Genomic DNA, 56,234 nt, shown 5'->3' on the forward strand with positions numbered 1-56,234 from the left:
CCGTGCTCGCGGGACGCGGTCGCCACGGGGACGGGGGAATGCTTGGCCTGCAAGGCTTTTCGCAAGCCCTGTTCGCGGCGGGCGCTGGTGGTCCAGATCAGCACCATGCCCGCCAATCGCCGCGCCACATCGAAACGGTCGGTGTAGGGCTTGCCGGAGCCGGTGTAGCGGTCGATCTTGTCCGCGACACGGCGCAGGGGGTCGGTGCCGGTGTCGTGTTCCAGGAAGAACCCCAGCCAGCGGCCGTTTTCGTGCCAGCAGCCGTAGCCGTCCGGGGTGATCTTGTTGCAGTAGAACTCGGTAATCGACTCCTCGGAGCGCCACGTGTGCAGACCCTCGCGGCCGAAATCCCGCTCATCGGCGGCGAACCCGCCGAGCCCGGCACGGCGGGAGTAGTCGGCCAGCTCAGCGAAGAACTGAGTCACCCCCAACAAGTGGCCCAGCCTGGGCGATTCGAGGATGCGGCGCAGCCGATCCGCGTGCGTGGACGGACGCGGCGGACTCGTGCCGTCCTGGGCGGCGCGCAGCTCCGCGCCGCGATAGCCCAGCAGGTAGTGAAACGGCTTCGAGCCACCGTCAGCGCGATACGGCTGCGTGCGCCACAACACGCCCAAATCAGCCAAGTGCAGCAAGCGATGCTGTGCCCGCGACATCGACGGAAACACCAACGCGCGAAGCTGCTCCGTGGTCAAAACATGATGTTCAGCAACCAGTTCCAGCACCAGACGATCCCGAGGCGTCAGCTTCGCCCACAGCGCCCCGTCCGGCTCTCCGCCCGCCGCCCTGCGGCGGCGCCCCCGCGCGGCAGACGTGAACTGAGACTGATTGCGACCAATCAGTCGGACACCCGCGCCGCGCGCCTTGTCCCCGCCCCGACCTGCGGAGTTAGGAACAACACCCCCTGCGGATGCCCCTGCGGCCCTGGGACGCACCGCACCCGTCGTCCCATCCGCAGCCCCACCCGCCGCGCCAGCCGCGCGGGCGTGAGCCTCCTTGTGTCTGCGGTCAGCCATCGACACCACCCCTCGGTCAAAGGAACCCTGGACGCCCCTGAAGTCCGGAAAAACGGCCCTCATGGGACGCGATCAAGAAAAATGTGACCAACGACACACTTCAGGGTTGGTGGTGTGGTGGCTGCCGGTCGCCCGTCGCCAACGCGCGAGCATGATCACCGGCCTCCTCCAGTGTGCCAAGAACCCAAGCACTACAGGAGAGGCAATTGACGGCCCGATTTTGGACACCAACACCCGCACGTTCACGCGCACGGAGCAGCGCAGCTCGTTAGGCACGCCGGTGCCGGTCGATCTGCGGCTACGGGTGGAAGTGAGCCCGGTGCACCCGCGTCGGGTGGGGCTCCGGGCCTCGCGTTACTCGCGACTCTCCCACCTCGCCCGGCCCGAGGGATAGTTATTCCCAAGGAAGTTGGGCGACGAGCATTCCGCCCTTGCAGGGGCGTGACCAGCGATGTTGTTCCGCTGTGGGCGGCAGGTCGCGTGGTTCAGCCGTTCCAGCCGTGCCAGAAGGGCGTGCGGTCCTCCCCAGCGGCGACGAGGGCGTTCTTCAGCGCGCCGGGCCGGACGTCGGTGTCGGCGAGTTGGTCAAGAGGCAACCAGTGAAACTCCAGGTGGTCTTCCTGGCTGACCGGCTCTGCGGCGTCGATGGACACCTCGAAGACGAGGTTGATTTCGTGGTGGGTCACGCCGTCCTCGATGTAGCCGTGTTCGACAGCCCCGACGAAGCCCGCGATCTTGGCGTCGGTGCCGAGTTCTTCGGCGAGTTCGCGCACGAGGGCGACTTCCACCCGCTCACCCGGTTCGACGTGGCCGCCGGGCAGAAACGACCAGGACTTGGTGCGCTGACGCACCAGGAGAAGTTGACCACCGCGGCGGATGACGGCCCTGGCGATGATCTCGGTGGTCGCGGCGCTCATGCGTGCCTTTCCTGTCGGTCGCTGCCTCTAGGGTTGCGTATCGTGGCGATCTCGGAGCTTACCGTTGAGGATGTCGCAGCGGGTGTGGCGGAGGTGTTGCCGGAAGCCGCTCCGGTTCGCCCCGTTCGTGCCCTTCGCCGTGGCCGAAGCCATGTGTCGTGGGTGCTGGAGTCGCCGCGCGGCCGGCTGGTCGGCAAGGTGCTGCTTGGCTGTCCGCGCGACGGGTTCATGGAACGGCTCGCCGAGCATCGGCGGGTCTGGGAGCACGGCGTTCTCGTCCCTCCTGTGCTGGCCTTCACTGACTCCTGCCCTGCCGTGGGTGGGCAACCGCTGACGGTGTTCGAGTACCTGCCGGGCGTGGATGCCGAAGAAGCGTTGCCCTCGGTGGATGCCGATAGGGCGCTTGCGTTGATGCGCGATACCGGAGCGGCGCTGGCTCGGCTGCATCAGGTTCCGGTCGGTGGCTTCGGTGATGCTGTCGGCGGGCTTGGTGTGGGTCCTGCCTCGTGGGGTGCGGTGGTCGCGGGGCGAGCCGCGTGGCTGCGTGACGCCTATCGGAGTCTGGACGAGGCACCGTTGGCGTTGGTTGAGGCCGGAATTGGCTTGCTGTGCCGGTTGGCCGACGACGTGTCGCCAAACGTGCGCCCAGCCGTGGCGCACTTGGACGTGTACTTGCCGAACATCCTGGTGGATGACAAGGGCCGGTTCCGAATTTTGCTCGATCTTGAGCATGTCCGGTGGGTCGATCCGGTCATGGATTTCGTCAAGCCAGCTATGTGGATGTTCGCCGAACGACCAGCATGGGCCGATGCCTTCGCCGATGGTTACCGGTCGGCCGGTACGTGGCCGGAACGCTGGTCAGAGCGGCTGTCCGTCGCGACGGGATTGGAACTGTTGACCGGCGTGCAGTACTGGATACGGGTTGCTGATCATGAAATGCGAGAGGACTACCTGCGTCGGCTACGGGCATGGGTCCGCTCGGACGGTGCCGCTCACGTCTGGGCGTCGATCAGGCCATGAGCAGGTCGGCGACTCGGCAGGCGTAGGCGTCCCAGTCCTGTTTGGCCGTGTCGATGACGCACAGTGGCAAGGGCGAGGTCCTTGCCCAGGCCATCAAGTCGTCTTGCGCACACCTGATGTGCTCGGCTCGCGCGGCATCGGTGGTGCCGAAGCCTTCCAAGTAGCGTGCCCATTTCGCTCCACGTTGCAAGCGCGTGGATTCCACGCATTGAGCGCGGATGCGGTGATCAGGGACGCGCAGGAGCACCAGGTGCAGGCCGAGAGCGCTAAGGCGCTGTTCAAGGTCCCGGAGAACCGCGCGGTCCAGCGGTAGCCCGTACATCGGGGCGTCAAAGCCGAGCCCTTCCAGCACGCAGGTCGGTGTCCACGCGGCCGCGAAACGATGACGGGGCAGGGTACTGGCGTGAAATCGTCGGTCGATCTCTTCGAGGAAGGCTGTCAAGGCTTCCAGCCACGACAGGATGTTGGCCGCGTGCTCGTGTTGCTGGCCGGGTGTGTAGGTGCGGGTGGTGATGGTCGCCGCTTGCGGCATCGTGATCAGTGTTTGGCATCCGTCCTTGACGAGCCGCGCGACGGTGCGCTGATAGACCGAGGTTTTTCCCGCGCCCCAGACTCCGGCCAGCACGCATCCCCTCACCGCTGCGTCCCGTGATAAGCCGCTGCGGCCACGTCCGGTAACTCGCTCGGATCGGTCCAGGCCAGCGCGAGAACCGGCATCGTCTCGGCAAGGCGGAGCCAGAACTCACTATCCCTAGCGGAAACTTCGGCGTTTCGGGCGAGGAGGGGACGCAGGTTAAGCCAGTCTTCCGCGAAGAAGTCTTCCACGCTGAAGTCGAGATGCTGCTGGACGAATCCGCTATCCGGGTTCATTACGGGTGTCGAGGGCGAGCGCGTGAGGATCACGATCCGCTGTATCTCGGTAATTGGCAGCGTCGGGCGGCCTACCAGCCGGGAGACTTCCCACGGTGTGAGTTCGATTTTGCCGTCGACGAGGTGTCGTCCCCGGACGGGCTCGAAGTCGGTGAGGGCGTTGGCCAGGGTGGGAGAGCCGCCGATGCCCTCTGGGGTGAAGCGCCACGCCAGCGGAACGCCGATGGCATGCCATTGGCGACCACGCCTCGGGATGAGCACGGCGCGGTCGTTGGCGACTGGGTGCGCGCCGTGGTCTTCGATGAGGTGTGTCAGCACGGTGGTTTTGCCTGAACCGGGATGCCCACCGATGAGCACGCCGTGGCCGTCGATGTCGACCGCTGCGGCGTGCACGCAGCGACCTGCCTGGATTTCGCCTCCACGCATGAGGAGTTGCCGCACCACGCGAGTGCCGATGCTGGCCGCCACCCTGGGCTGTTCGGCGGCGATGACCAACAGATCAGGAGTCGCGGTGATCACGTGGTCCGGCGCGTATTCGGGAAGCAGGACTTCGTGCCCCTCGGTGATCCAGGCTCGATAGCGCTGATCAGGGTGGCTGGTGCGCAGGGCGGTGGCGGGCTGGTCGGCCAGTGATCTCCGGGCGTCGGCGACAGCAGCCGAGTCGCAGCTGATCGACACCGTGATGTCCGGCTCGCCGTCCAGGGTGGGCACGAGGAACGGGCTCACGTAGTGACGCATCGCCTCGTGGACCGGTTCGGGCGCGACGACGGAGCAGGTGCAGGGGCCGAGGTTGAGGAGTCGAGTGCTCATCGGCGTCCTTCCGCTGCGGTTCCGGTTGTCTGTCGCCGGAGCCAACGGGGTTGTCCGGGCCGAGTGGTTTGCGGGTCCCCGAGGGCGTCTTGATCGGCGTGTTCGATCAGCCAACGGGGCACGCCCGCGCAGTGGTTGTCGATGGCAGGGCTCGGCCCCGGTGGCAGCGTGGTGAGCCAGGCTCGACCCTGCCGCACCAGATCAGCGCCGATACGTTGCCAGGACAACTCCCCCTCGACGCAGCGGCGGCCGGCTCGGCCGATCTCGCTGAGAGCGGTGGGATCGCGCATCAGCGCGGCGATCCGGGCAGGCCACTGGCTGAGAGCGTCCTCCACGACCACACCGGGATGGTTGGGCGGTAGTCCGGTCACGGCTTCGCTAGTGCCCAGGACAGGCAGTCCGGCGGCGAGATAGTCCAGGACCTTCATCTTCGCGCCCGACCCGGCTGTGAGCGGGGCGAGAGCCAGCGTCGTCCCTCGAAGACCGTCGTTGATCGTATCCACGCGGCCAGTGAACTCGATTCCGCTGCCATCGTGGGTCAGTTCGGCAGGCCCGCGGCCGATGACCCGGACCCGAACATCGAGATCGTCAGCATGGAGCGCGGGAAGGATCGTACTGCGGATCGCGTCGACCGCTCGGGCGTTGGGCTGATAGTAGAGGTTGCCGAGAAACACCAGCGTCGCGGCGTTGGCATCCGGCCCCCAACAGTGGCGCTGCTGCGGGTCCGCGCCATTGGGCAGCAAGGCTGTTCGGACGCTCGGCACGCCTGTGGTGGCCGCCATCGTGGTCTCGTTGCGGGTCGAGACGATCACATTGTCGGCTGTGCGCAGCGCGACACGCTGTATCGTCGCGTGGCCCTCGACGGTCTCCGCAGGTTCGCCCAGGCTGGCCGCGACGGCGGCATCATCATCGTGCACGTCGTAAACGAGCCGCGCATCAAGCAGTCGGGCCAGGTCACGCCCGATTGACACCAGCGATTCGGCCTCGCACAGAACAACAAAGTCCACCGTGGCGAGGTCGAGCAGTCCGGCAAGCGCGTTGGGGGTGTAAAAGTCGTTCGGGTGCACCAACGCGAGATCGAACGGCCAGTCGGCTGCGGTTCCGTAGTCCGCGCCTCTATCACACAGCACCATCGTGACGGCGGCACCCGCTCGATGGCTGTGTTCGGCGAGCGCCAAGGTTCGGGCGGGTGTGCCCGCCAAGGCTTGACCGCGCCACACATTCGGCGTGTCCAGCAAAAAGACAAGGCTTGGAACCGTAATGCTCACGATGCCTTTCCCTCCGGCTCGTCGATACCCGTGCGCAGATCAGCCGTGATCGCGTGTTGGATGCCCTCATGCAACGACGTGCGCGGCCACCACGGCACGATCTCGCGCAAGCGGTTCGCATTGGCGCACGACACCGGCCGTGAGCGGCGACGGAGCCGGGTCGAGTCCACCCGTGTTTCCAGGTGTCGGCCGGTCAGGCTGGCAACCAGGTCCACCAGTTCACGACCAGACACCGGAGTCCCCGCGCCGACGTTGACGACAGCCGGCTCAGCCCTGCGCAGCAAGACGACCAATGCCTCAGCAACGTCATCGACGTAAACGAAGTCACGTGCCTCGTCGAGGTCCCCGAGATGCAGAACCCGTCCGCGTCGCGCCTGCCGCAGAATCTCGGGCAGCAGGTGGGGATGTGGATCGCCAGGACCGTACACATTGAACAGCCGCGCTACCACGGATTCGCAGTGGCCAAGCCGGTGGGCCTGATCGCACACCAACCGTTCGCCCAGCAGTTTGGACCAGCCGTACGCGCCCTGCGGTCCCACGCGATCGTCCTCGCCATGCGGGCTCTCGCTCGGCGCGTACACGTCAGCAGTCGACGCGAACAGCAGCCGTTGCGGCGGACGGACGGCGCAGGCATCCAACACGTTCTGTGTGCCCATGACGTTGATGTCCAAGGTTTCGGCGGGCGATGTCTCGCAGTCAGGGATGAAGTGCCGTGCGGCCAGATGCATCACACCCCACGGACGTGCGGTCATCATCAGTCGAATGAACTCAGCACGATGGCGAATATCGAGGACCCGAACGCGTACCTCGGCGCTGTCGGCGAATTCGTCCAGCCGGTGCAGGGTTCCGGCGCTGCCGTCGTCTACTGCCACGACACGAAAGCCCTGGGCGCGAAGGCATCTCACCACGGGCACGCCGATGAGACCGGCGGCCCCGGTGACGAGCACGGTGCGAGGCGTCTTGTCACTGGTCGTCGAGAGCATGGCGTCCTTTCGGCGGGTGGGCGCGTACGTCGTCACGCCCCGGTCCCTGTGGTCGTCGATCTTGTCGTAACTGGGGAGATTGCTGCGAATACTTATCGTGTTCTGGGTCGTCGGAGCTGCCGATTTCCAGCGCCTCCAGACCTGCCCGCGTGACCGCGCTCGGGAGGGTGGGGGTGTCATCGGCGAGGACCAGCCGTGGCATCACCGAGGTGGACAGAAGGTCTTGGACATACGGCCGTACGGGGGTGACTTCCTCCACCGGCTCGTCCGGGTGGACGGTGGGCCAGCCCGGCGTGTCGTCCGGTTCGGAAAGGTGGTGCTTACCCATCGCTGTCCGCACGGGCTCAGCGGTTTCCGAGGGTAGGTAGAACCGGGCGAAGCGTGCAGCGGCCTTGGCCGCGCGGACCTCTTTGCGCCAGGCCGACCAGGACCACCACGCGATCCACAGCAGCAACGCCGCGAGGGGTGTCAGCGCAAGGCATGCCCAGCCGTTCACGGCACATCACGTCGAGACCGCGAGCACGCACGTCAGATGTCGCGCACGCGGTTCGATTCCGCCCGTTGCCCGGTGTCGGAGCCACCGGAGGATTCCGCGCTTGCGTCACACTCGGGAGGCGGCTTCGGGCGAACGACCAGCAACCGTGCGCCGGTTGCCCGGAGACGATGCGTGAGCGCGTCAGCAATCGTCGCGTCCGACGCCAGGTGCGCGGCGCTGATGGTGACCGCCGCAAACGAATCTGGCAGCCGCACAATCCGGAAAGCCCTGGGCGGGTCACCACGTCGCCCGCGATGCCGTAGTCGACGAACACCCCACACAGCCGCAGCCGCTCTTGCCAGCAGAACCGCTCCAGCACTCTTCGGCAGGCACGGACATACCGGGCACGACGATGGCTTGAACGGATGTAGCCATACACCACGGGACGTCCGGTGGGCACCGATCGGAAGATCGGCGGCGTCGACAACAGGCGCTCCAACTCCCCGATACGTTGATCCAACGGCCCATAGCTGAACTCGTTCATGGCTTCAGAACCCCTCCCGAAGCCGACAGGCCAGCCGCACTTGCGAACACGGCCACGGCTTGCCGCATTGGTCGCAATGGGTGTCCGGTCTCGCACCACCGGGCCGATGCAGCAGTAGCGCCAAGCAGATCAGCTCGTAGAGCAATACCGGTTCCGGCACGGCGCGGCGCTCACCGGTGCTCGGCTCCGGCGTGACCGCCAGAAGAGTTGCCATGTCCAGCCACCCACTCCCGTCTCTTGCGTTCGCGGTCTTGGGCGGCACCTGGCGTTGGGGCGGGGAGCCACCGAGCGCTACTTGATCGGGGTTGCGCTCGATGTGCCCGGTCGGGGGTCGGGCGTTTCCCAACACCAGGTGCCTTGACGATCAGGGAACCGGGTGGGTCCGGATGTGCGTCACGATGTGCGTGCAACAGCCACACCGGCAGCCACCAGCCGTTATGCTGATCTAGTCAGCACCCCCATGGACACTCGGAAGAGTGATCGACATGGCCCGCGAACCCGAGACCATCGCCCAGCAGCGTCGCGCCCTGGGCGAACAGCTCGCCGCGTTCCGGCAGGCCGCCGACCTGACCCAAAGGCAACTGGCCAAGGCCGCGTTCTGCGACCGCACGACGGTGACCCACATCGAGAAGGGACGCGCCCGCGCCGACGAACGGTTCTGGCAAGCGTGCGACGACGCGGTAGGGGCAGACGGCGTGCTACTGGCGGCCTTCCACGACCTGGTAGCTGCCAAACAAGCCCACGATCAGCAGGAACAGCAAACACGACTCGCGCAGGCCCGAGCGCGCGCCAAATCGCTGAGCACGAACGGGCACGCCGCTCCCGCGCCTGCGTCACCAATGATCGACACTGTGGGACTGGTCGATCCCCCCACGCCTTCCGTCCGGCTCGACAGCGGTTACGTCGAAACGCTGCGTAGCCGCATCGGCGAGCTTGTTGACCTCGATATCCAGTTCGGCGGCGACCAGTCCTCCGGGGTCGCCCTCCAGCTCTTCCGCTCGGTTCACCGCAAACTCGGGGCCAGCCAGTGCGACCCCAGCATCGAACGCGACCTGTACGCCGCAGCCGGCGAACTCGGCGAAGTCACGGGGTGGCTGCTCTACGACGCGGGCAAACACGATCTCGTGCGCCGCATCAACCACGAAGCCCTGCACCTGTCCCGCTTGGCCGGGGACCACAGCATGGAGCTGCTGATCTTGCAGAACATGGCCATGCACGCCGGTCACCTCGGCCGTCCCGTGGAAGCCCTGCGCATCGCGCGCATGGTGCTGGAAACCAACACGCTCTCGCCCCGGCTGGAAGCCCTCTTTCGGACCCGCGAAGCCCGCGCACTGGCGCTGGCAGGTGACGAGACCACGGCCGAACGCACGTTCCGCCAAGCCCACTCCCTGTACCTGGACGGTGTACGCGACGACGACCCGGCATGGGCCTGGTGGATCAACGACCAAGAGTTGGCCTGGCACGAAGCCATGATCCAGGCGGACTCGGCCGACTGGAACCAGGCGGCCGACACCTTCCAAGCCTCCATCGAGGTCACCCCAGGCCGTGAAGTGCGACGCCGCTACAACCACCTCGCCTCCCTGCTCAACGCGCAGATTCGTGCGCAAGCGTGGCGGGACGCAGACCAAACGATCGAGCGCGTCATGCCTTACGTCGACGAGGTCGGCTCAACCCGAACCGCAACCACCCTCTTGGGCGCGCTCGATCAGCTCGACGTCACCCACGCCAAGCCCTCAGTCCGCGACGCAGCCTGCCAGCTCCGGAGCATCCTGGTCGACGCCGGATACGGGCACTAACCCGCGCCGACCACAGCCCGAGCGATGTTGCCGATATCAGCCGGGCGCACTCGGCAACACCCGCCCACGATCCGTGCACCGTCAGCCACCCACTGCCGGGCTTGCACTGCGGAATACCGCGACGGTCCCAGCCACGTCCGGCGCTGCGCATCCCAGCCCTCGCCGCTGTTCGGATAGACGATCACCGGCTTCCCGGTCACTTCACGTGCCGTGGCGATCGCGGCTGGCACGTCGGACGGGGCACAACAGTTGACGCCCACTGCCACAACCTCCGGCACATCTCTGGCGAGCGCGAACGCCTCCGCCATCGGTTGCCCGGCGCGCGTGCGATTCCCGTCGATGTTGTATGTCAGCCACGCAGGAATGCCGATCCCGGAAACCACGATCATCAACGCTTCCGCCTCGTCGATGTCCGGCACCGTCTCCAGCGCCAGCACATCCGGCCCCGCGTCCGCCAGCACCTCCAGGTGGGGACGGTGCCATGCCGCCAACTCAGCCACGCTCAACCCGTAGCGGCCCCGATACTCCGACCCATCGGCCAAGGCTGCACCATACGGGCCGAGCGAGGCCGCCACCCACCGCTCACGCCCGTCATCGGCCATCTCAGCGCGGGCAGCCTGCGCCAGCTCGACGCTGCGCCGCAACAACCGACCAGCGTCATCCCGCCCGATGCCCCGCTCCGCGAAGCCATCGAAGGATGCCTGGTAGCTCGCCGTCGTCGCGATCACGGCGCCCGCGCGGAAGAACGCCAGGTGAGCGGCCTTGATCTCCTCGGGAGCGTCCACCAACAACCGCGCCGACCACAAAGGGTCCGAGAGATCATGCCCGCGCGCCTCAAGCTCGGTCGCCAAACCACCATCCGTGATCAGAGGAGCGCCGTTCGTTTCGAGGAAGCCCACAAGGTCACTCTAAGCCCCGATCGCCTTCCTCTCGTCCCGCGTCAGCGCAGCCCCACCGGATATCGTCCCTCGCCCTTCCAACGCCGCAGGATTCGGCGGCCATAGTTGTTCGTTCCGGCGATCCGGTCCAGCTCCGCGCCGGTCGGCGTGCGGCCCTTGGTCCACTCGGTCTGGTAGTAGGCCCACATCCGTTGTTCCGCTGTCGGCTGGGTCTGCTGGCGGGACTGGCCCGAGACCAGCGAGAGCCTTACCGGCCGTTCGGTCCCGTCGCCGGTCTCGGTGGTCTCGTTTCGGGTCTCGTTGGTGGTCTCGGCGTGGCGGCGCTTGAGCGCGCGGTTCAGCAGCTCGACCGACAGCAGCAATGCCAGCGGCGGGCAGGCGGCAACCGCGACCGCCAGCACACTCAGCTCCGGCGCGGCGGCCACGTTGGCGCAGAGCGAGAGGGAGACCCCGAACAGGAACAACAGCCACGCCGACCACTGACCGCCGCCGCGCCTGCGTGCGTGGTGTCCGGTCTTCCACAGCTCCACCGTGGCTGTCATCAACATGCCGTCCACGATCAGCGGCCAGATCGCCGCTGTGATCTCGTCCGCGCCGAACCGCACGCGAACTCCCGGCCGTGCCGGTACGAGGCATAGGCAGCGCCCAGCGCAACCAACGCGGTGCAGGCGCACCGCAACCACAGCGCCCGATCCCCGCGAGGAGTCTGGGCGTTCGACTCGGTGGCGGCGGTCATCGGCGACCACCGCCCGCACGGCGACCCATCGTCGTCGGGTCGACTCCGGCCAGCTCGGCGCAGCGGTCGATGCGGACGAACACCTGTGAGCCGGTCATCGACCGGCCGACAGGAACGGACACGGAGCCACGAGTGAGTAGGTAGTCCAGTCCACAGATGACGCAGGCCAGCCCATCGGCCTGGGCGTCGGTCAGTCCGGTGATGATCTCTTCGCGGTTCACTGGGCACCACCGCCCGAGAACACGCGACGAGTACCCACCGGCTTGATCCTGATCTCAGGGCCTTCCGCCGTTAGGGTGTTCGTGTTCTGAAGCGTTAGGCCCACGTCGATCGAAGCGCCCCGCTCAGGCGGGGCGCTTCGCCTTGGCTCGTTCCGGATCACTCTGGCGCCGGCCGATCCCCCATGCCCCCACGGCACGGTGGTTGCTCGTCGGGGGAATGCTCCTCGCCCGGAAGCCGTTCCCAGCCTGGGTGGAGCTGACGCGAAGGACTCCCAGGTTCAGGCATCCGTGGTTACCCGCGCCAGAGAACCTTGGCCCTACGTTCGCTGCCGAAGCCCAAACCGTGTCGATAGATTTCCGCTACCCAGTAGCGACCGTCCTTTCCGCGAGCGAAAACGCCGGATTTAACAAGAAAATCAGCTTCGTCTGCGGAAAGATTGACATCTTCCAGTCTGAAGGGAACGTTTACCGTAACGTGCTGAAGCCTGGCCAGGAGGCTGCCAACTTGTGGATTCTCCTGCCGGATCGAATCGATCTTGTTCTTACTGCATTCGAGCAGTGCTTTACGCATAGCAGTCGGTGCGAGTACGCGGTCGTCCCAGGAGGGATACTCGACGGAAAGGCGGGAGGATTCTTTCAGGAACACGACGACATCTCGAGCCTGAACCTGGTCATTGAAATCGCCGAGTGCTGCCGGAACCCAAAGGTGTGATCGGGCCTCCTTGGATCGCTCTGTGCCCATTTTCCAGCCCCACACCGGAATAAGTTTGTCAACAAGTTCACTATAAGGCATCTCAACAATCTGCGACAAAGGCGGGGGTGCTGGGTGTGCGTGCGCGTAGACCGTTACCCATAGCGCCAAGCGTAGTGCTTCTTCCTGGTTCCACCGCAAGGCGTAGGGCTCATAGCGGGCGAGGAGCTGGCCACTGTTCTGCGATACCGCCTCGGTCACCAGATCCCATCGGACGAAAACCACCAAACCAAATGGGCGTCCCCGAAGGGAACGAAGCCAGGTGAGCACGTCTGTCAGTAGTACGCGCAGGGCCGTCCGCTTGGGGGAGGTGTCCATGGACTGCAGAAGGTCCTCGAGTCCGTCTATGACGAACACGGCCTGTGCGCGCTTGCCAAGTTCGGTCAGTGCGGCCTCCGCCCGACCATCGCCCGAAGTAGGTACCCCCGCCGCAGCGGCCAGGCACTCAAGCCAGAGGCGTCGCCAACCGAGTTCGTCACTCCCGTCGAGGGACACGAAGCCGTGCTTCAACTTGTCCCTGATCGCCTGGCTGGTATCTGCCTTGGCGCCTTCCCCGCTGTGCTTCGCTGCGAACGCGTCTCGCAGGTCTTGCGGGGTCAGTTCGTGGTATTTGAGGTTGTCCGACTCCAGGACGGGGACAATGGGCAGATCTTGCTTGACACCGTCGATGCCGGACAGCGACGCGAACTGCCGCCAGGTGCGGGCGGCGCACGCCTTCGAATACAAGAAAGTCTTACCGGCACCCTTCGCGCCAACGACCAGAGACAGCGGAGGCTCCGTGCGATGGTCGCCCAATAGTCTGCGTAGCGGGTCGGTCACCAGGAAACCGCTGGCAGATGTCAGTCCCATCTCCTCGGCGTAAATAAACTCGCCAGCAGTCTTGGCCAGTTGTCGGCGAAGTGGCTCGTAGTCGATCGTCTCCGCGTGTTTTTCAATGGTTGCAGAACCCGTCGGGATTGGCGTCGGTACGATTGACTCTATTGCTGCGGACAGTTGACAAGTGTCCAGAACGCGCAGAACTCCGTCCCATGTCGACGGAAGCGCCAGCATTTCCTCCCGAAAAGGACTGAGCACGGGGCGGGAAAGGATGTCTGAGTCCACGCCACTGCCGGACTCCGTATTCCGTCCTCCTGCTGGTGGCTGCAGCGCGGCAAGGAGTGCGGCGCTGAGGGAATCGGATGCTGATTGCGCCTGAGCCGCGTGCACATCCTGCCGGTACTGCGTAATGATCACGGAACTGGCTGGGTCCGTACCCTGCACGGCGGGCGCTTGGCGACCTAGTTGACGTATCAACGTCTCGGTACCGGCGAGCGACTGATGACTCAGGGTCGTGACGAACACCCGCTGTACCCGGGGATCGAGGAGAACGGGGGCGGACAGCTCCGATGCTCCGGCGCGGAGATCAATCACAACGGTGTCTGCGTCCATGCGCGTCGCCAGAGCCGCGAGCGCCTCGGTGAGAAAATAGGGCGAGCGGCCGGGCGTAAGAAGATCTGCTGGTTCGATTCTTGGCGGAGTGAGAAAGGGCCTCCTTGTTGCGGGAACCACGGTCAGGCGCCCGCCGCCGGGGTGATGACCAACCTGCTGGTTCGGCAGATAAGCAGCGGCGATATCCACGGCCGCTGCCCAATCGCCGTCTTCGCCGCCCTGCAGGAGAGCAAGAAAGTCTTCGTAGCTAAAGTCGAGTTGGCCACCTTGGGCCTTGTGCATCCATGTGATACCAGGTGCTTCCAGGTCAGCATCGATAAGCAACACGTTGCCGCCGCGCCGGGCAATAACGTCGGCCATCGCGACTGCATGAACTGTGCGCCCGACGCCGCCCTTGAAGGAGTGAAACGCTATTATCTCGACGTTCCCGGGGAGGCGGTCGCTGACGGGACGATCAAACGGGTCCGCCAGTTCTCGCGTTATGTGCTTTTCGCGAAGCAGCGGTATGCGGCGTGCTGTCGGCTCATTCTCCGGATCGGGAACCAGCACAACCGGAATTCCGGTGAAATCTCTCGTGCGCGGGTCATCAAGGCCGAGCATGAGCTGATCGCCATCGAATTCCGTCGAGCCGGCTCCAAAAACCTCGTCGAGCCATTCCCGTACCTGTCTCGTGTCGGTGCCGGAAGCAACGACGAGTTCCAGGTTGTCCCACCAGCTGTCTGCGGCGATCAACCAACGCGGCCACGCACCGGTGGACGCAAGGAGTGCCAGATGCTCGTCAATGTCAACCCAGGTGAACAGGTGCTCCGGAGGTGGAGGCGTCTTCGTCTCGGTCGGCTCAGCCACGGTGTTGTACCCCTCAGTCCTGCTCGCACCATGAGATCAGGGCGCGGAGCGCTGCATCTGCCTCTTTCTCGTCTGCGGCGTCGAGCTTTGCACCATAGCGCCATGCTTGGTGCAACTCCGCCACGTCGACGGTGTTGCGTCGAGACCGGTGCAATCGGCACCGCTGAAGCCGTTCAAGGTGCTTCGAAACCATCCGTGGCAGTCGAAGATCCTTTGCCAGCTTCCGGAGATCGTGTGTGTTCTCCAAGGCCGAGGTATCGCTGTGGCCGCCACGATCCAGTAGTCGCTCCTTCAGACCGCACTCGGCAGCGTAAAACAAGAGCAAACAGACAGTGGCTGCGTCTCTGGTGCCGTGCACCCGGTCTGCGCTGGCCCGCAGTTGGTCTCGTCGTGATCGCAGCGGCTTCTTCCCCACATGAAGCACCATGGCGGTGATCATGTCAGCTCACCGTGACATCTGGTCACGTAATCACACTGGTCTCTGCAGACTCCACCCGTTCTTACCAGCGGCGGTAGCTGTACATGCCCCGGAGCAGCGCCGAATGTTCGCCGGCGAAGCCCTGCGCGCCTACGAGCAGGGCTTCGCCGGCGCCGAGTGGTGTCCGTTGCCGCTATGCCGGGCTGGGCTCGGTGACCCGTGGGGTGGTTCGGCGGCGGGAGATCAGGCGGGTGGTCAGGACGAGGAGTTGGCAGAGCGGGGAGGGGAAGCCCAGGGCGATGCCCATCGCAATGTCGACCACGGGCGCCGCGACCGCGGCGACGAACACCCCGGTCGGTGCGGTCGGCGGCTTCGCCGGCTTGGCCCACGGGGTGCGGCGCCACGGCTTGGCCACCGACAGCCATGCCTGGAAGGCGATGGCCGAGGCCATCAGGGCGGTGCCCACCAGTTGTGGCAGTGGTGGGGTCGGCAGTCCCGCCCGTGCCGCCTCGCCGGCGGCCTCCAGAGCGTCGGAGAGGATGAAGATGCCCGCGTAGAGCTGGACCACGGTGATCGCGAACTTCGCCACCACCCACCAGTTGCGCAGGATTCCCCAGGCAGTGGACGCGCCCAGCATGATTCCGGTGAACGCCGCGGCGTTCGCGAACGGCGCCAGCAGGTGCATGTCCACCACGTGCGCCATGGAGGTCGCGCTGATCCGCACGGTCTGGTCGTCGCTGCCATAACTCACCGTGAGAAGCGCGAACAGCACGAGCGCGAACGCCATCCAGCCCACCGAGGTGAGCACGTGTAACCACACGACTGCCTGTCGCCAGCGTTGCGATGTTCCTTTGGCCACCTGCACAGCCTGCGGCCGGCGGTCGCCGCCGCACATCCGGTGGATTCCGGAGATTCCCCCGACCCGACCCCCACCCGCTTTTCACCCCACGGCGAGATCGGGACGACCGGGCCGGCCCCGCTGTGGGTTCAATCGACCGTGCCGATCCAGAGGTGGTCGCGGGCGCGGGTCATCGCCACCAGGCGCTGGCGGTTCAGCGCTTCGCGCTCCTCCCGGTAGCCCCCGGACAGCAGCGGCTCGTCGGGCAGGAACACGCTACGGAACTCCGTGCCCTTCGCACGGTGCACGGTGCCCACGTGCACGTGATCCGGTTCGCGGCCATCCCACTTGTCCAGCGGACGCACCCGGAATCCGGCCGCGCGCAGCGCGCCCGCCCAGTGCTCGGCCGCGCTCCTGGTGTGCGTGAGCACCGCCGCGTCGGCGCCGTCGTCGAGGTCGCGCAGCGCGGCCACCAGCGCCTCCTCCTGGTTGGCACCCCGCCACTCGACGACCTCGCCGCCGCGCAGCACCGGCCACGCCGCGCGCAGCTCCACCGCGGGACCGTCGTCGAGGTCGTCGAACCGGTTGATCGCCGCCAGCTGCCCGGCCCGCGCCACGACGGCCGCCCGGTTCCGGTAGTTGCGTCGCAGCAGTTCACCGCGCCCCCGCAACGAGATCCCGGCTTCGGACAACCGCCACCCGCCCGCGGACACCTGCTGCTGGCCGTCACCCACCAGCAGCAGCTGGTTCGGGCCGTCGCCGCTGATCGCACGCACCAACCGCAGCCCGATGAGGGTGAGGTCCTGCACCTCGTCGACGACCACGGCGGTGTACGGGCGCGGCAGCGGTCGGCGCTCCAGCTCCTTCAGGGCCCGCATCAGCACGTCGTTGTGGTCGAACGCGTCCCGTTCGGACAGCTGCCGCTCGTACTCGCAGTAGAACTGCCAGACCCTGGCCCGCAGGTCCGCCGGGAGCTGCTGACCGCGCCCCTTGCGCGGCACCGAGCGGTAGGTCTCCAGTGAGCCGATGCCGCGGCCCTTGATCACCCGGTCGACCTCGTCCTTCCAGTAATCCCGGGCACTGCGGAAGCTCCGCAGTGGCGCGGCCAGCCCGTCGTCCTGCCACACCGCGTCGAAAGCGTCCTCGACCTGCTGCTCGTCGACCTCCGTGGCGCGGCCGCGCTCGGCCAGGAAGTCGCGTGCCCACGCGTGTCGGTGGGTGAACTCGACGCGCCGCGACAGCTGCGGCGCCAGCGACCAAAACTGCTTCTCGGCGATCCGCGGCAGCGTCCGCACGTGCGTGGTGAACAGCAGCTTCCCGGTGGTGCGCCGCGCCAGGTACGCCAACCGGTGCAGGGCCAGCACCGACTTGCCGGTCCCGGCCGCTCCGGTGATCCGGGCCGGACCGGAATAGTGCCGCCGCACCGCGCCCAGCTGCGCGTCGTCCAGGAAGATCCGCCAGTCCCGGAACGGCCGCTCCGGCGCCTGTTCCCGGTGTTCCCGGCGCAGGTCGCGCACGAACAAGGCCGCCGTCCGGCCGCCCAGCTGCCCGGCACCGCGGGGTTGCGGGATGCGCTGCGGATTCCACAGCACCGGGACCAAATCCAACGTTCGGCTGTCCAGGTGGTGGGCGATGGCCAGCGCGTCGGCCGGTTCCAGCAGCCGTTCACCGCGCCCCAGCACCCGGTCCAGCTCGGTCTCATCGATCGCCAGGTGCTCGCCCCGGTCGCCGCTGGTGGGGCTGCCCGCGGGCACCACGACCACGGTGCGGGCCACCGCCTCGGTCACCATGTCCGGCCCGACCGACGCGCCCGACAGCAGTTCGGCGGTCCACACGAACGCCGCCCGCGAGGTCTCCCAGTCCGGTTCGGTATCGCGCAGCAGGACCACCAGCACCCCGAGCGGTCCGACGAGCACCGCGTCCGGCCGGTTCTGCGGGGTGTGCGGGGCAAACTGGTTGAGCAGCGTGTACCAGCCGTCGTCGCGCTCCACGGCGAACCGCTGCAGCACCCGGCTCTGCCAGGGCGGCAGCAACCGGTCGCGCAGTTCCGCCTCGGCCTCGCGGCGCAGTCGTTCCTGCCAGTGGTGCGACGTTTCGGTCACGGCGCCTCCCGGTGTCCTGCGTGGCACGGTCGGCTCGCACGAGCGGGAGGGAACCGCTGCTCCGGCAGCCTCCCGCGTCCGGTGGCACCGGCGCGCGGGGAATCGACCGCGGGTCGAGCACGTTCGGAATGTCGAATCTAGTTGGTCCCGCGGCGGATTCGGCCCGCTTCGCGGCGGATCACCTGGATGTCGCAGGAGTCAGGACAGCTCCTCGGCCACCAGGACGTCCAATGCGGACAGCGGGAGGGCGCCGTGCCGCAGCAGCACGTCGTGGAACCGGCGGATGTCGAAACCCGCCCCGAGGCGCTGCTCGGCGGCGGCCCGGATGCGCTGGATCTCCAACCGCCCCACCAGATACGACAGCGCCTGTCCCGGGTAGATGATGTAGCGGTCGACCTCGGAGGCCGCCTCCAGCTCCGACAGTGTCGTGTTGGCCTGCATGTCCGCCAGGGCGCGCTGGCGGCTCCAGCCGAAGGCGTGCAGCCCGGTGTCCACCACCAGCCGCGCGGCGCGCAGCAGGTCCTGCACCACCATGCCCAGTCTCGCCAGGTCGTCGGAGTACAGGCCCATCTCGTCGGCCAGTCGCTCGGCGTAGAGGCCCCAGCCCTCGGTGTAGGCGTTGATGTTGACCAGCCGCCGCAGCATGGGCAGGTCGGTGCGCTCCTGCGCCAGGCTGATCTGCAGGTGGTGGCCGGGCGTCACCTCGTGGAAGGCGATCACCTCGGAGGCGTAGCGGGGACGCTGCTCGGCCCGCGACGTGTTGGCGAAATACACGCCGGGCCGCGAGCCGTCCAGCGCCGGTGGCAGGTAGAAACCGATCGGGGTGCTGTCCGACGGCGTGCCGGGCACCTCGCGCACCTCGCACGGCTGGCTCGGCAGCCGTCCGAACCACTGCGGCGCAGCGGTTTCCGCGCGGGCGATCGCCTTGCGCGCCGACGCCAGCAGTTCCTCGCCGTCCCGCCAGAACAGCGCCGGGTCGGTCTGCAACCGCCGCAGCACCGCGTCCGGGTTGCGCTCCCCCCACACGCGCCCGCCGAGTTCGGCGATCTCGCCGCGCAGTTCGGCGAGCCGCGCCCGACCGGTCTCGTGCAGCTCCTCGGGAGTGCGGTCGGTGGTGGTGTGCGCCCGCGTCAGCCGCTGGTAGATCTCCCGCCCACCGGGCAGCCAGCACAGGCCCGGCTGGTCGGCGCTGCGCGCGTGCGGCGCGATCTCGGTCGCGAGCACGTCCCGGTACTCCCGCAGCGCCGGGTGCACGACCTCGGCCACCACCCGCCTGCGCTCCTCGGCCAGTTCTGGGTCGTGCAGGTCGGGGGTCAGCAGCGGGTCGGAGTCCGGTTCGCCGAGGTAGCCGTCGAGGTGCTCGATCGCGTTGTCCACCAGCGGCCGCACCGGGACGCGACCCGCGGCGACGCCGTCGCGGTGCCGCTGCGCGGCCGCCCGGGTGAACTCGGGGATCGTCCGCAACCGGCGCAGGAAGTCCGCGCCCTGCCGGGGGTCGGCCACCGGCACCTGCCCGAGGCGGAACAGCAGGCCGGCCACCGGCGCGAACAGGTTGCCGACCACGGTGTACTCCGGTGCGTACGCGTCGAACTGGTCGACCACCGCCTGCGCCTGCTGGACCACCACCGCGATCGTCAGCCGGTCGTCCAGCGCGGCGTGCGTGGTGTCCACCGCCATCGCGCGCACCCGGATGTCCTCGGCGCGTTCCCGCAACGCCAGCTCGGCTTCGGCGCTGATGTCCGGCAACCGGTCGTCGCGGTCCCGGAAGCCGTAGAGGGTGGCGCTCACCGGGTCGGCGTCGAACAGGACGGCCAGCAGTTCGTCAGCGAGGTGCGTGGGCGTGCTCACAGCCCCATCCTGCCGCACAGGTCCGGCTCCGGCTCCGCACCGCGGGGGAGAATGGACGCGTGGACCCGCTGCACGACCCGGACGACGAGGCACTGCTCAGCCCCCGGCAGGCCCGCGACCTCGCGGAGCTGGTCGAGACGGCACGGCTGGCCTCGGCCGTCGTCCGCTACGGGCTGCGCACCCGGGTCGGAGCGGCCACCGTGGTGCTCAACCAGGACAACCCGCTGCCCACCGCGAACCACGCCTGCGCACTGTGGGGCACGCTCGCCGAGGTCGCCGGTACCCTGCTGGAGCTGGAGCAGGTCTTCGCCGAGGCGGGGCGGGCCGAGGCCGTCGTCTACGCCTCGCCGACCACCGTCGCGGAGATCGAGGGCATCGCCGACGACGCCGGGTGGCGTGCGGTGGAGGAGCAGATCGTGCTGCTGCACCGGCTGCGCCAGGAGATCAGGGGGCTGACGCGGCCCGCGGAGGACCGCGACCTGCCCGGGATCGTCGAGCTGATCGCTGACGACACCGGGCTGTCCGGGGCGGGGGAGCGGCGGCTCCTGCGCAACCTGGGCCACCGCGTCGACGACGTCCGCTGCGTGCTGCAGGTTGTCGACGACCCCGGCGCCGACCGCATCGCCGGTTTCGCGCAGGGCTTCGTCGACCGCGGGATCGGCCTGGTGGAGCACGTCGTCGTGCGCCCCGGGCGGCGGCGCCGCGGGATCGGGCGGGAGCTGATCTCGCAGGCGGTGGAGGAGCTCCGCGACCGCGGCGCACTGCTCGTCGCGACGCACACCGAGGAAGGCGGGAACGCGGAGCGGTTCGCCGAGGCGTGCGGCTTCGAGATGGCCTACCCGGTCACCGCGTACGCGCGGCGGATCGACGACCTGCTGTGACCGGGCTGCGCGCGGACAAGGAGCCTGCCCGCGGGAATAACCGCGCACGTCGACGGGTTTGCCGGGTGGGCCCGCGCCCGGAAGTCGATTGACCGCGTCGGCTCCGCGTGATGTGCTTAGTTCGCCTAACCAGTTTGGGGAGGACAACGGTGTCTGCCAGCTCGGCAACGTCGGACGAGACCACCGAGAACCCGGGCACCGGGTCCCTGCCCCGCGAGATCTGGATCCTGGTCGTCGGCAGCTTCATCGTCGCCGTCGGCATGGGCATCGTGGCCCCCGCCCTGCCCACCTTCGCCACCAGCTTCGACGTCGGCGTGACCGCGGCGTCGTTTTTGATCAGCGCATTCGCCCTGATGCGGCTGGCGTTCGCGCCGGCCAGCGGGCGGCTGGTGGCGTTCTTCGGGGAACGCCCGATCTACGTGTGGGGCATCAGCATCGTCGGCGTCAGCAGCGCCGCCTGCGCCTTCGCCGACTCGTACTGGCAGCTGCTGCTGTTCCGCACCCTCGGCGGCACCGGCTCCACGATGTTCACCGTCTCCGCGGTGGCGCTGCTGGTGCGCCTGTCCCCACCACACCTGCGCGGGCGGGCGTCCGGGGTGTGGGCCACGAGCTTCCTGCTGGGCAACGTCTCCGGGCCGATCATCGGTGGCGTCATGGTCGGCTACTCCCTGCGGCTGCCGTTCCTCACCTATGGTGTGGCGCTGTTCGTCGCCGCCTTCGTCGGCTGGCTGATGCTGCGTAAGTCCACGCTCGCCGCGCCGCAGCCCAAATCCGACGCGCCGACGATGACGGTCCGCCAGGCGCTGCGCCACCGCACCTACCGCGCGGCGCTGCTGTCCAACTTCAGCAACGGCTGGACGGTCTACGGCGTCCGCATCGCACTGGTCCCGCTGTTCGTGGTGGAAGTCCTGCGCGCCCCGCAGTCCATGGCGGGTGTCGCGCTGTCGGTGTTCGCCGCGGGCAACGCGGCGGTGCTGATGCTCTCCGGCCGCATCGCCGACCAGCGCGGCCGCAAACCCATGGTGCTCGCCGGGCTGGCGATCTCCGGCGTCGGCTCCGGCGTCCTCGGCTTCACCGACGCCGTCCCGTGGTTCCTCGCCGCCTCCCTGGTCGCCGGTGTCGGCGCGGGGATGCTCAACCCGGCGCAGAACGCGGCCGTGGCCGACGTGGTCGGCGCGAAGGGCCGCGGCGGGCCGGTGCTCGCCGCGTTCCAGATGGCGGCCGACTGCGGCGCGATTCTCGGCCCGCTGGCCGCCGGGGTGCTCGCCGACACCGTGTCGTACCAGGCCGCGTTCGCGATCACCGGCGGCACCGCGATCCTCGCGCTGCTGGTCTGGATCGGGGCGCCCGAAACCCGCCCGGCCGCAGCGGAGCGGCGCGACGAGCCAGCGGAGCTCGACGAAGCGGCCTGATCGCTCCCGCAGTCGGGAGGTGTCCGCTCGAAGGCTGCCGGGTATCCCGGCACTGACGCCGTAGCCCACGCGCCGCGGCTGGAGCCTGCTCGCCCACGCGGGAGGACGACATGAGCATTTTCACCGGTATCCCGGGCCACGAGCTGACCGAGGAACTCCTGCTGCGGGAACTGCGCCACCTGCACGAGACCCGGCACGAGACGTTCCTGCACGGTTCCGCCGACTCGCTGCGGGAGCACACGGCGCGCACCTTCGAACTGGAACAGGAATACCTGCGGCGGCACCCGGAACGCGAGGTGGACCCCCGCCGCACCCGCGCCGGTGCGAGAGGGGAGCCGCAACATGCCTGAACCACGCGTCATGATCATCGGTGGCGGCCACTGCGGCCTGACGCTGGCGCTGCGCCTGCGGCGCACGCTGCGGCCCGGCGAGGCCAGGGTCACCGTCATCGACACCCAGCCGCACATGACGTACCAGCCGTTCCTGCCCGAAGCCGCGGCCGGTTCGCTCGAACCGCGGCACGTGGTGGTTCCGCTGCGGGAGGCGCTGCGCGGGTGCGAGGTGCTGACCGCGCAGGTCACCGGCATCGACCACACGCGGCAGCAACTGACCGCGATGCTCGGCGACGGCAAGGTCGAGCACTTCGGCTACGACATCCTGGTGGTCGTGCCGGGCTCCATCTCACGGGCGCTGCCGATCCCGGGCCTGGCCGAGCAGGGCGTCGGCTTCAAGACCATCGGCGAGGCGATCTACCTGCGCAACCACGTGCTGTCCAGATTGGACATCGCCGCCAGCACGGGTGACGAGAAGCTCCGCCGCAGGCTGCTGACCTTCGTGTTCGTCGGCGGCGGCTACGCGGGCATCGAGGCGATGGCGGAGCTGGAGAGCATGGCCCGTTACGCCATCCGCCGGTACCCGCCGGTGTCGCCGCAGGACATGCGGTGGGTGCTGGTCGAGGCGATGGGCCGGATCATGCCCGAGGTGAGCCCGCCGATGAGCGAGTACACCAAGCGGCTGCTCGAGGAACGCGGCATCGAGGTCAGGCTCAACACCACGGCGAAGTCCTTCGTGGACGGACACGTGGTGCTCTCCGACGGCGACGAGTTCGACTCCGACACCGTGGTGTGGACGGCCGGGGTCAAACCGCACCCGATGCTGGAGGAAAGCGACCTGCCGCGGGACGCCAAGGGGCGCGTCGAGTGCACCGCCACGCTCCAGGTTCGCGGCTGCCGCAACGTGTTCGCCGCCGGCGACTGCGCGGCCATCCCCGACCTGACCAGCAGCGACCCGGACGCCCTGTGCAGCCCGTCGGCCCAGCACGCGGTGCGCCAGGCGAAGGTGTTGGCGGACAACATCGTCGCGCTGCTGCGCGGCAGGGAACTCACCGACTACAGGCACCGGTACGCCGGGTCGGTTGCCGGGCTCGGGCTGTTTCAGGGGGCGGCCGAGGTCCGCGGGATCAAGCTCAAGGGCGTCCCCGCGTGGCTGCTGCACCGCGGCTACCACCTGGCGAGGATGCCGACGCTGTCCCGCAAGGCCCGCATCCTCGGCGACTGGCTGATGGAACTGCCGTTCCCCCGTCAGGCGGTGGCGCTGGGCGAGCTGCACGACCCCCGCGCCGAGTTCATCAAGGCCGCCAACACCCGCGGACTGCCCAGCCCGCACGGCCAGGCGGGGTGAGCGGGTGGCCGGCGCGCAGGAGTACGTCCCGGCGGGCACGGGCCTGCCGGAGCTGCGCCGCGCCGTCCAGGACTGCCAGGGCTGCGGGCTGTACCGCAACGCCACCCAGGCGGTTTTCGGGGAGGGCCGCGAGTCCGCGCGCGTCATGGTGATCGGCGAGCAGCCGGGCGAGAAGGAGGACCGGCAGGGCCGGCCGTTCGTCGGGCCCGCCGGGCGGATGCTGGACCGGGCGCTGGTGGACGTCGGCATCGACCGAACGGAGGTCTATGTGACCAACGCCACCAAGCACTTCAAGTTCTCTCGGGAGCGCGGCAAGCGCCGGATCCACCAGAAGCCGTCCCGGACCGAGGTCCGCGCCTGCCGCCCGTGGCTGGAGGCGGAACTGCGGGTCGTCCGGCCCGACCTGGTGATCTGTCTGGGCGCGACGGCCGCCCAGGGGCTGCTAAGGCCGTCGTTCCGGATCACCCAGGAACGTGGCGCGGTGCTCGAACTGCCCGAACACGACGCGCGGGTGGTGGCCACGATCCACCCGTCGGCGATCCTGCGGGCCGAGGACCGGGAGACGATGTACCAGGGCTTCGTCGCCGACCTGCGGGTGGCGGCGGGCGTCCTGCGCTCACTCCAGGCCGGGTAGCGGCACCACGCCGTGCTCCCACCGCACCAACCGCTGCGCCTTGCCGGTCACGGCGCGGGGGACGTGGTCCGGCGGCAGCACCCGCACCAGGCAGCTGATGCCCAGCCGCGCGAGCAGCGCGGCGGTCAGGTCCCGCTCCAGCGACCCGGTGTCGCCGAGCGGGTCGCGCGGCTCCACGGCGATCCGCAGCTCCGGCCGCGAGCGGTCCCGCCGGTCCTCCACGACCAGGTAGTGCGGCGCGACCCGCGGATCGGCCAGCAGCACCGCCTCGATCTCGGACGGGAACACGTTGACCCCCCGGATGATCAGCATGTCGTCGGTGCGCCCGAGCACGCGTGTCATCCGCCGCAGCGTGCGCGCCGAACCCGGCACCGGGCCGCTCAGCGCGGCGACGTCCCCGGTGCGGTACCGCAGCAGCGGCGTCCCGGTCTTGGTCAGCGTGGTGAACACCAGCTCCCCGGGCTCGCCGTCCGGCACCGGCCGCCCGTCCGGCCCCACCACCTCGGGGAAGAAGTGGTCCTCCGCGACGTTCAGCAACCCCTCGGAATCCAGCGACTCGCACGCCACGCCCGGCCCGATGACCTCGGTCAGGCCGTAGATGTTGAGCGCCCGCAGCCCCAGCAGCCCCTCGATCCCCACCCGCATCTCCTCGGTCCACGGTTCGGCGCCGAACAACCCGACCCGCAGCGACAGCTGCTCGGCGGTGATCCCGGTGGACGCGAACGCCTCTCCGAGGTAGACGGCGTACGACGGCGTGCAGCACAACACGTCGGGCCGCAGGTCGAGCAGCAGCCGCAGCTGCCGGTCGGTGGCCCCGCTGGACACCGGCAGCACCGTCGCGCCGAGCCGGGTGGCCCCGTGGTGCACGCCCAGCCCCCCGGTGAACAGCCCGTATCCGTAGGCGCAGTGCACGAAGCTCCGCCGCGACACCCCGGCCCCGCCCAGCGCCCGCGCCATGACCTGGGCCCACACGTCCACGTCGCGCGCGGTGTAGGCGACCAGCGTCGGCCGCCCCTTGGTCCCGGATGAGCCGTGCACGCACACGACATCCTCGGCTGGCGCCGACCGCATCCCGAACGGGTAGTGGTCCCAGAAGTCCTGCTTCGTGACGAACGGCAGCCGGGGCAGGTCGTCCAGGCTCACGTCGGCACCGCGGTCGACCCCGCAGGTCCGCAGCCGCCCGGCCTGCACCCCGCCGGCGGCCAACAACCGGTCGACGAGCCGCCGCAACCGCTGTTCCTGCAGCTCACGGCGTCTTTCAGGATCAGCCCCCTCGGCCTCGGGAGCCACCAGCGAAGGCTTCGCGCGCTGTGCTCTGGCCACGCCCCACGGTGTAGCAGCTCCCACCACCACCCGGCTAGATCCAACCAGGGGGACCCCCTGAAAACCCCTCCGGCGGCCTGTTGTACTGTGTTCACACACGAGCTGAACGGCCGAGGGAAAGGCCGGAAGGCCGGACAATCAAACAAGGGGCTGTAGCGCAGTTGGTAGCGCACTTGACTGGCAGTCAAGGGGTCACGGGTTCGAATCCCGTCAGCTCCACGCAGTCTAGAGGGCCGGTTACCAGGGAGAAATACCAGGTAACCGGCCCTCTGGCTATCCGACGGTCGGTTCGATGGCCGGTCTACACGGCTCGGAGCTGTGGACCATCTGTGGACCGACGCAGGTGTTTCGAGAGCAAAGCACCGGCATTGGTGACCGACTGGTGGCTGGTGTGCAGGTACCGCTGCGTCGTGGTGAGTGATGCGTGACCGGCGATCTTGCGCAGGTCGTGCACCTTCACCCCGGCATCGGCCAGCCACGTGAGCCCGGTGTGGCGGAGGTCATGCCGACGCAGGTGTTCGTACCCGAGCTTGGTCATGACCTCGTCCCAGTGCGTGGCGTCGCGAAGCACTGCGGTGGTGATCCGGCCGCCGCGTGGTCCAGTGAAGAGCCGGGCGTCGGGGCTCCCGTTCGTTGCAGCGATGCGCCTGCTGACAAGTTCGCGGATCTCCTCGATGAGCGGCACCGTGCGGGCGCGTTGCCCTTGGTTCCCTTGTCGACCAACCCGCCCGGCGCTGTGGTGGTCTGTCGCCGGAGGGTCCATTTCCATTCCGTGGTGTCGATGTCCTTGACCCGACAGCCGGACACCTCGCCGATACGGGCCGCCGTGCACGCAGCGAAGATCACGACGTCACCCCAGCCCGTGTACTCGTTGAACGACCGAGCGACGAGAGCATCGGCCAGGCGCTTCAGCGAATCCCAGTCGGGAAGCGCCAGGGAACGCGGATCGTCCAGCTCGTCTTCGGCCTGGCGGAACTCGCGCTGCCATCCTGTGACGCGCGCCGGGTTCTGGTCGATCAGGCCATCGCGCACGGCCTGTTCCATAACGCGCACCAGCACAGCAAGGCTGTTTTTGATCGTGGACATGCTGTGCTCGTCCGCGATCCAGCCGTGAACGGCTCGATCAACCGCGCCGTTCGTGATCATGCGAACCGGGATGTGGCCGAGCGTCGGAACGACGCGCTTTCGCCACGCGCTTGGGCGTCCCAGGCCAGCAACAGCGGCGCGACGATCAACGCCGCCCACAACCCCGACAGGGCCGTCTGCGGGGCCGCCGTACGCCACCGCGCCCACCGCTGCTGACGCTCCCGCCGCCGCTCCCGCCGCTCCTGGCGGGCCTGCTCGGCCCGGCGTTCCTCGCGGTCCCGGCGAGTCTGCTCCCGCACTGCGTCAGCCTCGGCCTGCGCCTTCGCGGCCTCGGCCCTCGCGATCGTCCGCGCCGCACGCGGGTCGTAAATCGTGGTCATCGCCCGCTCACCCCCAACCGCGGAGCCGGGGCGAGCTCGGCGAGCCGGTCAACCCCGACCATCACCAACCGCAGCACCGCACCCACACCAACCAGCAGCAGCACCGGCAACACCGTGACCACCGCGAAGCGACCCACCACGAGCAGCACCAGCAGCAGCATCGGCAGCACAACCAACACCAGCAGCTCAACCAGCCGGGACCCGGCCCAGCCCAGCGCCGTCTTCATCACGCACCCCCCACCACTGCGGTCAGCAGGGCGGCGACGAACAGCCACAGCCAGTGCCAGGACTGGTCCAGCACGTACGCGCCGGTCCCGAGGTTCGGGTTGTCGTCGTGACCGTCACGGGGAGCGCCGAGCCGGTAGAACCCGGCGTTCCCGCTGATCGCGGCCAGCCGTGCGAGGGTGAAGCGGCGGTCGGCCCAGTAGTGGGTCACCGCGGACACCACCTGGCCGAGCACGAACCCGACCGGGGTGATCGCCAGGCCCAGCACCGCCCACACGAGCGCGACGACCAGCGCCGTCACGGCGGTGTAGGTGGCGACGTGCTTGAAGCAGTTCCACCGGCCGACCCAGTTGCGCAGGTGCTTGTGCCCGGCCTGGTGGCTGGTCTGCACCCAGTGATCCGCCACGTTTGTGCGCCACCAGCAGGCTCGGCAGCACCGCCGCGAACGTCACCGCGGCGTCGAGGTTCCCGATGCTCATCACCGGCTCACCCCCACCAGCTCGCCGCGCACCCGGCGCGGGGCCGGGGCGTTGACCGGCGCGAAGACCTCGGCCACCTTGGCGCGGATCGCCTGGATCAGCGCGTACTCGTCCGTACCGGGCTCGGTCTCCTCGATGGTCAGCTGCGCTTCCTCGATCACGTCGGCCGAGTCGTTGAGCAGCGTGTCGAACAGCACTTGCCGCGCGTAGTCGGCGTCCAGCTCCGACAACTGCGCGCCCCCCTTGATGACCACGTAGAACACCGCCACGATGTCCTCATAGGACAGCGGCACGACCATCGCGACCTGCAACGCCGCCGGGGTCTCGCTGCTCTGCCGCAGCGCAGCAACGAACTCGGTGCGCTGCCCGTTGACCAGTCCATAAGTTTTGTGCGTCATCTCAGGCCACCTCCTTGCCGTCCTGGTGGGCGGCGTCGGTGGCCGACGCGGCCTCGGACGCGGACGGCTCGATCGGGGCCATGCCCAGGCTCATGAGGTAGGCGTTCAGCGACTCGGCCGGGATGCGCAGCGCGCCGTTGCCGAACCCGACCCGCACGGAGTGCAGCCGCCCGGACTCCGCCAGGCGGTAGACCGTCGAAACGTGGACGTCGAGCATCTGGGCGACTGCCTTGACTCGGTACATCCGAGTACCGTTGACCTGCATCGTTAGCGTTCCCTGCTTTCGATGTCCGCCCCGGTTGGTGTGCCAGCACCAACCGGGGCTTCGTGCTTCCTGTGCGAAACAGGCGAACCCTGCTTACACTGCAAGCTTAGCTATCAGTGTCATAACAGTGCAACCGTGACAACTGCTCTGTTCGAGTGATCTGACAGAGCTAGCTATCGCGATAGAGTCGGGTCCATGGGACTGAACCCCGGAGACAAGCGCCCCGCGTACCAGCAGGTTGCAGACAACCTGCGGCGAATGATCGTTACCGGCGAGCTCGCGCCGGGCGACCAACTGCCGTCGATCTCCGCTCTCAGGGAGGAGTACGGCATCTCACCCATGACAGCGCGGGCAGCGATCAAGGAGTTGAGCAGCGCTGGTCTGGTGGTCGTTCGCCAGGGGCAGGGTGCCTTCGTCCTCGAAGGTGCCGCAGCGAAGACCGATCTCACCGTTGACGACCTGGCCGAGCTCTTCCAGCAGCTCAGCTCGGCGGTCGAGACGCTCACCCAGCGGGTAGCTGAGATCGAGGCGAAGCTTCCTGCTGATCAGGAGAAGTCCGAGCCTCAAGGGCGGAAACGCGGTCGCTGAGTTCCGCGACCTGGTCCACGATCGTCAGCGCCAATTCGCAGTTCGTTCAAGTTCATCTTCTGGCTTCCCATGGTGATCCCGTCCTTGGATGATTGGCGGGGCAGGGGACGGGAAGGTCTGCCCCGCCAATCGGTAGGTCAGCCCTGCTATGTCGGGGAAAGCAGGGCTGACCAAGCCGTCACAGGTAGATCCGGACGCGCCGTCGGCGCATCCGACGTCCTTCGCGCTTCTTGCGCCAGCGCTGCATCAGCCTCACGAGCACGTCAGCGGCCCTCCGGTTCGGCGAACTGGGCGACCGCGCTGCTCACGCACTCGTTGAGCCGAAGCAAATTCCGACGCCCCAGCGTGTAGACGACCGGCGTCAGGGAGTCGATGAGCAGGTCGGCGGTGTTGAACTCCGGCCACAGGGTGACCTCGATGCCGGTTCGATCGGCGATCAGCATGCGTTTCGGCTTGCCCAGCGGCATCGGGACACCGGTCAGGTACTCGCTCGGCCAGGGGAGTCCGGCAGGGTGGGGCATCAGGCATCACCCTCGCTGGACAGAGCCCCGGAGGACTGGATGCCGTCAACGTGAAGACGGTGCCGCCCGAGGCTCTGCTGTTCGCACCACTGGGCGAAGTCGAGCGCCGCGCTGGCCAGGCCACGAGCGAAGCGGGCAGCGTCACCTGGGCCACCCAGCCGTGCGGGGACCTGCACACTCAGCGCGGCGCCTCCAACGCCGACCATGAGCTGCCGCACGCCAGGCGTTGGTTCGACGACCTCAGCCCCGTCACCAGCAGCAGGCTGCACGATCACGTACATGCTCACGGGTTCTGTCCTTCCTGATCAGCCCCACCTCTTGGGGCGCTGGTATCAGGATAACCCGGAATCAAGAAGAGGACCCGGACAAACTGTCCGGGTCCGTTTCAGTCGCTACTGGACACGCCTTGACCAGGCACGATCGCATCGACAGCGTCGAGGATCTTCGCCCACGGGAGATCCTTGCCCGGAGCGCTGCGAGGTTCGTGCAGTGGCCAGTACTCGTCGCCCATCAGCAGGTGCACTCCCGCGCTGCGAAGCCCCTCGATGTGTGAGTTCCAGGCGGGCTGTCGTGCGTGCGCCGCGTTGATCCTCGGGAAGACGGCGACCGGCACGACCTGGCCGCCGATCGCTTCGCACACGCTGGTCAGCGCTTGGTTGTCGGCCAGGCCGAGGGCGAGCTTTGCGACCGTGTTGGACGAGGCCGGGCAGACCAGGTAGCAGTCGATCGGCGGGTGCGGGCTCGGTTCGCCCGGCAAGCGCGGGGAGACACGGCACGGCTGGCCGGTCACCTTCTCGATCTGCTCGATCTCGCCAGTGGCCTCCAGCCATGTGCCGGCGGTGGGCGTCAACGTGACCGCGACCTGCCAGCCGCGGGCGATCGCCGGTTCGATCAACGCGGGCCGGATGCGCTCCAGCCCCCCGGCGGCAGAACCGATCAAACCGAGTGTGCGTGTGCTCATCGAACCGCCCTGCATCGTTCAGCCAACCCCAGCAACGGCGAGGACTTCCCGTTGCTCACCGGCGCGCGCCGGTACATCGTCCGCACAACTTCGCGGACCATCGAACTGTGCCGCACCAGCTGCGGTGCCTTCTGCTCTGCGTCGAGCAGCACCCGCAGCGCGTCGTCATCCCGCGCGAGCATGCTCAGTGCTCGCGCGAGGTCGATCGCGTGCGTGACCTGGCGCTCGATCGGAAGATGAGTGGGGCGGACGGCTTCGCCGCGCTCGACGACGTTCGCGACGTCGCCAAGGTCGAGCGCAGCCGACAAGCGGTGCAACTCGACGTTGGACGGCCCGAAGCCGGTCTGCCAGTAGTTCGCGTCTTTTCCGAGCCGCTCCGCGGCCGTGCTGGCCTGGTTCAGCAGCTCGGTCGCTGTGCGCCGGTCCTGCCGCCGCGCAGCTGCGACCGCCGTGCGGAGGAACAGCATGCCGTACAGGCTCAGCGCCCCAGGATCGCCTTCACGCAGCGCGGGAGCCATCCAGCGCGCCGCAGTCTCGCCGAGGCTCAGCGCCTCGTCGAAGCGGCCGACCGCCAGTAGGGCATGAGTCCCGGCGCGCGCGGCGGAAGCTAGGACGAGCGGGTCCTCGGCTTGGTCGGCGGCCTGCATAGCGCGCTCCGCAGCGATCCAGGACAGATCCGCCTCGCCGACCTTGCTCAGGGTCGTGGCGGCCAGATGGTGAATCCGCGCAGACACCGCGTAAGCCCTGCGCGCATAGCTCGGACGGCCAGCTGCGCCGCTTTCGAGCTGCTGGGCTGACTTGATCAAGCCCGGCAGTACGTCGATCACGTGCCCGACCGCACCGTTCTGGTACTGGTGCCAAGCTTCCTCGGTCACCCGAGCGACCGGCTCTGGATCGACGTACTCGGGTTGCAAGACGTCGCCGAAGAGTGTCCGGGACAGCCGCTGCGGAGACATTAGCGCGTCACGGACTGCGGGAACGTCGTCGTTGTTGTCCTCGTCTTCGAACAGCACCGGCTCGCCGAGCAGGTCGTTGAGCGTGACCCGGAGCTGGCGTGCCAGCTCGACCAGGACGTCAATGCGGTTCACCTGCCGCTCGCCGCGCTCGACCTTGCTCACCCAGTCCTCAGACCGGCCCATCAGCCCGGCAAGCAGCGCCTGCGACATGCCACGGCGACGCCGGTAGAACGCCACCCGTTCCCCGATACTCAGCTCATCTCCAGCGCCACGCACGCGATCGAGCGTAGCAACGGCAATCGTTACGAACGAAGGTTCGCGGTGGTCAACCGGTCGGGCGCGGACCTGCGGTGTGTCACCGCTGTCACCTTGTCACCGCGTCGTTATTGACCTGCAGAAATCGAGGTGACAGCCGATTGGTCAGGACTCGCTATCGGGGCTGGAACAGTGGGGGCAGCAGGGCCGGGCAGCAGTTTGCCGGGACCTTGGGTCGGCGTCCGAATAAAAACCGCTCTGCGGCCTTCTCAGGGCTCAATGAGAAGGCCGCAGAGCGACACTTAGAACGGCGAGGCTCGATCGTGGAGAACGGCCCATCTGCTGGCCACACGCCGTCTCAGCACCGTGATAGCCGTTGTTTACTGGCCACCGCTCCGGCGGGGTGGGTGGAAGTGAGAAGACTCAGGCCTGGTGCCGCGTAGCCATCGTTCGAACGCCTCTCGCTCATCGTATCGACGATCGAGCGCCCAACGTTCTGCAAGGACATAGAGCGTCCGAACGTCGCGCTGCAACTGCTCGTCGTATCGGATCTCGTCTGTCGCAGGTCGCACGTCGTAGGACGTGATGAGGGTAGACATGCGGCCGGCTCGGCCGAACACCAGCGCGGGCTCAAGGTGTTAAGAAGACCCATGTCTGCGGGAGTGGACCGCTCATGCGTACGGCATATCCGCGACGGCGAACGAGCGCGTCGGTTCGCTCACCACCCGGTAGGTTGGCAACCTCATGCAGGTGGTCGTAGTACGGTGCCGAATCAGCTCACTCGGGGCAGGTATCGGCCGTGGTCATGCTCGATGCTCCTTGTTGTGGAGAGCGGATACGTGTCCGCGGTTGCGGTGCCCCTACTGTTACAGCATTCGTGGTCCGCGTGGACCATCTGTGGACCGCGACCATCGCGACAGGTGCGAAACGTGCAGGTCGGTGCAGCGGAGGCAAACGCCGTTTGAGCCGGTCCTTCCAGGTCGTGGAAGCAGAAAAGAACTGGCAGTCAAGGGGTCACGGGTTCGAATCCCGTCAGCTCCACGCAGGTAGCGGGGCCGATGTTCGCGAGAGCATCGGCCCCGCTGCTTCGTTGAGTGACTAACTGGGTGACCACCGCTTGCCGCGTTGGTCTGAGAAGAACCGGTCCGTGGTGCCCCGTGTCGCGTGCGGGTGGGTCCGCGCGTCGATCAAGCTTGGCCGGATCCCAGTCCCTGCATCCTGTGATGTTGGCCACCTTCGAGTACGTTGGGGTCGGCGTGGGAAGGTGGGCGACACGCGATGGCACACACCGATCGACGCGGGCCGCGAGTGCACTCAGACCTGATGGAGGCTCTTGTCCGCACGCGTCGGTTCTTCACCCGTGACGAGGTGTCTGCGGACTCGCGTGTGCTGTTCAAGCGGGGTGGCAGGCAGGCCGACGAGTTTTACCGGGACCGCTGGAGCCACGACAAGGTGGTCCGGTCGACCCACGGTGTGAACTGCACGGGGTCGTGCTCGTGGAAGGTGTACGTCAAGGACGGCATCATCACCTGGGAGGCACAGCAGACCGATTACCCGGCGGTGGGGGCCGACCGGCCGGACTACGAACCGCGCGGTTGTCCACGCGGGGCTGCCTTCTCCTGGTACACCTACTCCCCAACTCGGGTGCGGTACCCATACGTCCGGGGCGTGTTGTTGGAGGCGTATCGCCAAGCGAAGGCACGCACCGGCGACCCGGTACTGGCCTGGCGAGCGGTCGTGTCCGACCCGGTGACCGCACATCGGTACAAGGCAGCGCGGGGCAAGGGCGGACTGGTGCGGGCGAGCTGGGACGAAGCCTGCGAAATCATCGCCGCCGCGCACGTACACACGATCCGGGCCTACGGGCCGGACCGGGTGGCGGGATTCTCACCGATCCCGGCAATGTCGATGGTTTCGCATGCTTCCGGCTCCCGGTTCGTGTCCCTGCTCGGCGGCACGATGCTGTCGTTCTACGACTGGTATGCCGATCTGCCTGTGGCGAGCCCGCAGGTCTTCGGTGACCAGACCGACGTCCCCGAGTCCGGCGACTGGTGGGACGCGGGCTATCTCATCATGTGGGGCTCGAACCTGCCGGTGACCCGCACACCGGATGCGCACTGGATGGTCGAGGCCCGCTACCGGGGCCAGAAGGTGGTTGCGGTCTCGCCCGACTACGCCGACAACGTGAAGTTCGCCGACGAGTGGCTGGCCGGGCGGCCCGGCACCGATGGTGCACTCGCCATGGCGATGGGCCACGTCGTGCTGCGGGAATTCTTCGTTCAGCGCGAGGTGCCGTATTTCGCCGACTACGTGCGCCGCTTTACGGACCTGCCATTCCTGGTGCGGCTCGACCCAGGCGCCGACGGTGTCATGCTGCCCGGACGGTTCCTGACCGAGGCGGATCTCCACGACTGCGTGGGCGAGAACGCGGCGTTCAAAACCGTGCTGATCGACGATGACACCGGGGAACCCGTGGTGCCCAACGGATCGTTGGGATTCCGCTACGGGGAGGACGGCGTCGGCCGGTGGAATCTTGAGCTGGGCGACCACCGGCCGCGGCTGAGCCTCTACAGCGGCGAGGCCGACAGTGTTGTGGTCGAGTTGCCGCGCTTCGACCAACCCGGCCAGCTGCGGCGCGGCGTTCCGGTGCGACGGATCGGCGAGCACCTGGTCACCACCGTTTTCGACCTCCTGCTCGCGCAGTACGGCGTCCAACGCCCCACCCTGCCCGGCGACTGGCCAACCGGTTACGCGGACGCCTCCCAGCCATACACGCCCGCGTGGCAGGAACCCATCACCGGGGTGCCCGCCGCGGCGGCGGCCAGGGTCGGCCGGGAATTCGCGGCCAACGCGGAGGAAACGCGGGGCCGGTCGATGATCATCATGGGCGCGGGAACCAACCACTGGTTCCATTCCGACACCATCTACCGGACGTTTCTCGCACTGACCACGCTCACCGGCAGCCAGGGCGTCAACGGTGGCGGCTGGGCACATTACGTCGGCCAGGAGAAGTGCCGCCCGCTCACCGGCTGGGCGCACCTGGCGTTCGCGCTGGACTGGCAGCGGCCGCCGCGCCACATGGTACAAACCGCCTACTGGTACCTGCACACCGACCAGTTCCGATACGACCCGATCGGCGCGGAGGCCCTTTCTGCGGCACGCCCAGGGGGCCGGTTCGCCGGCATGACCACCGCCGACGTCATCGCACAGTCGGCCCGGCTCGGGTGGATGCCTTCGTACCCGACCTTCGACCGCAACCCGCTCGACCTCGCTGACGAGGCCGAGCAGGCGGGAAAATCCGTGGCCGACCACGTGGTGGCGCAACTACGGCAGGGGCGGTTGCGGTTCGCCTGCGAGGACCCTGATGCTGAGCAGAACTTCCCGCGCGTGCTGAGCATGTGGCGAGCGAACCTGCTCGGCTCGTCGGCCAAGGGAAACGAGTACTTCCTCAGGCATCTGCTCGGCACGGACTCATCCCTGCGCGCGGACGAGGCACCACCCGGCGCCCGGCCCAGGGACGTGACCTGGCGGGAGAACGCGCCGATCGGCAAGCTGGATCTGCTGCTCACCCTGGATTTTCGCATGACCAGCAGCACCATCTTCTCCGACGTGGTGCTGCCCGCAGCGACCTGGTACGAGAAACACGACCTCTCGACCACGGACATGCATCCGTTCGTGCACTCGTTCAACCCGGCGATCGCGCCACCTTGGCAGACTCGCACTGACTGGCACGCGTTCCAGTCCATCGCGGAAGCGTTCAGCAGGCTCGCGAAACAACACCTCGGCGTGCGCAGGGACGTCGTGGCAACGGCGTTGCAACACGACACCCCGGACGAACTGGCGACGCCGCACGGCATCGTGCGCGACTGGCGCCGGGGTGACTGTGAGCCGGTGCCCGGGGTGACCATGCCCCGGTTGACGACCGTCGAACGCGACTACGGTGCGGTTGCGGCCAAGATGACCGCACTCGGACCGCTGGTGGACACGCTCGGCGTCACGACCAAGGGTGTCACCTTCGACGTCAGCGGGGAAGTGGCGTACCTGCGCGACACCAACGGCACCGTGCGGGACGGTGTCGCCGCTGGCAGACCGTCCCTGGCCCGTGATCGAGCGGCGTGCGAGGCGATCCTCGCGCTGTCGGGTACCACCAACGGGCACCTCGCCACCCAGGGCTTTCGACGGCTGGAGCAGCGCACCGGCACCAGACTGGCCGATCTCGCCGCAGAACACGAAGGAAAGCGGATCACCTTCGCCGATACCCAATCCGCGCCGGTACCGGTCATCACCTCGCCGGAGTGGTCCGGTTCCGAAGCCGGTGGCCGCCGCTACTCACCGTTCACCATCAACGTGGAGCGCAGCAAGCCGTGGCACACGCTCACGGGGCGTCAGCACTTCTACCTCGACCACGAGTGGATGTCCGAGGTCGGGGAGAATCTGCCGGTGTTCCGGCCGCCGCTGGACATGACCGCGCTGTTTGGCGAACCGGGTATCGGTGAACGCGGCGCCGAGGGCATCGCCGTTCGCTACCTCACCCCGCACAACAAATGGTCGATCCACTCCGAGTACCAGGACAACCTGTTCATGCTGAGTCTCTCCCGCGGCGGTCCAACCATCTGGATGGCGCCGGAGGACGCCAAGGCGATCGGGGTGGCCGACAACGACTGGATCGAAGCGGTCAATCGCAACGGCGTCGTCGTGGCGCGTGCGGTGGTCTCCCACCGGATGCCTGGAGGCACGGTGTACATGTATCACGCCCAGGATCGGCTGATCGACGTTCCGCGCAGCGAGACCTCCGGCAGGCGAGGTGGCATGCACAACTCGCTGACCCGGCTGTTGATCAAACCGTCGCATCTCATCGGCGGGTACGGCCAGTTGTCGTTCGCGTTCAACTATCTCGGGCCCACCGGAAACCAGCGTGACGAAATCACGATGATACGGCGTCGGAGCCAGGAGGTGACCTACTAGCGAAACCCCTACTGACATGTGCACTCGTCCCGGGAGAGGTGAGCCACGGATGCGGCCGATGGCGCAACTGGCGATGGTGATGAACCTGGACAAATGCATCGGGTGCCACACGTGCTCAGTGACCTGCAAACAAGCCTGGACGAACCGGGCGGGAACCGAGTACGTCTGGTTCAACAACGTGGAAACCCGGCCGGGTCGAGGTTACCCGCGCGACTACGAGAACCAGGAACGCTGGCGCGGCGGCTGGACGCTCAACCGGCGCGGAAAGCTGAAGCTCAGGGGCGGTGGGCGGCTACGCAAACTGCTCACCATCTTCGCCAGCCCGAAAATGCCTCACATCAGCGACTACTACGAACCCTGGACCTACGACTACGCCGATCTCACGACCGCCCCGTTGCAGGAGCACACCCCTGTCGCGCGCCCCAGATCTCTGATCAGCGGCAAGCCAACGAACATCACCTGGTCCGCCAACTGGGACGACAGCCTCGGCGGAGGCCCGGAAGAAACCGCCAGGGACCCCATGCTCGACAGCATTTCGGACAAGGTGAAGCTGACTTTCGAGCAGAGCTTCTTGTTCTACCTGCCCCGCATCTGCGAGCACTGCCTCAACCCGTCCTGCGCGGCGTCCTGCCCGTCCGGTGCGATCTACAAACGCAGCGAGGACGGCATCGTGCTCGTCGACCAGGACCGGTGCCGGGGCTGGCGGCAGTGCATCACCGGGTGCCCGTACAAGAAGATCTACTTCAACCACCGCACGGGCAAGGCAGAGAAGTGCACCTTCTGTTTCCCCCGAGTCGAGGTCGGCCTGCCGACCGTGTGCGCCGAGACCTGCGTCGGCAGGCTCCGCTACATCGGCGTCGTGCTCTACGACGTCGACCGGGTCGCGGAGGCGGCATCCACCCCGAACGAACAGGACCTCTATCCCGCGCAACAAAACATCCTGCTCAACCCGCATGACCCCGAGGTGCTGCGAGCAGCCGAACGGGAAGGTATCCCCGATGACTGGCTCGACGCCGCTCGCCGGTCTCCGATCTACTCGCTGATCAACGACTACCAGGTCGCCTTACCGCTGCATCCGGAATACCGGACCATGCCGATGGTCTGGTACATCCCTCCGCTGTCCCCGGTCGTCGATGTCCTGCGTGACACCGGCAACGACGCGGAGGACAGCAACAACCTCTTCGCCGCGATCGACGCGCTGCGCATCCCGGTCGACTACCTGGCGCAATTGTTCACCGCGGGAGACACCCGACCGGTCGACCGCGTGCTGCGCACGCTCGCCGCGATGCGCAGCTACATGCGCGATATCAATCTCGGGCGACAGCCACGGGAAGCCGTCCCCGAAGCCGTGGGGATGAGCGGCGAACGCATCCACGCGCTCTACCGACTGCTTGCGCTCGCCAAGTACGACGAGCGCTACGTCATTCCGCCGGCCCACGCCGAACAGGCACACGGTCTCGAGGAGCTCGCCACCGGTTGCAGCCTCGACTACGAAGGCGGTCCGGGGATGGGCGGACCATTCGGTGAGACCTCCGGCCGCCCGTCACCGATCGCCGTGGAGAACCTCCACATGCTGGCCAGCCGGCAAAGCTCGGACACCGTCGCCGCACCGGTCAACAAGCACGAGCGCATCAACCTGCTGAACTGGGACGGCAAGGGCAGACCGGAAGGGTTGTTCCCGCCGCGCCGCGAGGAACAGGACACCGGCAACGACGAGCGTGGCACGTCATGAGCAGGGCCCATCCCCTCGCCTGGCAAACGCAGTCACTGCTGCTGGACTACCCCACCGAGCAGCTGCTCTCCCACCTGCCGCTGCTCCATGAGGTCACGGCCCCATCCGGCCCGTTGCAGCGGGCGGTGCGCGATCCGCTCGCCGCGTTCCTGCAGCACGCCGAGCACACCCCGCTCGGTGATCTCGCCGCCGACTATGTCGCGACCTTCGATCACCGGAAACGGTGCAGCCCCTACCTGAGCTATTTCACCTACGGCGATACGCGCAGGCGCGGCATGGCCCTGCTGCGATTCCAGCACGCCTATCGCGCGGCGGGTTTCCGTCTCACCGACAAGGAGCTGCCTGATCACGTCGCGGTCGTCCTCGAGTTCGCCGCGGCCGAGCCGGAACCAGGCCAGCGTCTGCTCATCGAGTACCGGGCCGGGATCGAACTGCTGCGGCTCGGGCTGCACGAGGCCGCTTCCCCCTGGGCCTGGCTGCTCGACTCGCTGACGGCGACGCTGCCCCGGCTGACCCGACGGGAACTGGACAGGATCACGCGACTGGCCGCCTCGGGACCACCCGAGGAAGAAGTCGGCCTGGAACCGTTTGCTTCCGGGGCAGCGAGCCCAGGACGGAAGGAAGCCACACCATGACCAGGTTGAGTCCGCTCGACATCCTGCTCTGGGTCGCTGTTCCGTACGTGGCCATCGCGGTGTTCGTCGTCGGCCACGTCTGGCGCTACCGCTACGACAAGTTCGGCTGGACCACGCGATCCTCACAACTCTACGAGCACAGGTTGCTGCGGCTGGGCAGCCCGCTGTTCCATTTCGGAATTCTCGTCGTGATCATCGGCCACGTCGTCGGGATTCTGGTGCCGGCCTCGTGGACCGCAGCGGTCGGCGTCAGCGAGGACCTCTACCACGTCGTCGCTGTCGTCCTTGGCACCATCGCGGGCGTCTGCACCCTGGTCGGCGCGGCGATCCTGATCTATCGCCGCCGCACCGTCGGGCCGGTGTTCACCGCGACCACCCGCAACGACAAGGCGATGTACGTGCTCCTGGTCGCCGCGCTGGTCTCCGGACTCGTCACCACGGTGCTCGGCAACATCACGGGAAACGGCCACAACTACCGGGAAACCGTCGCCCCCTGGTTCCGGTCGATCTTCTCCCTCCAGCCCGATCCCGAGCTGATGCTGGCCGCGCCACTGGGCTTCCAGGTGCACGCGCTGCTCGCCTGGGCACTGTTCGCCTTCTGGCCCTTCAGCAGACTCGTGCACGCGTTCTCGTTTCCGCTCGGCTACCTCACCCGGCCCTACATCGTCTACCGCAGCCGCGACCCCCAGCTCGGCACCCGCAGCCCACGCCGCGGCTGGGAGCGCACACCGTGGTCGCGTTGACCGGCCGGTTCACGATGTTGCGTCACCTCGGCCGCCGCCGTCACCCCGCAACCAGCGGTGACCCGCAACGAGCATGGCCGCGAACACGATGATCCACACGGCCAGCGCAACCCACACGTCCCGGCCGCCCAGAGCAACCAGCCAGGGCGCGCCGGTGACACGGCCCAACTGGTCGCTGGCCACGCCGTACATGCCCACCGGGAAGACGATGCTCCACAGGGCGGTGTCGTAGCGCAACGGCTCCCGGCGCCCGATGTGCCGCCACACGCCGAGGGCGACCAACAACGGGATCAGCCAACTGCAGAACGACCACAGCACCACCGAGGTGCCCGTGAAGAGATCGCGCGACAGCAGCTGAGTGGCGTCCGGCAACGTGACCAGCCGGGTGCCAGCCAGGACCGTGATCGCCGCGGCTCCCATGAAGATCCAGTACGGCGGAACCAGCTCCGAGGCGTCGACCGGACGCACCAGCAACCGGGCCAAACCGAGCCCGGCCAGCAGCAGATACAGCACCAAACCGGTCGCCCAGCACACCAACCCCACCACCGCCAGGACAGTCGTGGGGCCCGACGGCGCGAGTGTGGCAGCGGCGACCGCGACCGACTGTGTTCCGACGACCCACATGAACCAGGTGCCATTGACCTGGTCCAGAGTCGGATGGCGGCGTGGTTCGGCGATCATCCTTAGCGGCACGCCATAGCCCAGCACCAGGTAAGCCAGCACCCCCACGATCAGGAACGCAGTCGCCGATCGCCACCAGCCGTCGAGAGCCAACCGCGCGGCCAGCACGTCCGACGCGGCCACGAACGTGAGGAAGGTGAACCCGCGTGCGCTGACCACATCGGCCACCACCTGCCGCGGCCATCGCAGCAAACGCCACCCGGACACGACCACCAACACGACATAACCGGCCAACCCGACCAGCAGCAGCGCATCCGAGGCGACCGGCACGCCGGCACCGTCCAGTCCGATGGACACGATGCCGGTCGCCATGACAAAGGCGAACACCCCCGGATTGAGACCGCGCAACACCCGCCACCAGCGCGCTCGTCCCACCCGGTAATCCGGCAGCACCCACCGCCCCACGTCAGCCTCCATCGGTCGGATCAGCTCGACCGATTGTCGTTCAGCCACCCGGACAGCACGCCTGGCCGTCGTGGAGATCACCGTCATCGCGGACCACGCTGTCCCCGCAGGCGGCAAAGCTACCCTGGGGCGATGAGTGATGACACCTGGGCTGGCACGAGCCTGCCTGACCGCTTCGCTGACGAGGCTTATGCCTCGGTGAAGGGGTACGTGCGCACCCATGTACTGCACCAGCAACTGCTCAGGCATCTGCCGCCGGCCCCCGCTCGGGTGCTCGATGTCGGTGGTGGCGCGGGGCATCAGTCGTTTCCGCTGGCCCAAGCCGGGTACGACGTGACGCTGCTCGACTCGTCGCCGGCGATGCTGGACAAGGCCCGGCAGCGACTCAACCGGCTGCCTGACCAGGCCCGGCAGAGGGTGACACTCGTGCAGGCCGACGGCGAGAACGCCGACGAGGCGGTCAAGGGTGCACGCTTCGCCGCGGTGTTGTGCCACGGCGTGCTTGGGTACCAGGAGCACCCTGAGCTGCTGCTCGACCAGCTGTGCCGATGTGCCGCCGACGGTGGCCTCGTGTCGATCATGACCGGCAACGCCAGGACGATGGCGGTACGCCCCGCCCTGGAACGGCGGTGGGACGACGCGCTGGCGGCGTTCGACACCAGGACCGAGACCGTGCCCGGGCTCGGGGTGCGGGGACGGGCCGACACGGTGGAGGAACTCAGCGAGCTCGTCCGCCGCCGCGGCGTGGAGCCACTGTGCTGGTACGGGGTCTGGCTGTTCGTCGACTGGCTCGAGTTCTGTGGAGTCGAGTTGGACCCCGGCGATGCCGAGCAGGTGGCGGCGACGGTCGCGGTCGAACTCGAAGCCAGCCAACGAGACCCCTACCGCCAACTCAGCCGTGCCTTCCACCTCGTGGCACGCAAGTTGCCAAGCTTCAGCCGCGGTGTGGCCAGGCTGGGGGTGGCGAGCACGAATCGAGCGTCCGTCAGGCACGCGTAAAGGCGGCGACCGTCCTCGATCGAGGACTTCACTGGATGTCCTCGATCGAGGACAGCGCTCCTTCCGCGCTGCACCGGCGGTGTCAACTCATCTCGTGGGTGCGCTGTTCCCTGAGGGCACGGAGGTGCACCGCCGCCCATGAGCGGAACGGCCGCCAGGCGTCGGAGATGTCGGTGAGCGTGACGCCCGGTCCGTAGCGGTACGCGATCTCCGCGTGAAGTCGACGTTCCGCGCGTGGCACGATGTCGCGCGCGTTGGTCCCGCGGATGAGGATGAGGTCTGTTGCGAACGGTCCGATCCCTTTGATCGACAGGAGTTGCTCGCGAGCCTCCTCCTCCGGCAGCGCACGCAGGCGGGGGCCGTCGAGGATGCCGTCGAGGGCGGCGATCGCCACCGCCGCGAGATAGTCGGCTTTCCGCCCGGGGAGGGTGAGGTCTCCGCTGTCGACGGCCTGGAGGAGAGCGCCGGGGGCCGGAAACGCGCCATCGTCTCCGTAGGTGGCGATCAGGTGCCGCCGGAGCCGTGCGGCGTCGGGAACCCGCATGCGCTGGGAGAGCACGCACCATGCGGCGGCCTCGTAGGGTGAGTGGAATCCGCAGGGGCGGAAGCCGGGAAGCTGCCGCTGCGCTGAGGCGATGACGGGGTCGCGGTCGCCGACGTCGGACCACGCGGTTGCGTCGACGTCGAGGGACAGGAAGCGGGCGACCTGCCCGGCGGCGGCGATCAGATCGCCGTCGCCGGACAGCTCGATGCGGGCGGTCGCGTCCTGGTGCGTGATCCTCGCGGAGACGGCCGTCCAGTCGCGTTCGCTGATGAACCGGGCGTGCAGCACGTCGGGATCACCGTCGGCCGCGATGGCGGTCGGCGTGAACTCCTCCCAGAACCGTTTGCTCGTCCGCAGCGACCACGGCCCCGCCACCTCGATGGTGGTTTCGTAGCGTGCCATGAGTGCCTCAGGCCCGGGAGTGGATCGTGACGATGTAGCCGTCGGGGTCGCGGAACGAGAACTGCAGGCCGAACGGGCCCTCGAACGGCTCCTGGACGATCGGCACGCCTTGCTCAACAAGGCGTGCGTGCAGTCCTGCCGCGTCCTCGTTGTGGAACCACACCCCGACACCCGCGCCCAGCTGCGGGATGGCATCGAGATCCACCCCGGGGAACGGGTCCCGCACCGCGAACGCGGTGCCCCCCGCGGAGAACACCGCCGCGGCGGGGTTCGAGTCCGGCAGGCGGGTGAGCCCGACCACCTCCTCGTAGAACCGTGCGGAGGCCGCACGGTCCCGAACCTGGAACGACACGAAGTCCGGTCCGCTCGTGGTAGCTGCCATGGGAAGGCTCCTGTTCTCGTCGATCCATCAGAAGTGTCAATATCCTGACACTCAACCCGGGCTGTGTCAAACTATTGACATGAACGAGGTGAGGCGGACACTGTCGCAGGAGCTGGGGGTGCTGATCAAGGAGACGCAGTCGATCCTGCATCAGCGCATGGATGAGCGGCTGCGACCGCTTGGGCTGAGCGTGCCGCAGTACGCGAGTCTTCAGGCACTGCACGACACGCCGGGCATCACCGGCTCCGAGCTCGCCCGGCGCGCCTTCGTGTCCCGCCAGTCGATGAACGTCCTGCTGCAGGGCCTGGAGCGGCGTGGCCTGGTCGAGCGGTCGAGCGAGCCGGGGCCGAGGCGGGAACGCGGCACCGTCCTGACCGCCGCCGGCGAAGAACTGCTCATCCGCGCTCGCGAGGACGTCGCCGCCGTCGCCCAGCTCATGACGGACCAGATCGCGCCGGCAGACCTCACCCGCCTGCGCGAACTTCTCACCGTCTGCCGCGATGCGCTCCTCGATCTCCGTCCTCGACGGGAGACGACACGGAGGTCCCATTCCTGAGGCCGGTGTCCATCCGCGACGTGCTCAACTGATGACCTGCTGCGAACGGGTGATCAGCCGCCGGGATACCGGACATCGTGGACATCGCCCCCTCCCCGGTGGGGCAGCTGGCATACCCTCGTCGGGTTCGGGATCACGACTGGGGAGGAATCGTGGCCACCTGGGAGGACCTCGCCGAGTTCGTCCGCGCCGAGTACCAGCTCGCCGAGGACGAGGACACCGAGTACCGGATCATCGAGGACAGCGGTGAGGAGATCCGCATCCTCGTCGAGTACGACGACAACCGCAGCCAGATCGTCATCCTCTGCCGCGAGGTGCTCGACGGGCGGGAGGACTGGGTGCAGGTCGTCTCCGTGGTCGGCCGGGCCGACGAGATCGACCTCCGCAAGCTGCTGGAGGAGATCGGGCAGACCTCGGTGGTGTGCGGTGCGGTGATCATCGGTGACCACGTGGTGCTGCGGCACTCGCTGCCGTTGGTGAACCTCGACATCAACGAGTTCACCGACCCGCTGAACTTCGTCGCCGAGACCGCCGACCACCTGGAGGAGCTGCTTCTCGGCGGCGACGACCACTGAGTGGCGGGGGAGCCCGCGGCGGGCTCCTTACCCGGTCATGCGCGCGTGCAGATACGACGCGCATGCAGGTAGTTGCATGTGCGTGCTGAATAGTTGCACGCGCGCCATACCTGCGCAAGCTGCTACAGTGGGGAGCAGTACAGGTCACGCCGGGGGAGGTGTGCGGTGGGGATCGCCGATGACGCGGTGGAGGTTCGCGCGCACGGCTGGCGCACACTCGCCGCGCTGCACGGCGTGCTGGAAACCACGCTGGAAAAGGCATTGCAGGCCGAACACGGCCTGTCCGTCGTTGAGTACACCGTGCTCGACGCGCTGAGCAGGCAGGACGGCTGGCACATGCGGATGCGGCAGCTGGCCCGCGCAACCGCGCTGAGCGGCAGTGCCACCACACGCCTGGTCAGCCGCCTCGAGAACCGTGCACTGCTGGCCCGGGTCCTGTGCAAGGAGGACCGCCGCGGTATCTACACCGAGCTCACCGACGCCGGCCGGGACCTGCTGGCGCGGGCGCGTCCGACGCACGACGAAGCCCTGCAGAAGGCGCTGGCGGAGGCCGAGCAGGTGCCGGAGCTGGCGCCGCTTGTCGCCGCGCTGCACCGGCTGCCGCAGCACCCAGGCGCCTGAGCGGCCTCGGCGTCCGGCGCGATCTGCTCGACCTCGTCGACGCGGTGAGCCTCGCGCAGCTCCCCGATCCCCGGAAGCGGGGCACCCGGGTGCGGCGAGCTGCCTGATGACGCCACCGCGATCTTCGTCCGGATGTGATCCGGGTCCTGCTCTGTTCGAGCGGAAATCCCGTCGAATGGTTCTTCCGCGGCGCGGGCAGCCGGTACCAAGTGACGGGAGGGATCCTCGATGAACCATGAGCAGCGGCACGTGGTGTGGGTCGTGTCGGTGATCGCGGTCCTGCTGTGGGGTGTGCTCGCGTTCCGCTACGGCTGGCCGTTGTGGTCCTGGGTGGTGCTGGCGTTCGCCACGCTGGTGGCCCCGTGGGTCGTCGCCTGGCGGATACGCGACTGGCGGCAGCGGCGGGAGCGGCCCGCCGACCAGCCCACCGAAGCGCTCCCCGCACCCCAGGCCCCGCGGCCAGCGGTGCAGGAGGTTTCCGGGGTGCCGCTGCGCAGCGCCCACCCGGACTACCGGTTCCTCTTTTCTGCCAAGGTCTTCTGGTACTCCAAACCGGACGTTCCCGGGCTGCCGCACGCCAATCCCGGTGGTCTCGCGGTGGACCTGGTCCTGCAGCACGCCAAGCAGGTCGTCGAACTGTTCCCGCCGGACGAGGCCGACCTGGCCCGGCACCGGCTGACCGCCGCGCTCGGCACGGTACTGTCCGATCCCTCCGGGCATGTCGCGGCCTGGGCCGCGGAGGTGGAACTCGGCCTCTCCGCGGAGGATTCGGCCCGGTTACAGCGGTTGTCGGACGCGCGCAAGGCCGCGGAGCTGTGGGAACAGGCGCGCGACCACGAACGCCGCCGACGCGCGTACCTGGCTGAGGACGTGCTGAAGAACACCGGCAGCGCCGTGGTCTGGTGGTTGGCGCGCCAGGACGGCGACCTCGACGAGGCGGTGCGGCAGATCGGCAACCTCCGCCGGCTCACCGCCGCCGCGCACGACACCCGGGTGCCCGACCCGGACCCCGACCATCCAAAGTGGATTCCAGCGATGCCCTCGGACTCCTTCATGTTCGAGGACTTTGAGCTGCACAACGACGACGTCGGCGCCTGGCACCACGTGTTCGCCGCGATCGAGGCCCTCGCGACCGGGGAGGAACGAGCCCAGCTGAGCGGACGCCTGGCCGAAGTGCTGGCGGCGCACGGCCACCGCGACCTCGCGGCGCTGGTCCGAGACCGCTTCGCCGCAGCGGAAGCCCGCCAGGAACTCCCCCGCTCCGAAACCGCCTGAGGAAAAGTCAGGGCTTCGCCAAACCGGCGGCCAGCGCGATGACGAGAGCTGCGCCGAAAAGCCAGATCGCGAGGGCGACGCTGCGGAATTTGCGCCGGGCGATGCGGCTGGTGGCCCAAAGCTGCTCCGCCAACGCGGCTTCCAACCGCTGTGGGTCCTCGAGCGCCGCTCGATAGACCGGCACGAAGTCGGCAGCCCTGGCGTATCGGCGTGCGACGTTGTCGAAGTACAGCAGCGATCGTGACGTATCCGTGCGCAGCCGCGGGATGAACACCCTCAACGACAACAGGATGCTCGCACTGACCGCAGCGGTGCTCAGCAGAAGCAGTCCTACGTGCGGCCACTCGACAAGCCAGCGGTTCTGAGCCGGGAGCGCGCGCACCAGCATGCCGCCGAGGACCCCGCTTGCTGCGAGCATCGCGCCGGCCTTGGTGTCCGCGACCTTGATCAGATCGTTCGTGTGTTGGATCGCTTTCCAAGCGTCATCGCTGGACGTCATGCACCGAGTTTTGCGGCGAATTCTCCCGAACACCAAGGCCATTCGAGTGAGACGCTGGTGACGCCTGGATCGCGCGTTACTCTGTTCGAGCGAACTGCGTGGAAATGCGTCGTGTGCGGCGCGCTGAACCGGTACGGACATCGCGTGCAGTATCAGGAAGACAACTCGCTGCGCGGGTTTGCCCGACTGCTCGGTGAACGGCGCTGGGCAGAGTTGGTGGAAATGGGCGCGCTCCGCAGCTACCGACCGGGAGCGTTTCTCATCCGTCAGGGGGACCGCGGAGGCTTCCTCCTCGCGCTGACGAGCGGACGCGTGAAGGTGTTGGCCAGCGAGCGCGATGGTTCGGAGGTGCTGCTCTCGCTTCGAGGCCCGGGCGACCTCGTGGGGGAGATGGCGGCCAAGCGTGAAAACGAGCGGTCGGCCACCGTGCAGGCGGTGGACAACTGCACGGCGCGTTTCCTGCTGCGGACGGACTTCGATCGCTTCCTGCTCGAACAGGACGCGCATGCGCTCTTCGCCGACTACCTCGTGGCGAAGCTCTCCGAGACGGTCCCGTACCAGATCCACCAAGTGCACTTCAGTCCGAAGCAGCGCGTTGCGCGTCTGCTGCTGGAGGTCGTTCGGCTCGCCGATCCGAGCCACCCAGATCACTGGCGCGTGCCCTTCTCCCAGGATGGGTTGGCCTCCGCGTTGGGGCTTGCCAGGAGCACGGTGGCGGAGCAACTCAGCGCGCTTCGATCCGACGGCGTGCTCGGTCCCGGCCCCCGGATTGTCGTTGCCGACGTCCAGGCGCTCGCCCGGCAGGCAGGCGCGATCGATCGATAGTGATGTATGACACTTCTGTTCTGTCTGCTCGCGGACAGTTCTCCTCAGCGGTTTCCCAGATCCTCGGCATGTCCGAGTCCGTTCGGTGGAAAGGAAGACGTGTGAACAAGTGCCGAAGCGAAGTGGTCGAACTTCCCCCGTACCGCGCATTGCTGGTCGTCGATGTGAAAAACTTTAGCGGTGAGAAGGGGCGTGACCACGCGCGGATCACCCGGCATATTCCGGTGATCCTGGAGCAGGCGCTCATTCGGTGCGGCCTTGGCGAGTTGCGGGAGCGCGTGCGCTTCGAGGGCTCGACCGGTGATGGCTACTTCTGGGGGTTCGACCCGGCTTTCCTCCCGTTCCTGCTGAACCCATTCCTGGCGGCGCTCCAGGATGAACTGGAGTACCAGAACAAGGTGAACCTCGGCAGCGATCGCCAGTATCTGCGGATGCGCGTCAGCATCAACGTCGGGCCCATGACGGACTCCGGCGGGAACGACATCAGTGATGGAAGTGGTGACGCGCGGATCGAGACGCATCGCCTGCTCGATTCGAAGCCGGTTCGCGACATGCTCACCAGGTCCACCAGTACGACCTGCGTGGCTGCGATCATCTCCCGCCGGGTGTACGAAGACGCGATCGTCTCGGGGTACGCGGCGGACGCTCCGGAGCTCTACGTGCCGGTCGACGTCGAGGTGAAGACGTACTGCGGCACGGCCTATCTTCGTGTTCCGAAGCCATCTGGTGATCTCCTGGCCAGCGGGTTCACCCCTCCGGAGCCGGCCGGAACAGGGCCGTCAGCGGAAGCTGACGACGTGGAAGGCTCCGGCAGCGGAGTGCAACAGCAGGAAAGCCGCTCCTCCATCGTGGGGATCACGCACGTCCAGGGTGGGGTGGGCACCGCGATCACAGGCCACCAGCCCCAGGTCCACGTGGGCCGGGGCGACCAGTTCAATGCTCCGCTCGGAGATGGGGTGAACATCATCGGCACCAACCGGGGGCGGATCAGGCACCACGTGAACAAGAGCGGAGATCAAGGTGATGGGCGCTGAACTGGCCGGGTTCGTCGGGATCGAGCGGGTCGACGGGGATGTCGGTACCTCCGTCACCGGCGACGGTGCGCGGGTGCACACCGGCCACGGCCCCCAGTACAACGTCAGTGGCGAGACCATCATCTTCACCGAAAGCGACGGTCGGGTCCGTCGTCAGCGGACCTTCTCCCGTGCGATGGCCGATGAGCAGCTCACCGCACGTTTTGTTGAGCCGCCGCGCTTCGCGCGAGCTGAAGAGAAGCTGGAAGAGTTCCGAACCGTTTTCCTCGATGGGCCTCTGGGCAGTGGGCGTCACACTGCTGCGCAGATGCTGCTCCAGAGAGTGGGGCGTGACGATTCCCAGTTCCGCATGCTCTCCGTGGAAGGTGACGAGGACGCGGAGATGTCACTCAGGCCGGACTCGGTCCAGCCAGGTGAACGCCTGCTGCTTGACCTGTCCGGTGAAGCGAGGGCGGAGAGGTTCCTTGACGTCCAGCAGAAGTTGCTGCCGTTTCGGGCTGCGGTCGTGGAGAACAACGGCGCCCTCGTCGTGATTCCGCCCTCCGAGTTGGTCCACCTGCTGAGCCCGGAGTGGACTCGCCTCAAGGTGGGTATCGGTCGCCCGAGTGGCGAGGCCGTCCTGCTCAAACATCTCCACGCCGACGGCATCGAGGCCGCCCCAGACGACCTCGACATCGACGTGTTGCGACCGCACCTGGATCGTGCACCGATGCGGGACCTGGGCCACCTGTGCCAGCGGATTGCGGAGGCTCGCGATGCCGAACCGCAACACGGGTTCGGAGATTGGGTCGCGCGGGCGTGCGAAGCTCTTGCTGATCGTGCGTCGGAGGTGGCGCGCCGGGCCAAGGAATGGTCCGCACCCCAGCGAGCATGGGCATTGGCGGCCGCGATGTTGAAGGATTCGCACGCCGACTCCGTTCAATCGGCCGCGATCTCGTTGCTGCATCGCCTCAAGTACCCCAAGGAGGAAACGCACGTTCTGGAGCGAGACGGGCTCGACGAGTCGCTACGCGTGATCGATGTCGTGCCGAACGCCGATCGTCAGGTCACGTTTACGAAGCTCGGTTACGACAACGCGGTACGCGATCACTTCTGGACGAACTATCCAGAACTGCGTGTGCCGCTGCGCGACTGGATCGGCAGCTGCGTCCTGGACGCGGGAATCACCGATGCAGATCGGGACAGGCTGGTCGCCCGTTTCGCTGAACAGGCACGTCGCACTGGCCGGGTCACGGACCTGTGCACGCTCGCCGAGCGATGGACGCGCCGTGAGGGAGCGCGGCACTCGGTGGCACGCGCCCTCCAGTGGGCGGCCAGCGCACTGGCATATGGATTGCGGGAGGATCCGACGACGGGGATGTCGGCGGCGACCGTTCGGCGCAGGATCTACACGTGGGCGAGCCAACCGAACCTCTCGGTTGACCTCGCGCACGTGCTGATCTCGGTGTGCGCCGACGTGATGGCCGAGACGCATCCGGACCATGCCGTGGTGCGGTTGCGCCTGTTGGCTGCGCACAACGAACCGAACGTCGCGGAGGCGGCGAAGGATGCCGTCGTGGGCCTCGCTGAGGACAACCGGTTCTACCGCCGACTGCTGTGGTGGATGAGAACGTGGCTGATCCACCATTCCAAACGATCTGACGTCGAGCTCTTCCTTGCGACGTCAGCTCCCCGTCGCTTGGTCGACACCACGTCGCGCTCCACCGCGCTGATCACCAACAGCGCTGTTCGTGAACAGCTGGTCATCGGCTGGCGCGCGGTCCTGAACAGCCACGTGGACGGCTGGAAGAAGGAAGTCGGAAAGTGGCTCAGCGCCTCCCGCACCAGCTCGTACGGACCGAGCCTGTTGGGTGTGCTGGTCGACGCTGCTGGAGGTGAGCTGGCCAAACTGGCGATGCTGCACGTGACCGCGCGCGACTGGGCCGCTGCTGCCAGGGATGTGGAAGAACGCGCCGGACGGCAGCAGGTGAGCAGAAAGCTCGCTTCGGAGATCGATGCCGCGCAGGGGTTGCGGCTCGCGTATTCCTAGGGAAAGCACGATGTTGAGCAGTGATCAGAAGACGAGGTTGCACGCCCTCTCGGTCGTTGTTGCGGCTGTTTTCGGTGTGCTCGGTGTGCTCTACAGCTGGCCTTCGTGGCTGTGGATGGGGCTGGTGGCAGTGTCGCTGCTGGCGCCATCGGCGATCTCGTACGCACTTGTCGAATGGCACTTGCGTAAACGGACTCGACGAGTTCGCGAGGATTCGAAGCCCGATGTCGCGGAAGAACCACAACCGATGCCCGAACCTCCTGCTCCGCAGGAATATGTGGTGCGAGATGTGCTGTTGCGCAGCGCTCGCGCGGACTACCAGTTCGTTTTCGGTTGCAACGTGTTCTGGCGTGTGTTGCCGGGGGCTCCTGGCCTTCCGCACGCGAATCCGGGAGCGCTTGCCGCGGACCTCCTTCTCGCCGAGGCTGCGAACGTTGCCGCTGCAACGCCACCTGATGAGGTGAGCCGTGCCCGATACCGGATGACGAACGTGCTCGGCTCGGCACGAGTGGATCCGACGGGGTGCGTGGAGGTCTGGGCGGATGGAATCGTCCTTTCGCTGACCGAGAAGGACGAGGAACGCCTCAGGCGCCTTGCGGAGGTGCGCAAGGACGAAGAGGTGTGGGAGCACGAGCGCAGTTATGAGCGGAACGTGCGTGCGTACCTGGGGGACGATGTGCTGGCGACTCCTGGGAGTGCGTTGGTGTGGTGGTTGGCAGGGCCCCGCACCGACGAGAAGAAACGTGTCGACGAGGCCGTGTCGAAGATTGAGAACCTGCAGAGGCTGTCCTCTGCTGCGGCTGTTTCGGAACTGCCCCCGTGGTCGACGCCCAGCGCGGTCGGGGCCCTGGGAGGGGCGTTCGCTGGGGCGGCTACCGGCTTTGCGCCATCCACGGGTGTGGTGCATGAGGTGTCGCAGCTGCCATACGTGGTGGCTGAGCCGGCAGCGGAGGGCGAGCGCGGCTTCTTTGGTGCGCCGGACCCGTCCGTGAAAACCCATGCGATCGGTCTCGTCGAGGAACTCCCAGACGGACCGGAGAGAGACGTTTTTGCTCGCCGATTGGCTGATCTCCTCGATGCACAAGGACGCCCTGAGGAAGCGGAGGAGGTTCGGCGTCGGTTCGATGCGCCGTCACACTTCGAGGAGGGCCTGGACGTCGACGGAGAACCGGACACCAGCCCGGGCTCTGTTGTCGTGGAGACCACTCACATCGGTGACGAGGAGGAAGTACCCACTCGGTCGTTCAACCATCGCTCACCCGAGAACGTCTCCGCATCCCTGCAGTCCGTGCCATCGATGAACCGGGACGTGATCGTAGGGCAGGTCGAGCCAGGTGAAGGGTTGCAGCGGCGATCCAACGGAGCGGCGCCGCGCGAGAGCAGCGGTCAGCAGGGATAGCCACAGTTGACCTCGGCGATCTGCGGCGAAGCCGGCACCCGCAGTTCGCCGAGGCTCGTTGAGCTCTTCGGGGCGTCAGGTGCAACGGGTGGCGAGGGACATGGCGTCTTCGGGAGCGTGGGCCTGCACGTCGTTGTCAAAGTAGACGTACACGTCCCGGCCACTCGACCTCGGGGCCGGGGGCGCCACCGTGTGCTCGGTCCGGGGACTGCGGCCCGCTCGCCAGGCCCGGATCAGGCCCGCCCAGCGGTCGAGGTCCTCCGGGGTGTAGCCGCTGGCGTAGAGCTCCTCGGCGCCGTGCAGGCGGACGTAGACGAAGTCGCTGGTGACGTCCTCCAGGTAAGGCCAGGTGCCCGCCGCGTCGGACACCACCAGGGCGATGTCGTGCTCGCGCAGCAGCTCGACCGGTTCGGGGGAGGCGAAGCTCGGGTGGCGCACCTCCACGGCGTGGCGCAGCGGGCGGTCCGCGTCGGTTTCGGTGAACGCGCGGCCCGCCAGGCGCTCGTCGTGGCGGGCGGCCAGCTCGGCCGCCGCCGCGGTGCTGCGGGGTAGCAGGGCGAAGAAGGCCGCCAGGCGCGCCGGGTCGAAGGCGAGGTTCGGCGGCAGTTGCCACAGCAGCGGGCCGAGCTTCGGGCCGAGCGCGAGGACGCCGGAGGCGAAGAAGTTCGCCAGCGGCGTTTCCACGTCGCGCAGCTTCTTCATGTGGGTGATGTAGCGGCTTCCCTTCACCGCGAACAGGAAGTCGTCCGGGGTTTGCTCGGCCCAGCTGCGGTAGTGCTCGGGGCGCTTCAGCGAGTAGAACGACGCGTTGATCTCTGTTGAGTCGAGGCGCCGCGACAGGAACTCCAGTTCGGCGCCGCGGCGCAGGTCACGCGGGTAGAACGGCCCGTGCCACGGGCCGTACACCCAGCCGGACGTGCCGATCCGGATCCGGTGCGACGGACGCGCCACGCCACCCACGGTAGCCCCCACCCTGCACTCCCGCCGAAGTCCTGGCCGGGTTCCCGAATGCAGGCAGACGTGGGAAACGCCAGGCCGGCACGGCCGGGAGGGTGCGCAGGTTTGATTCCACAGTGGACTCCTCGGTTTCGGTTTGTTCGGTCGAGTGTGCCGGGTTGGACCGTCCGATTGCGATGTGGCGCCGAAGCCGGGGTCGGAACGGGTGAGGGGCATCCCGGGAACCGGAATGCCCCTCACCCGGATGGTCACGCGCTTCGGGTGGCCGCGGCCTCCAGAGCGCGGCGCACCAGGACCTTCGCCAGGTGCCTGCGGTAGTCGGCGCTGGCACTGGCCTGGTCCGGCGGCGAGGTGTCCTCCGTCGCCCGCTCGGCCGCCTCGGCGGGGCTCGCCCCGGCCGCCAGTGCCTCCTCCACGCCGCGCGCCCGCATCGGTGTCGGGCCCATGTTCACCAGCGCCACCCGCTGTCCGGCGACGGCCACCCCGACCACCGCCCAGTCGATCGCGCGCTTGGTGAACTTCTGGAAGTCCCAGCCCTGTCCCGGATTCTTCGCGAACCGGATCTCCACCAGCAGCTCGTCCTCGCCGAGTGCGGTCTCGAAGAAGTCGGTGAAGAACTCCGTCGCCGGGATTTCCCGGGTGCCCGACGGCCCCTGCGCGACCAGCACCGCGTCCAGCGCCAGCACCACCGCCGGCAGGTCCGACGCCGGGTCGCCGTGCGCCAGCGAACCGCCGATGGTGCCGCGGTGGCGGACCTGCGGGTCGCCGATGGTGCCCGCCGCGTGCGCCAGCAGCGGCAGCTCCCGGGCCAGCAGGTCGGAGTGCTCCAGGTCGTGGTGCCGGGTCAGCGCCCCGATCCGGATCTCGTCGCCCTCCTCGCGGATGTAGGACAGCTCGCGCAGCCCGCCGAGGTCGATCAGCACCTCCGGCGCCGACAGCCGCAGCTTCATCAGCGGCAGCAGCGAGTGCCCGCCGGCCAGCAGCTTCGCGTCGTCGCCGTGCTCGGCGAGCAGGCTCAGCGCCTCCTCGACGGAGTTCGCCTTCTTGTAGGTGAACGCGGCAGGAATCATTCCGTGGCCCCCGACCTCTCCCGGGCCGCGGCCAGCACGGCTTGGACGATGTTGTGGTAGCCGGTGCACCGGCAGAGGTTGCCCTCCAGGCCGGAGCGCACATCGGCCTCGGTCGGGTTCGGGTTCTCCGCCACCAGCGACACCGCGGCCATCACCATGCCCGGCGTGCAGAACCCGCACTGCAGCCCGTGCTCACGCTGGAACGCGCGCTGCATCGGGTGCAGGGTCTCGCCGTCGGCGAGGCCCTCGATGGTGGTGACCTCGTGGCCGTCGGCCTGGGCGGCCAGCACGGTGCAGGACTTCACCGACTCCCCGTCGAGCAGCACCGTGCAGGCCCCGCACGAGGTGGTGTCGCAGCCGATGTTGGTGCCGGTCAGCCCGCAGGTGTCGCGGAGGTAGTGGACGAGCAGCGTGCGGTCCTCGACCTCGTGGCTGCGCTGCTCGCCGTTGACGTTGATGGAAACTTGCACGAACGAACTCCTAAGCGCTCGTCAGGCGGACTCGCCCGATCATTCACCCGAACGTCGTGGGCGGCTGTTCTATGCCTGGTTGATCGCCCTCCACACCCGCTCGGGAGTGGCCGGCATGTCGATGTGGGTGACCCCGAGATGGGACAGCGCGTCCACCACCGCGTTCTGCACCGCCGGGGTGGCGCCGATGGTGCCCGCCTCACCGATGCCCTTGGCGCCCAGCGGGTTGAGCGTCGTCGGGGTCTCCATCGTGAGCAGTTCGAAACTGGGCAGCTCCGCCGCGGTGATGAAGGCGTAGTCGGCGAGGTTGGCGTTCTGCGGGTTGCCGTCGGCGTCGTAGGTGACCTCCTCCAGCAGCGCCTGCGCGGCACCCTGCGCGATGCCGCCGTGCCGCTGGCCCTCGGTGAGGACCGGGTTGATGATCGTCCCGGCGTCGTCGACGCTGACGTGCCGCAGGTAGTCGACCTTGCCGGTCTCGGTGTCCACCTCGACGACCGCGAGGTGGGTGCCGAACGGGAAGGTCGGCCGGTCCTCGGTGAAGTGCACGTCGGCGGCCAGCCCGCCCTCGGTGCGCTGGGCCAGCTCGGCCCACGACATCGCGACGTTCGGCGTGCCGCGGACCCGCCAGCTGCCGTCGACGAGTTCCAGGTCGGCCTCGTCGATCTCGATCAGCTCGGCGGCCAGCCTGCGGCCCTTCTTCAGCACGTCCGTCGCGGCCCGGTACACCGCCGACCCGCCCAGCTGCAGCGAGCGGGACCCCATGGTGCCCATGCCCTCCGGGATCAGGTCGGTGTCGCCGTGCACGACCTCGATCCGGTCCAGGTCGATGCCGAGCTTCTCCGACACCAGCATCGCGTAGGACGTCCAGTGCCCCTGGCCGTGCGGGGAGCTGCCGGTGAGCACCAGGACACTGCCGTCCGGGCGGACCTCGACGTGCCCGGTCTCGCCCTCGGTGTTGTTCGGCGCGGTGATCTCCACGTAGCTGGCCAGCCCGATGCCGAGCTGACGGGTGGCGCCCTCGGCGCGCCGCTTGGCCTGCTCCTCGCGCAGCGCCGTGTAGTCCGCGGCCTCCAGCACCGCGTCCAGGCCCTTGATGTACTCGCCGGTGTCGTAGGTGACGCCGCCGGGCGTCGTGAACGGGAACTGCTCCGGGCGCACCAGGTTGCGGCGGCGCACCTCGGCGGGGTCGACGCCGATCTCGGCGGCGAACAGGTCCATCGCCCGCTCCACCGCGGCCGTCGCCTCGGGGCGGCCCGCGCCGCGGTAGGCGCCGACGGGCGTGGTGTTGGTGACCACCCCGCGCGCCACCGACTCGACCTTCGGGATGTCGTAGACGCCGCTGACCATCATTCTGGTGAACATTGGCAGGAACGCGCCCAGCCGCGGGTACGCGCCCACGTCCTGGGTGATCTCCAGCCGGTACGCCAGGACGGTGCCGTCGCGGCGGCCGCCGATGGTGACCCGCTGCCGCTGCGCGCGGCCGTGGGTCATCGCGACCAGGTTCTCGCTGCGGCTTTCCACCCACTTCACCGGCCGCCCGAGCCGTTTGGCCAGGAAGGTCAGCAGCACGGCCTCCTGCTCGACGCCGATCTTGGCGCCGAACCCGCCG

55 protein-coding genes, 1 tRNA gene and 1 pseudogene (2 of these 57 running past the window's edge) are annotated in these 56,234 nt (G+C 67.9%); 22 read left to right on the forward strand and 35 right to left on the reverse strand.

Translation table 11 applies throughout. The features are described 5' to 3' along the window. Both IEY17_RS02735 and IEY17_RS02740 read right to left on the reverse strand, forming a co-directional pair. A protein-coding gene (locus IEY17_RS02735; RefSeq protein ID WP_229679776.1) for a replication-relaxation family protein crosses the window boundary here: on the reverse strand, positions 1–722 show its 5' portion. 349 nt of this gene lie to the left of the window's left edge; only the first 722 of its 1,071 coding nucleotides appear in the window; the start codon lies at positions 720–722; the stop codon falls past the left edge of the window. 776 nt (positions 723–1,498) lie between these two features. Next, positions 1,499–1,930: an NUDIX domain-containing protein gene (locus IEY17_RS02740; protein WP_188984993.1), complete on the reverse strand. Its 432-nt coding sequence runs from the start codon at positions 1,928–1,930 to the stop codon at positions 1,499–1,501. Between the two features lie 42 nt (positions 1,931–1,972). Here IEY17_RS02740 and IEY17_RS02745 point away from each other — a divergent pair, with 42 nt between their 5' ends. Beyond that, complete coding sequence (locus tag IEY17_RS02745; protein WP_188984995.1) at positions 1,973–2,950, forward strand: phosphotransferase family protein; 978 nt, start codon at positions 1,973–1,975, stop codon at positions 2,948–2,950. On the opposite strand, the gene IEY17_RS02750 is transcribed toward IEY17_RS02745, so the two are convergent. The 5 genes from IEY17_RS02750 to IEY17_RS25165 are packed head-to-tail and all read right to left on the reverse strand — an operon-like array spanning position 2,940 to position 7,377. Continuing rightward, on the reverse strand, positions 2,940–3,575 hold the full coding sequence (locus tag IEY17_RS02750; protein ID WP_229679777.1) for a hypothetical protein: 636 nt from the start codon (positions 3,573–3,575) through the stop codon (positions 2,940–2,942). The two genes, IEY17_RS02745 and IEY17_RS02750, sit on opposite strands and share 11 nt — an antisense overlap. 8 nt (positions 3,576–3,583) lie before the next feature. Continuing rightward, positions 3,584–4,630 carry a phosphoenolpyruvate carboxykinase (ATP) gene (locus tag IEY17_RS02755; protein WP_188984999.1) on the reverse strand — a complete coding sequence of 349 codons (1,047 nt, stop codon included), beginning with the start codon at positions 4,628–4,630 and terminating at the stop codon, positions 3,584–3,586. Then, positions 4,627–5,898 carry a glycosyltransferase gene (locus tag IEY17_RS02760; RefSeq protein ID WP_188985001.1) on the reverse strand — a complete coding sequence of 424 codons (1,272 nt, stop codon included), beginning with the start codon at positions 5,896–5,898 and terminating at the stop codon, positions 4,627–4,629. Before IEY17_RS02760 ends, IEY17_RS02755 begins: the two co-directional genes overlap by 4 nt. Next, entirely contained in the window at positions 5,895–6,917 is a 1,023-nt protein-coding gene (locus IEY17_RS02765) for an NAD-dependent epimerase/dehydratase family protein (protein ID WP_229679778.1), read from the reverse strand. Before IEY17_RS02765 ends, IEY17_RS02760 begins: the two co-directional genes overlap by 4 nt. Then, positions 6,862–7,377, reverse strand: coding sequence for a hypothetical protein (locus IEY17_RS25165; RefSeq protein ID WP_229679779.1), 516 nt, complete (start codon positions 7,375–7,377; stop codon positions 6,862–6,864). The genes IEY17_RS02765 and IEY17_RS25165 overlap by 56 nt, the downstream gene beginning before the upstream one ends. A gap of 1,008 nt (positions 7,378–8,385) precedes the next feature. Between IEY17_RS25165 and IEY17_RS02770 the strand changes: the two genes are divergently transcribed. Continuing rightward, a complete protein-coding gene (locus tag IEY17_RS02770; RefSeq protein WP_188985361.1) occupies positions 8,386–9,696 on the forward strand; it encodes a helix-turn-helix domain-containing protein in 1,311 nt (436 codons plus the stop codon). Here the strand turns inward: IEY17_RS02770 and mmuM are convergent. The 8 genes and pseudogenes from mmuM to IEY17_RS02810 form a co-directional block, all read right to left on the reverse strand. Beyond that, complete coding sequence (gene mmuM, locus IEY17_RS02775; protein ID WP_188985005.1) at positions 9,693–10,595, reverse strand: homocysteine S-methyltransferase; 903 nt, start codon at positions 10,593–10,595, stop codon at positions 9,693–9,695. The two genes, IEY17_RS02770 and mmuM, sit on opposite strands and share 4 nt — an antisense overlap. A 41-nt stretch (positions 10,596–10,636) precedes the next feature. Then, positions 10,637–11,331, reverse strand: a pseudogene (locus tag IEY17_RS02780) (DUF2637 domain-containing protein). Then, the gene (locus IEY17_RS02785; protein WP_188985008.1) at positions 11,328–11,552 is read right to left on the reverse strand and encodes a hypothetical protein; all 225 of its coding nucleotides are present in this window, start codon (positions 11,550–11,552) and stop codon (positions 11,328–11,330) included. The pseudogene IEY17_RS02780 and the gene IEY17_RS02785 overlap by 4 nt, the downstream one beginning before the upstream one ends. Before the next feature lie 292 nt (positions 11,553–11,844). Next, positions 11,845–14,577 carry a KGGVGR-motif variant AAA ATPase gene (locus tag IEY17_RS02790; RefSeq protein WP_229679780.1) on the reverse strand — a complete coding sequence of 911 codons (2,733 nt, stop codon included), beginning with the start codon at positions 14,575–14,577 and terminating at the stop codon, positions 11,845–11,847. A gap of 13 nt (positions 14,578–14,590) precedes the next feature. After that, the gene (locus tag IEY17_RS02795) at positions 14,591–15,016 is read right to left on the reverse strand and encodes a hypothetical protein (protein ID WP_188985010.1); all 426 of its coding nucleotides are present in this window, start codon (positions 15,014–15,016) and stop codon (positions 14,591–14,593) included. 172 nt (positions 15,017–15,188) lie between these two features. Further along, the gene (locus IEY17_RS02800) at positions 15,189–15,890 is read right to left on the reverse strand and encodes a hypothetical protein (RefSeq protein WP_188985012.1); all 702 of its coding nucleotides are present in this window, start codon (positions 15,888–15,890) and stop codon (positions 15,189–15,191) included. A 92-nt stretch (positions 15,891–15,982) separates the two neighbouring features. Then, positions 15,983–17,935, reverse strand: a complete 1,953-nt coding sequence (locus IEY17_RS02805; protein ID WP_188985014.1) for a UvrD-helicase domain-containing protein — start codon at positions 17,933–17,935, stop codon at positions 15,983–15,985. Between the two features lie 198 nt (positions 17,936–18,133). Further along, positions 18,134–19,783, reverse strand: coding sequence for a DUF885 domain-containing protein (locus tag IEY17_RS02810; RefSeq protein WP_188985016.1), 1,650 nt, complete (start codon positions 19,781–19,783; stop codon positions 18,134–18,136). A 59-nt stretch (positions 19,784–19,842) separates the two neighbouring features. On the opposite strand from IEY17_RS02810, the gene IEY17_RS02815 reads away from it, so the two are divergent. The 5 genes from IEY17_RS02815 to IEY17_RS02835 all read left to right on the forward strand — a co-directional run bounded on the left by IEY17_RS02815 (position 19,843) and on the right by IEY17_RS02835 (position 24,390). Then, on the forward strand, positions 19,843–20,664 hold the full coding sequence (locus IEY17_RS02815) for a GNAT family N-acetyltransferase (RefSeq protein ID WP_188985018.1): 822 nt from the start codon (positions 19,843–19,845) through the stop codon (positions 20,662–20,664). 149 nt (positions 20,665–20,813) lie between these two features. Continuing rightward, positions 20,814–22,076 (forward strand): MFS transporter, encoded by a 1,263-nt coding sequence (locus IEY17_RS02820; RefSeq protein ID WP_229679781.1) that lies wholly within the window; start codon positions 20,814–20,816, stop codon positions 22,074–22,076. Positions 22,077–22,186: 110 nt separating this feature from the next. Continuing rightward, positions 22,187–22,426, forward strand: coding sequence for a DUF6158 family protein (locus IEY17_RS02825; RefSeq protein ID WP_188985022.1), 240 nt, complete (start codon positions 22,187–22,189; stop codon positions 22,424–22,426). Then, positions 22,419–23,756 carry an NAD(P)/FAD-dependent oxidoreductase gene (locus IEY17_RS02830; RefSeq protein WP_188985024.1) on the forward strand — a complete coding sequence of 446 codons (1,338 nt, stop codon included), beginning with the start codon at positions 22,419–22,421 and terminating at the stop codon, positions 23,754–23,756. Before IEY17_RS02825 ends, IEY17_RS02830 begins: the two co-directional genes overlap by 8 nt. A 4-nt stretch (positions 23,757–23,760) precedes the next feature. Next, the gene (locus IEY17_RS02835) at positions 23,761–24,390 is read left to right on the forward strand and encodes a UdgX family uracil-DNA binding protein (RefSeq protein WP_188985026.1); all 630 of its coding nucleotides are present in this window, start codon (positions 23,761–23,763) and stop codon (positions 24,388–24,390) included. Here the strand turns inward: IEY17_RS02835 and IEY17_RS02840 are convergent. Then, positions 24,373–25,713, reverse strand: coding sequence for a phenylacetate--CoA ligase family protein (locus tag IEY17_RS02840; RefSeq protein ID WP_188985028.1), 1,341 nt, complete (start codon positions 25,711–25,713; stop codon positions 24,373–24,375). The genes IEY17_RS02835 and IEY17_RS02840 overlap by 18 nt on opposite strands. 146 nt (positions 25,714–25,859) lie before the next feature. Here IEY17_RS02840 and IEY17_RS02845 point away from each other — a divergent pair. Then, positions 25,860–25,932 (forward strand) — tRNA-Ala (locus IEY17_RS02845). Between the two features lie 82 nt (positions 25,933–26,014). Here the strand turns inward: IEY17_RS02845 and IEY17_RS25170 are convergent. The 7 genes from IEY17_RS25170 to IEY17_RS02875 form a co-directional block, all read right to left on the reverse strand. Further along, positions 26,015–26,356, reverse strand: a complete 342-nt coding sequence (locus IEY17_RS25170) for a tyrosine-type recombinase/integrase (protein ID WP_373289836.1) — start codon at positions 26,354–26,356, stop codon at positions 26,015–26,017. After that, positions 26,248–26,859 carry a site-specific integrase gene (locus tag IEY17_RS26000; RefSeq protein WP_373289838.1) on the reverse strand — a complete coding sequence of 204 codons (612 nt, stop codon included), beginning with the start codon at positions 26,857–26,859 and terminating at the stop codon, positions 26,248–26,250. The genes IEY17_RS25170 and IEY17_RS26000 overlap by 109 nt, the downstream gene beginning before the upstream one ends. Continuing rightward, positions 26,856–27,179: a hypothetical protein gene (locus IEY17_RS02855; protein WP_188985030.1), complete on the reverse strand. Its 324-nt coding sequence runs from the start codon at positions 27,177–27,179 to the stop codon at positions 26,856–26,858. The genes IEY17_RS26000 and IEY17_RS02855 overlap by 4 nt, the downstream gene beginning before the upstream one ends. Continuing rightward, positions 27,176–27,406, reverse strand: coding sequence for a hypothetical protein (locus IEY17_RS02860; RefSeq protein ID WP_188985032.1), 231 nt, complete (start codon positions 27,404–27,406; stop codon positions 27,176–27,178). Before IEY17_RS02860 ends, IEY17_RS02855 begins: the two co-directional genes overlap by 4 nt. After that, entirely contained in the window at positions 27,406–27,810 is a 405-nt protein-coding gene (locus IEY17_RS02865) for a DUF3307 domain-containing protein (RefSeq protein WP_229679783.1), read from the reverse strand. Before IEY17_RS02865 ends, IEY17_RS02860 begins: the two co-directional genes overlap by 1 nt. A 72-nt stretch (positions 27,811–27,882) precedes the next feature. Further along, the gene (locus IEY17_RS02870; RefSeq protein ID WP_188985034.1) at positions 27,883–28,281 is read right to left on the reverse strand and encodes a hypothetical protein; all 399 of its coding nucleotides are present in this window, start codon (positions 28,279–28,281) and stop codon (positions 27,883–27,885) included. A gap of 1 nt (position 28,282) precedes the next feature. Continuing rightward, positions 28,283–28,525, reverse strand: coding sequence for a helix-turn-helix domain-containing protein (locus IEY17_RS02875; protein WP_188985036.1), 243 nt, complete (start codon positions 28,523–28,525; stop codon positions 28,283–28,285). Between the two features lie 216 nt (positions 28,526–28,741). Between IEY17_RS02875 and IEY17_RS02880 the strand changes: the two genes are divergently transcribed. After that, complete coding sequence (locus IEY17_RS02880) at positions 28,742–29,134, forward strand: GntR family transcriptional regulator (protein WP_188985038.1); 393 nt, start codon at positions 28,742–28,744, stop codon at positions 29,132–29,134. A gap of 263 nt (positions 29,135–29,397) precedes the next feature. Here the strand turns inward: IEY17_RS02880 and IEY17_RS02885 are convergent, their stop codons facing one another. The 4 genes from IEY17_RS02885 to IEY17_RS02900 all read right to left on the reverse strand — a co-directional run bounded on the left by IEY17_RS02885 (position 29,398) and on the right by IEY17_RS02900 (position 31,848). Next, positions 29,398–29,655, reverse strand: a complete 258-nt coding sequence (locus IEY17_RS02885) for a hypothetical protein (RefSeq protein ID WP_188985040.1) — start codon at positions 29,653–29,655, stop codon at positions 29,398–29,400. After that, positions 29,655–29,936: a hypothetical protein gene (locus IEY17_RS02890; RefSeq protein ID WP_229679810.1), complete on the reverse strand. Its 282-nt coding sequence runs from the start codon at positions 29,934–29,936 to the stop codon at positions 29,655–29,657. The genes IEY17_RS02885 and IEY17_RS02890 overlap by 1 nt, the downstream gene beginning before the upstream one ends. A 104-nt stretch (positions 29,937–30,040) precedes the next feature. Beyond that, complete coding sequence (locus IEY17_RS02895; RefSeq protein WP_188985044.1) at positions 30,041–30,616, reverse strand: flavoprotein; 576 nt, start codon at positions 30,614–30,616, stop codon at positions 30,041–30,043. Further along, positions 30,613–31,848 carry a helix-turn-helix domain-containing protein gene (locus tag IEY17_RS02900; RefSeq protein WP_188985046.1) on the reverse strand — a complete coding sequence of 412 codons (1,236 nt, stop codon included), beginning with the start codon at positions 31,846–31,848 and terminating at the stop codon, positions 30,613–30,615. The genes IEY17_RS02895 and IEY17_RS02900 overlap by 4 nt, the downstream gene beginning before the upstream one ends. Before the next feature lie 1,302 nt (positions 31,849–33,150). Here IEY17_RS02900 and IEY17_RS02905 point away from each other — a divergent pair. Genes IEY17_RS02905 through narI form a run of 4 tightly spaced genes read left to right on the forward strand, consistent with a single transcriptional unit; the run spans position 33,151 to position 39,902 of the window. After that, positions 33,151–36,792, forward strand: coding sequence for a nitrate reductase subunit alpha (locus tag IEY17_RS02905; protein WP_229679784.1), 3,642 nt, complete (start codon positions 33,151–33,153; stop codon positions 36,790–36,792). 49 nt (positions 36,793–36,841) lie between these two features. After that, complete coding sequence (gene narH, locus IEY17_RS02910; RefSeq protein ID WP_188985050.1) at positions 36,842–38,524, forward strand: nitrate reductase subunit beta; 1,683 nt, start codon at positions 36,842–36,844, stop codon at positions 38,522–38,524. Continuing rightward, the gene (gene narJ, locus IEY17_RS02915; protein WP_188985052.1) at positions 38,521–39,159 is read left to right on the forward strand and encodes a nitrate reductase molybdenum cofactor assembly chaperone; all 639 of its coding nucleotides are present in this window, start codon (positions 38,521–38,523) and stop codon (positions 39,157–39,159) included. Before narH ends, narJ begins: the two co-directional genes overlap by 4 nt. Next, positions 39,156–39,902, forward strand: a complete 747-nt coding sequence (narI, locus tag IEY17_RS02920) for a respiratory nitrate reductase subunit gamma (protein WP_188985054.1) — start codon at positions 39,156–39,158, stop codon at positions 39,900–39,902. Before narJ ends, narI begins: the two co-directional genes overlap by 4 nt. Positions 39,903–39,911: 9 nt before the next feature. Here narI and IEY17_RS02925 read toward each other — a convergent pair whose 3' ends face one another. After that, positions 39,912–41,237, reverse strand: a complete 1,326-nt coding sequence (locus IEY17_RS02925) for a tellurite resistance/C4-dicarboxylate transporter family protein (RefSeq protein ID WP_229679785.1) — start codon at positions 41,235–41,237, stop codon at positions 39,912–39,914. Between IEY17_RS02925 and IEY17_RS02930 the strand changes: the two genes are divergently transcribed. Then, a complete protein-coding gene (locus IEY17_RS02930; RefSeq protein WP_229679786.1) occupies positions 41,199–41,987 on the forward strand; it encodes a class I SAM-dependent methyltransferase in 789 nt (262 codons plus the stop codon). The two genes, IEY17_RS02925 and IEY17_RS02930, sit on opposite strands and share 39 nt — an antisense overlap. 82 nt (positions 41,988–42,069) lie before the next feature. On the opposite strand, the gene IEY17_RS02935 is transcribed toward IEY17_RS02930, so the two are convergent. Beyond that, positions 42,070–42,933 (reverse strand): DNA-3-methyladenine glycosylase family protein, encoded by an 864-nt coding sequence (locus tag IEY17_RS02935; protein ID WP_188985060.1) that lies wholly within the window; start codon positions 42,931–42,933, stop codon positions 42,070–42,072. 7 nt (positions 42,934–42,940) lie between these two features. Next, positions 42,941–43,315, reverse strand: a complete 375-nt coding sequence (locus tag IEY17_RS02940; protein ID WP_188985062.1) for a VOC family protein — start codon at positions 43,313–43,315, stop codon at positions 42,941–42,943. A gap of 79 nt (positions 43,316–43,394) precedes the next feature. Here IEY17_RS02940 and IEY17_RS02945 point away from each other — a divergent pair, with 79 nt between their 5' ends. From IEY17_RS02945 to IEY17_RS02960, 4 genes are all read left to right on the forward strand, one after another. Continuing rightward, on the forward strand, positions 43,395–43,871 hold the full coding sequence (locus IEY17_RS02945) for a MarR family winged helix-turn-helix transcriptional regulator (RefSeq protein WP_188985064.1): 477 nt from the start codon (positions 43,395–43,397) through the stop codon (positions 43,869–43,871). A gap of 152 nt (positions 43,872–44,023) precedes the next feature. Further along, positions 44,024–44,446, forward strand: coding sequence for a type III secretion system chaperone family protein (locus IEY17_RS02950; protein ID WP_188985066.1), 423 nt, complete (start codon positions 44,024–44,026; stop codon positions 44,444–44,446). Positions 44,447–44,611: 165 nt separating this feature from the next. Continuing rightward, entirely contained in the window at positions 44,612–45,067 is a 456-nt protein-coding gene (locus IEY17_RS02955; RefSeq protein ID WP_188985068.1) for a MarR family winged helix-turn-helix transcriptional regulator, read from the forward strand. A gap of 228 nt (positions 45,068–45,295) precedes the next feature. Further along, positions 45,296–46,342, forward strand: coding sequence for a hypothetical protein (locus tag IEY17_RS02960; protein ID WP_188985070.1), 1,047 nt, complete (start codon positions 45,296–45,298; stop codon positions 46,340–46,342). A 7-nt stretch (positions 46,343–46,349) separates the two neighbouring features. Here IEY17_RS02960 and IEY17_RS02965 read toward each other — a convergent pair whose 3' ends face one another. Continuing rightward, on the reverse strand, positions 46,350–46,841 hold the full coding sequence (locus IEY17_RS02965; RefSeq protein WP_188985073.1) for a Pycsar system effector family protein: 492 nt from the start codon (positions 46,839–46,841) through the stop codon (positions 46,350–46,352). Between the two features lie 144 nt (positions 46,842–46,985). Here IEY17_RS02965 and IEY17_RS02970 point away from each other — a divergent pair, with 144 nt between their 5' ends. The 4 genes from IEY17_RS02970 (at position 46,986) to IEY17_RS02985 (ending at position 52,128) form a co-directional block, all read left to right on the forward strand. Further along, positions 46,986–47,666 (forward strand): Crp/Fnr family transcriptional regulator, encoded by a 681-nt coding sequence (locus tag IEY17_RS02970; protein WP_229679787.1) that lies wholly within the window; start codon positions 46,986–46,988, stop codon positions 47,664–47,666. A gap of 101 nt (positions 47,667–47,767) precedes the next feature. Further along, positions 47,768–48,700 carry a hypothetical protein gene (locus tag IEY17_RS02975; RefSeq protein WP_229679788.1) on the forward strand — a complete coding sequence of 311 codons (933 nt, stop codon included), beginning with the start codon at positions 47,768–47,770 and terminating at the stop codon, positions 48,698–48,700. Beyond that, positions 48,690–50,729, forward strand: coding sequence for a hypothetical protein (locus tag IEY17_RS02980; RefSeq protein WP_188985077.1), 2,040 nt, complete (start codon positions 48,690–48,692; stop codon positions 50,727–50,729). Before IEY17_RS02975 ends, IEY17_RS02980 begins: the two co-directional genes overlap by 11 nt. Positions 50,730–50,739: 10 nt before the next feature. Then, complete coding sequence (locus tag IEY17_RS02985) at positions 50,740–52,128, forward strand: cytochrome b family protein (RefSeq protein ID WP_188985078.1); 1,389 nt, start codon at positions 50,740–50,742, stop codon at positions 52,126–52,128. 75 nt (positions 52,129–52,203) lie between these two features. Here the strand turns inward: IEY17_RS02985 and IEY17_RS02990 are convergent, their stop codons facing one another. The 4 genes from IEY17_RS02990 to IEY17_RS03005 form a co-directional block, all read right to left on the reverse strand. Further along, a complete protein-coding gene (locus IEY17_RS02990) occupies positions 52,204–53,079 on the reverse strand; it encodes a DUF72 domain-containing protein (RefSeq protein WP_229679789.1) in 876 nt (291 codons plus the stop codon). 254 nt (positions 53,080–53,333) lie between these two features. Further along, positions 53,334–54,155: an FAD binding domain-containing protein gene (locus IEY17_RS02995; protein WP_188985080.1), complete on the reverse strand. Its 822-nt coding sequence runs from the start codon at positions 54,153–54,155 to the stop codon at positions 53,334–53,336. Next, positions 54,152–54,625 carry a (2Fe-2S)-binding protein gene (locus IEY17_RS03000; protein WP_188985082.1) on the reverse strand — a complete coding sequence of 158 codons (474 nt, stop codon included), beginning with the start codon at positions 54,623–54,625 and terminating at the stop codon, positions 54,152–54,154. Before IEY17_RS03000 ends, IEY17_RS02995 begins: the two co-directional genes overlap by 4 nt. A gap of 69 nt (positions 54,626–54,694) precedes the next feature. Continuing rightward, positions 54,695–56,234, reverse strand: partial view of a xanthine dehydrogenase family protein molybdopterin-binding subunit gene (locus IEY17_RS03005; RefSeq protein ID WP_188985084.1) — the 3' portion only. 719 nt of this gene lie beyond the right edge of the window; 1,540 of the gene's 2,259 nt are visible here — the last part of the coding sequence; its start codon lies beyond the right edge, outside the window; its stop codon occupies positions 54,695–54,697.

Source organism: Saccharopolyspora thermophila (assembly GCF_014646075.1).
GTDB classification, from domain to species: domain Bacteria; phylum Actinomycetota; class Actinomycetes; order Mycobacteriales; family Pseudonocardiaceae; genus Saccharopolyspora; species Saccharopolyspora thermophila.

What these genes read in the sequence shown, in the direction of transcription:
- IEY17_RS02740 (WP_188984993.1), bottom strand. Translation starts at nt 1,930, where the DNA reads ATGAGCGCCGCGACCACCGAGATCATCGCCAGGGCCGTCATCCGCCGC.
- IEY17_RS02755 (WP_188984999.1), bottom strand. Translation starts at nt 4,630, where the DNA reads ATGAGCACTCGACTCCTCAACCTCGGCCCCTGCACCTGCTCCGTCGTC.
- IEY17_RS02770 (WP_188985361.1), top strand. Translation starts at nt 8,386, where the DNA reads ATGGCCCGCGAACCCGAGACCATCGCCCAGCAGCGTCGCGCCCTGGGC.
- IEY17_RS02795 (WP_188985010.1), bottom strand. Translation starts at nt 15,016, where the DNA reads ATGATCACCGCCATGGTGCTTCATGTGGGGAAGAAGCCGCTGCGATCA.
- IEY17_RS02800 (WP_188985012.1), bottom strand. Translation starts at nt 15,890, where the DNA reads ATGTGCGGCGGCGACCGCCGGCCGCAGGCTGTGCAGGTGGCCAAAGGA.
- IEY17_RS02825 (WP_188985022.1), top strand. Translation starts at nt 22,187, where the DNA reads ATGAGCATTTTCACCGGTATCCCGGGCCACGAGCTGACCGAGGAACTC.
- IEY17_RS02830 (WP_188985024.1), top strand. Translation starts at nt 22,419, where the DNA reads ATGCCTGAACCACGCGTCATGATCATCGGTGGCGGCCACTGCGGCCTG.
- IEY17_RS26000 (WP_373289838.1), bottom strand. Translation starts at nt 26,859, where the DNA reads ATGATCACGAACGGCGCGGTTGATCGAGCCGTTCACGGCTGGATCGCG.
- IEY17_RS02855 (WP_188985030.1), bottom strand. Translation starts at nt 27,179, where the DNA reads ATGACCACGATTTACGACCCGCGTGCGGCGCGGACGATCGCGAGGGCC.
- IEY17_RS02860 (WP_188985032.1), bottom strand. Translation starts at nt 27,406, where the DNA reads ATGAAGACGGCGCTGGGCTGGGCCGGGTCCCGGCTGGTTGAGCTGCTG.
- IEY17_RS02870 (WP_188985034.1), bottom strand. Translation starts at nt 28,281, where the DNA reads ATGACGCACAAAACTTATGGACTGGTCAACGGGCAGCGCACCGAGTTC.
- IEY17_RS02875 (WP_188985036.1), bottom strand. Translation starts at nt 28,525, where the DNA reads ATGTACCGAGTCAAGGCAGTCGCCCAGATGCTCGACGTCCACGTTTCG.
- IEY17_RS02880 (WP_188985038.1), top strand. Translation starts at nt 28,742, where the DNA reads ATGGGACTGAACCCCGGAGACAAGCGCCCCGCGTACCAGCAGGTTGCA.
- IEY17_RS02885 (WP_188985040.1), bottom strand. Translation starts at nt 29,655, where the DNA reads ATGCCCCACCCTGCCGGACTCCCCTGGCCGAGCGAGTACCTGACCGGT.
- IEY17_RS02890 (WP_229679810.1), bottom strand. Translation starts at nt 29,936, where the DNA reads ATGTACGTGATCGTGCAGCCTGCTGCTGGTGACGGGGCTGAGGTCGTC.
- IEY17_RS02895 (WP_188985044.1), bottom strand. Translation starts at nt 30,616, where the DNA reads ATGAGCACACGCACACTCGGTTTGATCGGTTCTGCCGCCGGGGGGCTG.
- IEY17_RS02905 (WP_229679784.1), top strand. Translation starts at nt 33,151, where the DNA reads ATGGAGGCTCTTGTCCGCACGCGTCGGTTCTTCACCCGTGACGAGGTG.
- narH (WP_188985050.1), top strand. Translation starts at nt 36,842, where the DNA reads ATGCGGCCGATGGCGCAACTGGCGATGGTGATGAACCTGGACAAATGC.
- narJ (WP_188985052.1), top strand. Translation starts at nt 38,521, where the DNA reads ATGAGCAGGGCCCATCCCCTCGCCTGGCAAACGCAGTCACTGCTGCTG.
- narI (WP_188985054.1), top strand. Translation starts at nt 39,156, where the DNA reads ATGACCAGGTTGAGTCCGCTCGACATCCTGCTCTGGGTCGCTGTTCCG.
- IEY17_RS02925 (WP_229679785.1), bottom strand. Translation starts at nt 41,237, where the DNA reads ATGCCTGAGCAGTTGCTGGTGCAGTACATGGGTGCGCACGTACCCCTT.
- IEY17_RS02935 (WP_188985060.1), bottom strand. Translation starts at nt 42,933, where the DNA reads ATGGCACGCTACGAAACCACCATCGAGGTGGCGGGGCCGTGGTCGCTG.
- IEY17_RS02940 (WP_188985062.1), bottom strand. Translation starts at nt 43,315, where the DNA reads ATGGCAGCTACCACGAGCGGACCGGACTTCGTGTCGTTCCAGGTTCGG.
- IEY17_RS02945 (WP_188985064.1), top strand. Translation starts at nt 43,395, where the DNA reads ATGAACGAGGTGAGGCGGACACTGTCGCAGGAGCTGGGGGTGCTGATC.
- IEY17_RS02960 (WP_188985070.1), top strand. Translation starts at nt 45,296, where the DNA reads ATGAACCATGAGCAGCGGCACGTGGTGTGGGTCGTGTCGGTGATCGCG.
- IEY17_RS02965 (WP_188985073.1), bottom strand. Translation starts at nt 46,841, where the DNA reads ATGACGTCCAGCGATGACGCTTGGAAAGCGATCCAACACACGAACGAT.
- IEY17_RS02980 (WP_188985077.1), top strand. Translation starts at nt 48,690, where the DNA reads ATGGGCGCTGAACTGGCCGGGTTCGTCGGGATCGAGCGGGTCGACGGG.
- IEY17_RS02985 (WP_188985078.1), top strand. Translation starts at nt 50,740, where the DNA reads ATGTTGAGCAGTGATCAGAAGACGAGGTTGCACGCCCTCTCGGTCGTT.
- IEY17_RS02995 (WP_188985080.1), bottom strand. Translation starts at nt 54,155, where the DNA reads ATGATTCCTGCCGCGTTCACCTACAAGAAGGCGAACTCCGTCGAGGAG.